Raw genomic sequence first — 56081 nt, 5'->3', positions numbered from 1 at the left:
TGGCTACCGGTGAACTCGTCCACGAGCGGATCAAGATCGCGACACCGCATCCCTCGACACCGCAGGCGGTGGCCGACACGGTGGCCAAGGTCGTGGCTCAGGCGGATTGGGACGGGCCGGTCGGCATCACGCTGCCGTGCGTCGTGCTCGACGGTGTGGCACGCACCGCCGCCAATGTCGACAAGGCCTGGATCGGCACCGATGCCCGGGCGCTGTTCTCCACCGCGCTCGGCGGCCGCGAGGTCACCGTGCTCAACGACGCCGACGCGGCGGGGCTCGCCGAGGATCGGTACGGCGCGGCAAAGGATTTCGCGGGCCTGGTGCTGCTGCTGACCTTCGGCACCGGTATCGGCTCGGCCCTGATCTTCCACGGCACGCTGGTACCCAACAGCGAACTCGGCCACCTCGAGATCGGCGGCATGGAGACCGAGCATCGCGCCGCCGCCTCGATCAAGGACCGCGATGGCCTGACCTACCCGCAGTGGGCGGCCGAGGTGAGCACGGTGCTCAGCGGCTTGGAGAACCTCTTCTGGCCGACGGTGTTCGTCGCAGGCGGCGGCATCAGCCGCGATGCCGAGCAGTGGATTCCGTTGCTCACCAACCGAACTCAGGTGATTCCCGCTCATCTACGCAACACCGCGGGCATCGTCGGGGCCGCCATGGCCATCGATGCAGGCATCGCGCCCTGAGCACCGGATGCCACGCGGACAGTGAGCGATAAGCCGTTGACGGCATCGTGGGGTGGGTACCCTGGTTCGATCGTTACAATGGAACCTACTCCGGCCGCGAGCCGGAAACCCCCAACCCGGCACTCCGCCGGTGAGACCCGACAGACCGCTCCGCCGGAACACCACTCTGGCGTGACGCCGCACGAGACCGTCACGAAAGGGCGTACGTGGTAGCCACGACCCGTCAGACCGCCGAATCGGCCGAGGCCGACTCCGCAGATGTAACCGAAGCACGGCCGGTCCGCAAGGCTGCCGCGAAGAAGGCTCCGGCGAAGAAGGTCGCCGCCAAGAAGGCTCCGGCGAAGAAGGCCGCCGCCAAGGCGCCTGCGAAGAAGGCTGCCGCCAAGAAGGCCGGACCCGACGGCGAGCCCGTCGAGGAGACCATCGACGACGAGTCGCTGGATCTCGAGGACCTCGCCGACCTCGAGGTCGCCGAGGATGACCTCGCCGACGAGGAAGTCGTCGAAGACCCGCCCGAGGACGTCGCCGACGAAGAGGGCGAGGCCGCCGAGCCGACGGCCGCCGACAAGGCTTCCGGCGACTTCGTCTGGGACGAGGAGGAATCCGAGGCGCTGCGCCAGGCCCGCAAGGATGCCGAGCTCACCGCCTCCGCCGACTCGGTGCGTGCCTACCTCAAGCAGATCGGCAAGGTCGCGCTGCTCAACGCCGAGGAGGAGGTCGAGCTCGCCAAGCGGATCGAGGCCGGCCTCTACGCGGCGGAGAAGGTGCGCGAGTTCGCCGAGCAGGGTGAGAAGCTGCCGGTCGCGATGCGTCGTGATTACACCTGGATCGTCCGTGACGGCAATCGCGCCAAGAATCACCTGCTGGAGGCCAACCTGCGCCTGGTGGTCTCGCTGGCCAAGCGCTACACCGGCCGCGGCATGGCGTTCCTGGACCTGATCCAGGAGGGCAACCTCGGTCTGATCCGCGCGGTGGAGAAATTCGACTACACCAAGGGCTACAAGTTCTCCACGTACGCCACCTGGTGGATCCGGCAGGCCATCACCCGCGCCATGGCCGACCAGGCCCGCACCATCCGCATCCCGGTGCACATGGTCGAGGTCATCAACAAGCTCGGTCGCATCCAGCGCGAGCTGCTCCAGGACCTGGGCCGCGAGCCCACGCCGGAGGAGCTGGCCAAGGAAATGGACATCACGCCCGAAAAGGTGCTGGAAATCCAGCAGTACGCGCGTGAGCCCATCTCGCTGGACCAGACCATCGGCGACGAAGGCGACAGCCAGCTAGGCGATTTCATCGAGGACAGCGAAGCCGTTGTCGCGGTGGACGCGGTGAGCTTCACGCTGCTGCAGGATCAACTGCAGTCGGTGCTGGAGACGCTGTCGGAGCGTGAGGCCGGCGTGGTCCGGCTACGGTTCGGCCTCACCGACGGCCAGCCGCGCACCCTCGACGAGATCGGCCAGGTGTACGGGGTTACCCGTGAGCGCATCCGGCAGATCGAGTCGAAGACCATGAGCAAACTGCGCCACCCCAGCCGCTCCCAAGTGCTACGGGACTACCTCGACTAGCTCGAATCGGTTCCGACAGGCCCGTATCCGCTCGGCGGATGCGGGCCTGTTTCGGCCGCTTCGTCGGTGGCCGCGACCGCAAGCAGCCAGTCCCGCAACTCGCCGACGGTGAGTTGCGAAATCGTTTGGAACGCACCACGATCATGAGTGTCGATGATGAGCCGGGTGGCCTCGTCGGTCCCATACGGCACTACCGGATCGTTCAAGAACTCCGTCAGCGCCACCTCGGCCAGCGCCCACTGCGCGGCCGCGCGCTCGGCGTCGGATCCGGCCGCGCACCCTGCCAATTCGTCACCGCTGCGCAGTGGCGTCGCCTTGGCCAGCAAGTCCACCAGTCCGTCGAAGACGTAGCCGGTCGCGCCGAGTTGCTGCGCGCCATCGGAGTTCTTCTTCCGCGCGGGCCAGCACCCGACTCGCCGAATAGCCAGCGCCGATCCGGTCGGCGAACCTCACCGCATCGATCGTCATCTGTGCGGGGCGCTCCTCGTCTACCAGCCGATTTCGGTAGACCAATACTTCTGAGCGAATGTTGCCCGGATGTGAAACGACGTTACGACTGAACGCCAGGTCAGGTGACCCGGCGCACATCATGGGCGAGTCGGGCGGCACCATGGGCATATGCACGGCACACTGCCTTCTGTGGTTGCTCCCGCTTCGCGCCGACCTCGGCCCCGCTGGACACGGGCCGTCGATCTCGGCCCGGAGGTTCGCGCCGCCAGGGCGTGGTTACGGCGCCCCAATCTGGTGCACAGGATTCTCCCCGCGGTGCGGCACCATCTGGGGGCCGCGCCGGCCAGCACCGCCTATGCCTTCACGTTGTTCGTCACCTGGTGGACCCTGCGCGGGGTCGGTAGCTCGGTCGAGCGCAGGCTGATCTTCTCCGCCTCAACCAACCTCTACAACATGCAGCACAACCCGATCCAGGTGCTGGTCGCCTCCGCGTTCTGGACCGGCGGCACTTTCCCGTGGACGACCATCGCGGAATTTCTCGTGCTCATGGCCGCCGCGGAACGCTGGCTCGGGACCGGGCGCTGGATTCTGCTGTTCGCGACCGGGCATATCGGCGCGACGCTGGTCACCGTCATCGGGATCGGCCGCGCCATCGACCGCGGGATCATCCCGTCCCGGGTGGCGGTGGCCGCCGATGTCGGCACCAGCTACGGCGTTACCGCGGTACTGGCCGCGATGGCGTTCCGATTCACCGGCATCGTCCGAGCGCTCTGGGCCGGTGTCATGGTGGTCACGCTGGTGGCGTCGCTCTGGATCGGCCCGACGTTCACCGATTACGGCCACCTCTGCGCGGCGATCATCGGTTTCCTCGTCGGCGCTATCGCGACGACCTTCTGGCGGCGGGTCGAGCGGAAACGCCAGCGGCGGCCCGAGGAACAGCTCGGTCAGAAGGTGTGATCACGTGCGTGCGGTGCGTGCGGTGCGGCGCTGCACCAAGCCGATGACCGGCTCCACGATGCGGGCCGCGACCGGTCCGAGCACCGCCATCAGCAACACATAGGCCGACGCGAGGGCGGCGAGATCGCCGTGGACCGCGCCCATGCTGACTGCCAATCCCGCGATGACGATCGAAAATTCGCCGCGCGCGACCAGCGCCGCACCCGTCCTGGCGCGACCCATCCTGCGGATGCCCTGCTTGCTGGCCGCCCACCAGCCGGTGCCGATCTTGGTCAGCATCGTGATCACCGCGAGCGCGATCGCCCAGCCAAGCACCGGCGGGATGGCACGCGGGTCGGTGCTGAGCCCGAAGGCCACAAAGAAGATCGCCGCGAACAGATCCCGGATCGGTTCCAGCAGTTTCGCCGCCTCGTGCGCGGTGGAGCCGGAGATCGCGATGCCGAGCAGGAACGCGCCGACCGCCGCGGACACGTTCAACGCCGAGGCCGCGCCCGCCACCAACAGTGCCGCGCCGAGCAGCTTCAGCAGAAACACCTCACGGTCGGCGCTGTCTACGATCGCCGACACATATCGGCCATAGCGCAGCGCGACAACCAACACCACGGTCACCGTCACCAGCGCGACGGCGAGCGCCTGCAATCCGCTGAGGAAGCTCATCCCGGCCAGGATCGTGGTGAGCAACGGCAGATACATCGCCATCGCGAGATCTTCGAACACCAGAATCGACAGGATCACCGGAGTTTCCCGGTTGCCGAGCCGCCCGAGATCGTTGAGCACCTTGGCGACGATCCCCGAGGACGAGATGTAGGTGACCCCGGCCATCGTGATCGCGCCGTTGAGGCCCCAGCCGAGCACCAGCGCCACCACCGCACCGGGTGTCGCGTTCGCGACGATGTCGAGCAGGCCCGCGGCCCAGGAACGCCGCAGCCCGGTCACCAGTTCCGGCGCGGTGTACTCCAGGCCGAGCAGCAGCAACAGCAGCACCACGCCGATTTCGCTTGCGATGTGGCCGAATTCGTTGGCCACGCCGAGTTTGAGCAAACCACCCTGGCCGAATGCCAGGCCACCGAGCAGATAGAGCGGGATCGGTGACATCCCGAAGCGACCTGCCACGCGGCCGAGCATGCCGAGAGCGAAGAGCACTGCTCCGAGCTCGAGCAAAGCGAGCGCGGTTTCGTTCACGGGCTCACCCGTGGGTGAGAATTTTGGCGGCCGCGTCGAGGCCGTCGGGCGTGCCGATGACCACGAGCAGGTCGTCGGCGGCGAAGGTGAAGTCGGGGCCGGGTGAGGGGTGCAGCTGGCCCGCACGCATCACCGCGACGATGGAAGTTTTGGTGCGCGTGCGCATTCCGGTCTCGCCGAGGGTGCGGCCCTCATACGGCGAGTCCGCGCCGATGGGCAGCTGCCTGGTGGTGATCCCCGGCAGGTCCCGGTGATCCTCCCGCAGCGTCGCGACCAGCTGCGGCGCGCCGAGCAGGTTGGCGAGCACGGCGGCCTCGTCGGTGGTCAGCGGGATCTGCGCCGCGCAGGCATCGGGATCATCGAGCTTGGACACGATGAGATCGATGCCGCCGTCGCGGTGGTCAACCACGCCGATTCTGCGGCCCGACCGCGCCGAGAAATCCTTGCGGACCCCGATCCCGGGCAGTGCGGTGACATCGACATTCACACTTTCCACCCTAGCGCTTGGCCGAGACCGCCACCCAGGGGAGGCTAACCAGCGATGAGGCCACCGATCGCGGCGCGAGCGAGCAAGAGTCCGGCGATCGCCAGCGCCCAGCCCGTCGCGCTGTCGGCGTGCCTGGACAGGAACCCGTCGATCCGGACCAGCAGCGGTTCGATCCTGGTGTGCCACAGCGTCCGTGCGGCGATGAGCGCCAGCGCGGGCACCACCATCACCGCGCAGTAGGCCGCCAGCAGGGCCACCGAGGTCGCGGTCGGCAGGTGGCTCGACACCAGCAGGCCGACGGCCGCGAGGTAGGGCACCATCGAGAACACCTCCAGGGTGCCCGCGCTCAGTGCGAGCACGGCCAGCCCGGCGGTGGACGCCTGCGAGTTCAGTGCCCGGGTGCGCCAGGCGACCGCACGGTCCGCTTCGCCGCGCTCCCGGCCCTTCTTGGAGTCGAATCGCCAAGAGACAGCGAACAATGCGAGGCCGAGCGCCAACTGCGGCACCAGCAGCCACGGACTGTGCGCGGCGCCACGGAAGCGCTCGAGACCCGAATCCACGACGAACAGCGCCGCCACCCCGACCAGGAAATAGAACACGGCGATCGCGGCCAGATAGACCAGCATCCGCCGCGCGGGCGGGCGCTGCGGCGCCAGCAGCAACCAGATGGGAACGATCAATGTGCCGATGCTGGTGCTGTCCACCAGCGCCAGTCCGATCAAGGCCGGTATCAATGTCACCGTCCGAGCCTGGCGCGCGCCAGGGTCGGTGGGCGTCGGTCGTCGGATCGACCGCGGCTCATCACTTCGGCGGACCTCCGCACGCGGCGCGATGTGCTGTGATGGGGACGTGAGGAGGCACTGGTCGGCGTTGTCGGCGGCGGCGCAGGACGCGCTGATCGCCCTCTTCGTGTTCGCCTTCGGCGCGGCGCTCTACCTGGCCGGGCTGTACACGATGACCTCGCGCAGCGCGGAGACCTCGCTGACGGTGCGGTTCGCCGTACTGGCCCTGATGTGCGTGGTATCGCTGCTGCGCCGCCGGGTGCCACTCTGGGCCCTGGCCGCCGGGCTCGTGCCGCTCGGCCTCGATCTGTGGCTCGGCGCCACGGTGCCGATCTGGATCATGTATTCGGATCTGATCTACGCCGCCGTCCTCTACGCGCCGCGTGCGCACGCCCGCTTCGTCATCGCGGCGGGCGCGACGCTGTCCACGATGGTGGCGGCGGCCGCGCTGGTGCTGACTGGCGACTGGCGCGTGATGGCGCTGGCGATCACCGCGGCCGTCGCCTTCGTCGGCACCTCGATCTGGTGGGCGTTGTCGGTGCGCACCCACAAGGAGATCGCGGGCGCCGAACGCGCACGCGCGCAAGCGCTTTCCCTGGTCGCCGAGCTGGACCGGCGAGCAGCGATCGCCGACGAACGCAAGACGATGGCGCGCGACCTGCACGACGTGATCGCCGGACATCTCTCGGCAATCGCGATCCAGTCCGAGGCTGCGCTCGGTGTGCTGGCCCGGCAGGAATCGGCCGATCCCGCGGTGACCGGCATCGTCGGGTCGATCCGATCCAACAGCGTCAGCGCGCTGCAGGAGATGCGCACCATGATCGGGTTGCTGCGTCGCGACGACGGCGTGGAGGACGACCCGGCCGCGCCGCGCCGGCTCGCGCAGCTGCCGATTCTGGTCGACGCGGCCCGCGCGGCCGGGATCACGGTGCGGGTGGCCGCCGATCTGGACGGCACCGAGTTGCCGAGTGCGGTCGATCAGGCCGCGTACCGGATCGTCCAGGAAGCACTGACCAACGCGATGAAACATGCGCCAGGACAGGAGGTCGACATCGACGTGTCCGCCGAGACAACGACATTGGCCGTATCGGTCCGCAATCCCGTCGACGGGTTGCTGCGCGCCACCGACTCCATCAACGGTCGGGTCCCGAATTCCGCAGCGGGCGAGGCTGATCCGTCCGCCGATCCGGAGGTCCGGCATCGGGGCCTGGTGAACATGCGTGAGCGTGCCGCGGCGCTGGGCGGAAGTTTCACCGCCGGACCGGCTTCCGGTGGGTGGGAAGTGCTTGCGCGGCTGCCACTGTCGACGTCGGCGGTGTCATGACGATTCGGGTGCTCATCGCCGACGACCACGGCGCGATCCGAGCCGGGTTGCGGATAATCCTCGACTCCGCCGACGGCATCGAGGTGGTCGGCGAGGCCGCCGACGGGGATATCGCTGTGGCACAGGCGAAAGCGCTACGGCCGGACGTGGTGCTGATGGATGTGCGAATGCCCGGCGTCGACGGCATCACCGCCACCGGGCGCATCACCGCCGATGGCCTGGCCCGGGTACTCATCCTCACCACCTTCGATCTGGACGAGTACGTCTTCCGGACGCTACGGGCGGGCGCATCGGGTTTCGTGCTGAAATCCGCGTCGGGACAAGCCCTGGTGGACGCGGTGCGGGCGGTAGCCGCCGGGGACGGAGTGCTGGCGCCGGAGGTGACCGCGGCGGTGATCAACGCGTTCACCTCGACGGCCGTCGAGCCGCACGATCCCGCGCCGGACGGATTCGCCGATCTCACCGAGCGCGAACGCGAGGTGCTCGACTGTCTCGGCGAGGGGTTGTCCAATGCGCAGATCGCCGCGCGGCTGTTCATCGGCGAGACGACCGTGAAGACACACGTCTCGCGGGTGCTCACCAAACTCGGTGTGCGGTCGCGGGTTCAGGCCGCCATCCTGGCGCGCGAGGCCAGGTAGCCGGCTCAGCGATCCAGCGAGGTGAAGGTTCCGTCGGCGCCGGGCTGGTACTCGACGACCGCGGTCACCGCGCCCGCGGGCAGCGGACCGTAGAGATGCGGAAACAGCATGGACTCCGGATCGCTGGGCACGCCCGGCTCCCACTTCACCGGCGCCCCGACCCGCGCCGGGTCGATGCGCAGCAGCACCAGATCGCGGCGTCTGGCGAAGAGGCGATTGGCGGGCAGGTGCGCCTGCTGTGGAGTGGACAGGTGAATGAAGCCGACCTCCGCCAGCGACCGTGGGCGGTGCTCACCGGTTTGCCGTGTGGTCAGCCACTCCGACAGGGTGCAAATGTGAACGAGAGTGTGAGTGTCGTGGATCACGGGTAATCTCCCGGTAGACAACTGGATAGGCCTGTTCGTGATCGTGATCGAGTGGAGTTCGGTACGTGACCAGTGATGTTCGCCAGTAGCGAAATCCCAGGTCGTGTTACACAAAACACACAGGAATCACTTCCGGGAACAAAGCCCCCGTCCCGAACGTCTGACAGAGTAGTCATACCACTACTGGGAAGTAGCGGTCGCGAGCCCGCGGAGTGACCACGGGCCCCACACCAGGTGAACGGACTGTAGTGCCGGGAGCCAGGACGGAGGAGTCATGCCAGGAACCCTGACAAGCACCCCACTGACCGCGGTCGATCGTTGCGACCGCTGCGGGGCGGCTGCGCGAGTGCGTGCCGTACTGCCCGCAAATGGCGAGTTGCTCTTCTGCCAGCACCACGCGAACGAACACATGGATCGACTGCGTGAGCTCGAAGCCGTGATCTCCACGGAATCGGCTCCCGCCCTCTAACCTTCCTCTTCGCGTCCCGACACAACAGCATCGAACAACAGAACATCGCGAATACCAACAGCGGGCGACCGACAAGTCGCCCGCTGTTGACGTTCCCTGGCGCGGCGCTACCCCACGCCGCACTCGGCGAGAATGCCGTCCAGCAGCTTGGCCAGGCCGAACGCAAAGGCGCCATCCGGATCCGCCGGAGCCTGATACTGCTCCCCCGCCGCCGCACCGACTCGCGACGACAACGGGAACTCCGCCACCGGCATCAGCCTCGTCAGCAGCGGGCCGTGCTGCTCCCACCACTGCGCGTCCGACAGTTCGGCGGCGCTGCGGATCGCCGCGATCGCCATCCGGGCATTGCCCGTCGCGAATTCCGACAACACCGCGATCACCCGGTCCATCGCCACATCCGACAGGCCCATCCCGTCTATCGCGGCCAACTGCCGCTCATAGCGGCGCGTCCGGCCCGGGCCCAAGACCAGCCGCCACGGTGGCACCTCGAGCAGCCAGGGGTGGTTGATCAACTCGGTGCGCACCTGTTCGGCGATGGCCGCCATGCGGTTGCGCACAGACAGGTCGGCCGGGATGGGTGCGTCCTCGGCGGCGACCGCGTCGACCATCAGCAGCGCCAGCGCGTCCTTACTCGGGACGTAGGTGTAGAGGCTCATCGGTTTCAGGCCGAGTTCCGCGGCGACGGTTCGGATGGACACCTTCTCGTATCCGTCCCGATCGGCCAGGGCGACGGCGGCGGCGACCACGGCGTCGACATTGACCGTCTGCTTGGGTCCGCGGCCGCCGGGGCGCTGCGGCATGGTGTGCCGCCAGAGCAGGCTCATCAACTGTTTCGCCTGGTCGGGAGCGGTGCCGTCGGTCACGCGCCTCCTCGAAATAAATCCAGTACGCTGTACGTTGTCACAATACTCCGTACACCATACGACGATCTAGGGGCGCGCTCTGCCAAGCACGCAGGCCACGTATCTGCCCGACCGGCACATGTTCGCGCTGTGGACGTGGACCGGGGATGCCACGGGACGCGCACCCGAGGGCGACCACGAAGCGATTCCACTCGCGGTACCGAAGGGCGAGCGCGGTGCCATCGAGGTCGCGGCGGTCGACTGCGCACTGGTCGACCCGGACGATCTCCTAGGACTGGTCATCGACGATGCGGGACCGTCCGTCGACACCTGGCGGGCCGCGCTGCGGGAGGTGAGCGAGCTGCCGGATCCGTCGACGCCCCGTGACGCGCCGAGGCAGTCGAGCGCGCCCCAACTGCCGGTGGCGGCGCATGCCGTACCGGACGCGTCCGGCGCGTCGATCTTCTCCGCCGAGCGCGCGCTGCGGGTGCTGCGCGAAACACGTTCCGTGGCCACGGAATTGCGTGCCACGCTGAAAGCGGATCTGCGGCCTTATCAGGCGCGTGGGGTGGGGTGGCTGCACGAGACCGTCGCCGTGCACGGTGGCGCGGTGCTGGCCGACGAGATGGGGCTCGGTAAGACCGTGCAGACTATCGGCTTTCTACTGGGTCGAGCCGCTGCCGGACCGCAGCTCGTGATCTGCCCGACCTCTCTGGTCGGCAACTGGGCGCACGAGATCACCCGGTTCGCACCGAGCCTGCGGCCGGTGGTGTGGCGTGGCGGCGATCTCGCCGCCGAGGCGGGCGCCGTCGTCATCGCCGGGTATCCGACGCTGCGGCTGCACGGACACGCTTTGTACGACCAGACCTGGGCGACAGCGGTTTTCGACGAGGCGCAGGCGTTGAAGAATCCCCGCACCCAGATCGCCAAGGCCGCTCGCGCGCTCACCGTCGACGCGCGGGTCGCGCTCACCGGCACCCCGGTGGAGAACCATTTGGAGGAGTTGTTCGCGCTGCTGAATCTGGTCGCGCCGCGATTGTTCGGGCACCGCACCCAGTTTCGGCGCCGGTTCGTCCGGCCGATCCACGAGGGTTCGGCCGCCGCCGCGGCCCGGCTGCGCGATGCGATCGAACCGGTGGTGTTGGCGCGCAAGAAGTCTCAGGTCGCCGCGTCGCTGCCCGCCAAGATCCACAGCGATCTGCTGTGTGACCTCACTGCGGAACAGGAAAAGCTCTATGACCAATTGCTCGATCGGGCCATCGACGATGGCTTCGGCCATGGCGCACAACGGCAGAGCCGGGTGCTCGCGGCACTGACCGCGCTCAAGCAGGTTTGCAACCATCCCGGCCTGATCACCGGCGAACTCGACGAGCTGGCGGGCCGCTCCGGCAAGCTCGACCTGTGCACCGATATCGTGGCCAACAACCTCGAAACCGGCAATCCGACACTGATATTCACCCAGTATCGGCAGACCGGTGAGCTACTGGTGCGCCATCTGGCCGAGCAGTTCGGAGTGGCCGCCCCGTTCTTCCACGGCGGGCTGAACCAGTCCGAGCGCGCCGCGATCGTGTCGGGGTTCCAGTCCGACGACGGGCCACCGGTGCTGGTGTTGAGCCTGCGCGCGGCGGGCACCGGCCTCACGCTGACCCGCGCCGCGGACGTTATCCACTTCGACCGCTGGTGGAATCCGGCGGTGGAGGCGCAGGCGTCCGATCGGGTGCACCGGATCGGCCAGACCCGCACCGTCACCATCACCACCCTCACCTCGGGCACCACCGTCGAGGAGCACATCGCCGGCATGCACGACCGCAAGTCCGCGCTGTCGGACCTCGGTGATTCGGCGGGCATCGCCGCACTGGCCAAGCTCGACGACGATCAGCTGATCGAGGTCCTGCGGCGCAAGAGGGAGAACTGATGGCGGACAACGAATTCGGCTACACCGCATGGGGCATGGACTGGGTACGCCTGGCCGAACCGCTGCGCCAGACCCGGCCCGATCCCCTGCTCCCCCGCGCCCGCAGCATCGCCCGCAACCACGGCGTACAGGCCACGATCGAGGGTCTGATCGTCCGCGGCGCCGTCCACCGCGGCGGCCAGGCGTCGGTCACGCACGTGGAGGTGGCGCCGCTGCCGCGCGTGACCATCACCGCGATCGCCGAGACGATCCCCAACCCGACGATTCTCACCGACGAGATGCACCGCGCGCTCGTCACGGCAGGCACCAGCCCCGCACCGGCGCTCGCGAGCACCGACTGCTCGTGCTCGGCCCGCTCGGCGCGCTGCGTACACGTGCTTGCGGTGTTCTACGAGATCGCCCGACGAGTCGACGAGGACCCCCGCATAGCCCTCGAACTGCAAGGCTATTTCCTAGCGGCGCAGGAGGATTCGGCCACACCGGTGGAGTCACCGCGCTGGGTGCTGATCAACACGCTCGACCCGGCGGACTATTTCGGGACTGCCGTCGCCACGCCGGGTTGATCGTGTAGCGCCGAAACCGAGGCCGACGACATCACCGGCGGAGATGTCGTCGTCCTCGGCAATGTCGTAGGCCGACAGGCGCATCGGTTTATCGGGACGATGCCAAGGCATCACTGCATAGGCTGCGTCTGCCACAGCCAGCATCACCCACAGCGAAATGCGACCGTCCGAAAGGGGTCCGTAGTTACGTGGCATCAGACAGTACTATTTCCGGCGCAGCGCGGCGATTCGCTCGACCAGCTGATCTGCCGTCGCCAATGCCGTTGGCGGGCCGCCGCATTCCCGGCGCAGCTCACCGTGGATGACGCCGTGCGGTTTGTTGGTGCGGTGGTGGTGCATGGCGACCAGGCTGTTCAGCTCGCGACGTAGCTCACCGAGACGGTCGGCGGTGGCGACGCGTTCCGCGGCGCTGGCCACCGCGAGCGCGGGCTCCCGGGTCGCGGGCTCGCCACGTTCGGCGATCTGGCGGGACTGACGTTCGCGCAGCAGGGCACGCATCTGGTCGGCGTCGAGCAGGCCGGGGATGCCGAGGTAGTCGGCCTCCTCCGCGCTGCCGGCGATAGTCGCTGTGCCGAAGGAGGATCCGTCATAGATCACCTGGTCCAGTTCGGCGTCGGCGGCCAGCGCGACGAACGGCTTCTCGTCCTCGCCGGGCTCGTCCTTCTGCTTGTTCGCATCGATCAGCAGCTCGTCGTCGAGACTGTCCTTCTCCCGATGCGGCTTGCCGATGACGTGATCGCGCTGTAGTTCCAGCTGAGCGGCAAGATCCAGCAGCACGGGCACCGACGGCAGGAACACGCTCGCCGTCTCACCGGGTCTGCGCGCGCGCACGAAGCGGCCGATGGCCTGCGCGAAGTACAGCGGTGTCGAGGCGCTGGTCGCGTACACGCCGACCGCGAGGCGCGGCACGTCGACGCCCTCGGACACCATGCGCACCGCCACCATCCATGGCTGGGTGTTCCTGCTGAACTCGCCGATCCGCTTGGAGGAATCGGGATCGTCGGACAGCACCACCGCGGGCTTCTCCCCCGAAATATGCTCGAGCAGTTCGGCGTAATCGCGAGCACGCTCCTGATCGGTGGCGATCACCAGCCCGCCGGCGTCGGGCATGCCGGAGGTGCGCAGCTGCCGCAGGCGCATGTCGGCGGCACGCAGCACCGCGGAAATCCAGTCACCCGCCGGGTCCAGCGCGGTGCGCCAGGCGCGGGCGGTGTGCTCGGCGCTCAGCGGCTCGCCGAGCCGGGCGGTGTACTCCTCGCCCGCGCTGTCGCGCCAGTGGGCCTCACCGGAATACGCGAGAAAGACCACCGGCCGGACCACACCGTCGGCGAGAGCTTCCGCGTAGCCGTAGGCGTGATCGGCGCGCGACCGCGGGAAGCCGGACTCGTCGGGTTCGTAGGTGACGAACGGGATCTGGCTGTCGTCGCTGCGGAACGGGGTTCCGGTCAGCGCGAGCCTGCGGGTGGCGTCACCGTAGGCTTCGGCGGCCGCGTCACCCCAGGTCTTCGCGTCGCCCGCGTGGTGGATCTCGTCGAGAACCACCAGCGTCTTACGGTTTTCGGTGCGCACCCGGTGCCGCGACGGATGCGAGGCGACCTGCGCGTAGGTGACGACGACACCGTGATAGTCGCCGGAGGTGCCACCGGTGGCATTGGAAAACCGCGAATCCAGCGCGATGCCGACCCGATTCGCGGCCTGGGCCCACTGATGCTTGAGGTGCTCGGTCGGGGCGACCACGGTGATCTGGTCGATGGTGCGATCGGCCAGCAACTCGGTCGCGACCCGGAGCGCGAAGGTGGTCTTACCCGCACCGGGCGTGGCCACCGCGAGGAAGTCCCTCGGTTTGGTGGCGAGGTATTTCATCAAGGCGCGACGCTGCCAAGCGCGTAGCGACCCACCTGAAACCGCGGCGCTCGATGTTTCCGAATCGCCCGGCGTTTCCGCTTCTCCCGCCACAGCGGCGCCCGACCCAGTCACGCTCAAGACCCTACTGGGCCGCCATGGCGTGTCGCCAAACCGACGCGGTCGGGGCGACGGGCATCACAGTGTGTCGTGGGAGTTCTCGTACGTGAAGACCGCGGTTCCCAAGGGTTCACCCGTTACCCACCGACACGTTGCACCGGCAAACCCGTGCCGATGCGCGTTGTGCGCGATGCTGTAGTGACGATGACCGACGACAGCGCCCCGCCGAGCGATACCTCCGAGCCGAACCACAGCGGTGGTGGCGCCGCACGGTCGCGGGCACACAATGCCCGACAGACCGGCGCCTGGCTGGCCCGCGCGGGTCGCCAAACCGGCAGGCTCGTGACGCGCGTGGCGGTGAAGGCCTGGAACGACTCGATTTTCACGAAGTCCGCGGCCGCGGCGTTCTGGCAGACCATGTCGCTGGCGCCGCTGCTGCTCGGCGTGCTCGGCAGCCTCGGCTATGTCGGCGAGTGGTTCGGGCCCGACACCGTCGAAATCGTCGAGCAGAAGATCATCGCCTTCAGCCGCGATCTGTTCAGCCCGACGGTCGTCACGGATCTGATAGAGCCCACGGTCACCGATGTGCTCGGGCACGGGCGCGCCGCGTTCGTGTCGGTGGGTTTCGTGCTGTCGCTGTGGGCCGGTTCCTCGGCCATGGCCACATTCGTCGACTCCATCGTCGAGGCGCACGGACAGCAGGATGCGCGGCATCCGGTATGGCAGCGCATCTTCGCGCTACTGCTGTATGTGCTGTTCCTGATCGCGTCGGTGTTCATCCTGCCGTTGATCGCGCTCGGCCCCACCCTGATCGGGCGGGCGCTGCCGGACGCGTGGCGCGAACCGGGGCTGCGATTGATCGACTCGTTCTACTACCCGAGCGTCGGATTACTGCTCATCATCGGGCTCACCACGCTCTACAAGCTGGCGCTGCATCGATCGTTGCCGTGGCACCGGTTGTTCGGCGGGGCATTGGTCGCGGGTGTGTTCTTCATCACGGCCAGCGAGTTGCTGCGCCGCTATCTGGCGTGGGTGACCAAGACCGGCGTCAGCTACGGCGCGCTGGCCACCCCGATCGCGTTCCTGCTCTTCACGTACTTCCTTGGGTTCGCAGTGATCCTCGGCGCTGAGTTCAACGCGACCGTCCAAGAGTTCTGGCCCGCCCGCAGCACCCGCATCGATCAGGTGAAGGAGTGGTTGACGAACCAGGTGCTCGGCGATTCGTCCGACGACGAGGAAGCGGACGCGGCCGCCGCTACCTCGGAATCCGAGGGCGCACCCAAGACAGCGACCGACCCCGAGCCGGGCTCGAGACCGGTCGCGGACGACGACGCACCGGCGGCATCGATCGCGGATCGATCACCGTCGGCGCAGTCGGCTCAGTCGCCCTTGCGCAGCCCGTCGTAGACCTTCTTGCATTCCGGGCACACCGGCGAACCGGGCTTCGCGGAGCGGGTCACCGGGAACACCTCGCCACATAGTGCGACCACGTGGGTGCCCATGACGGCGCTCTCGGCGATCTTGTTCTTCTTCACATAGTGGAAGAACTTCGGGGTGTCGTCGCCCGTCGTCTCGTCGGTAGTCGTATCCGGGCTGACCAGAGTGTCGGTACTCACGCATTCCATGATGCCGCATCCCCGCACGAGCGGCTGACCTGGATATGTGCACGGGGCGGTCGACAGTGGAAGACTCAGGGTATGCAGCAGGACGGCGACACCCCCGACGCCGACGACATCGGCAGTGGTGATCGCCCGGAAGTCACGGTGCCGACCCCCGGCAAGTCCGCCGGATACTTCCCCGGCAGTGATGACAAACACCCGGTGCTGATTACCGAGGCCGCGCCGTCGTTGGACGATCAACACCGTGCACGGGTGCGTCGGTACACGATCATCATGGCCTTCCGCATTCCCTGCCTGGTGCTGGCCGCGATTGCCTACAGCACCTTCAGCAGCGCCCTGATCTCGATACTGATCATCGCTGTCTCGATACCGCTGCCCTGGATCGCCGTGCTGATCGCCAACGATCGCCCGCCACGCCGCAAGGACGAGCCCAGCCGCTGGGATCAGCCCCGCACGGCGATCGAATCCCGCCCGCACAACGCCATCGACGGCTGACCGTTCCGGTCGGCCGAGTTCAGGTGTCCGGCTAGGCGTGGCGCCGGATACCCGCGGACATCAACGCCGCGACACCGCACAGTCCACCGGCGATGTACCAGGCCAGGTTGTAGCTACCTTGCATGTCGCGGATGACGCCCGCGCCGGTGGCGGCGATGGCGGAACCTATTTGGTGCGAGGCGAATACCCAGCCGAAGGCGACGGGCCCGTCGGCGCCGAACAGTTCGCGGCACAGCATTATCGTCGGCGGGACAGTGGCGATCCAGTCCAGGCCGTAGAAGATGATGAACACCCACATGCTCGGCTGGGTGTGCGGCGCGAACAGCGACGGCAGGATCAGCAGGGACAGGCCGCGCAGGGTGTAGTAGCCGACCAGCAGATAGCGCGGGTCGACCCGGTCGGTGAGCCAGCCCGACGCGATAGTGCCCGCGACGTCGAAGAGACCGACCAGGGCCAGCAGACTGGCCGCGGTAGTCGGCGGCATGCCGTGGTCGTGGGCCGCGCTGACGAAGTGCGTGCCGACCAGGCCGTTGGTCGAGGCGCCGCAGACCGCGAATCCGCCTGCCAGCAGCCAGAATCCGGGTCGGCGCGCAATTGTGGCGAGCACGGTTAGCGCGCGTAACGCACCGCCGGCGGCCGGGGCGCGGACCCCGACCAGGCTGCCCGGCTCGGCGCCGTAGGCGGAAACGCCCGCGTCGCTGGGGAAATCGCGGATGTACAGCAGCACCAGCGGCACCACGGCCAGTGCCGCGCCCGAGACGATCAGCGAGGGCAGCCGCCAGCCGTGCGCCTGCGCCAGTGCAGACACCACCGGAAGGAAGATCAGCTGCCCGGTCGCGCCTGCGGCGGTCAGCACCCCGGTGACCAGGCCGCGGCTGCGCACGAACCAGCGCCCGGTGATGGTCGCGACGAACGGCATCGACATCGAGCCGACTCCGACGCCCACCAGCAGACCCCAGGTCAGTATCAGATGCCAGAGCTGGGTCATGAACACCGTCAACCCACTGCCCGCCGCGACCAGAAGCAGTGCGCAGGCCACCACCTTGCGGATGCCGAAGCGATCCATCAGTGCGGCGGCGAACGGCGAAATCAGCCCGTACAACAGAAGATTCAGCGAGACGGCGGCGCCGATGGTGCCATGTGACCACCCGAACTCCGCGTGCAGCGGATCCATCAGCACACTGGGCACCGATCGGAACGCGGCCGCACCGAGCAGTGCGACGAAACCCACACCCGCGACGATCCAGGCGGGGTGCAGCCGCGGCCGGGTCATGGAATCGACAGGTCCCTGCGCCGGGGGCGTCTGCAGTTCGGTCACCCGCTGAGCGTGCCGGAATATCACCCTTCGAACGAGTGGCAGGAACGCCATTAACCGACAAGATCGTGCCTGCGCGGCGAATCCGATACCGCCTCGACATCGCTGCGGCCTAGCCCTACTGTGTGGCGGGGGAAACGGGGCGTTACCCCGTATGAAAGGGTAGACAGCATGATTCGGTGGGCGTGGGCCTTCCTCGACCGGCCCGCACAGCGTTTCGACGACTGCGCGACGTTCTGGTCGACGATCACCGGCAGCCAACTCTCCCCGCGCCGCGGTGCAAACGACGAATTCGTCACGCTGCTACCGGATCCCGCGCTGTTCGCCGCGGCCGGTATCAAGATGCAGGCGGTCACCGGCCTCGGCGGGGTGCACATCGACTTGGACGTCGACGACATCGCCGCCGCTGTCCGCATCGCCCTCGACCTGGGTGCCGACCTGGTCGCAAACCATCCGGATTACGCCGTCCTGCGCTCGCCGTCGGGCCAGGCGTTCTGCTTCACGCCCAGCGGCCGCGCCAAGGGCCAGCCCGCACCCGCCGTGCCCGCTCCGGACGGCACGCTGAGCCGTCTCGACCAGGTTTGCCTGGACATCGGCGCGTCCGATCACGACATCGAGACGCAGTTCTGGACCACGCTGACCGGATGGGACCTGCAACAGGGCAGGCTACCCGAGTTCTCCCGCCTGCGCCCGAAAGAGCCACTGCCGGTGCAACTCCTGATGCAGTGTCTCGGCGAGGACCGCACCACCAGCGCGCACATCGACCTGTCCTCCTCCGATACCGACGCAACAGCCGCCTGGCACGAGTCTCTGGGCGCGACCCAGATCCAGCGCGTGGAACACTGGATCGTCATGAACGACCCCGCGGACGCGGTCTACTGCATCACCGCCCGCGACCCCAACGGGGTCTGACGTCGGATACGGCTCCCCACGGCATCGGCAGTCGGGCGGGTTTCGACGAACGAATCTCCTGGGACTCGGCCCGCCGCCGCTCGGCATGTGACACGGCAGACACCTGGCGGGTGCTGGAGGGATGCGGTGGCAAAGTACCGATGTGCCTACGAACCAGACGACGACCGGCTCGCTGCTCACCGCGTTGTGCCCCGATCTACGGGTCGCGCTGACCCGGGTCGGCTACGACGCCGACACACTGCTGGAGGTGCTCGGCGCGGACGTGCACGCGGCACTCGGGCGGTCGGAGCCGGTGCCGGTGCGACGGGCCGCGCGTGACGCGGGCGAACTCGGCACGCTGATTCGGCTGTTGCTGCTCGGTGACGCGCTACCGGAGCGGAAGGTCGCGGCCGCGTTGGCCCCGGTGGATATCGAGCGCGCCGTCGCGGCCGGCCTACTGGACCGCGACGGAAACGACGTTCGCACAGCGTTGGATCTGCGCCCGCTGGACGTCGGCGTCGGCACCCGGTGGATCCTGTCGGACCTCGACGACTCGATGCACAGGCGCACGCTGACCGAAGAGCACGTGCTGGGGGTGGGGCATGCCTCACTGTCGCTGCTGCGAGCGACGCCGACCCGCCCGGTCGGTTCGGTACTGGATCTCGGCACCGGGTGCGGGGTGCAGGCCGTGCACGCCGCGTCCTACGCGAACCGGGTAACGGCCACCGATGTGAACGCCCGCGCCCTGTGGCTGGCACAGGCCACCGCCGCGCTCAACGACCTGGATATCGAATTGCTCGAGGGTTCCTGGTTCGAGCCGGTGGCCGGACGCCGCTTCCACCAGGTGGTGGCCAACCCGCCGTTCGTAGTCGGCCCCGCCCGCATCGAGCACACCTACCGTGATTCCGGCCTCGCCCTCGACGGCGCAAGCGAATTGGTGATTTCACAGGCCCCGGACCTGCTCGCCCTGGGCGGCACCGCCGCGATGCTGGCGGCGTGGGTGCACGTGGACGGCGAGGATTGGCGTCAGCGGGTGTCGTCGTGGCTGCCCGCGCACGGTGTCGATGCCTGGGTCGTGCAGCGTGATGTGGCCGACCCGGCCCTGTACGTCGGAACCTGGCTGCGTGACGCGGGATTGGATCCGCGCGACCCGGCCGCGCAGGCTCGCGCGGAGCGGTGGCTGGAGGCGTTCACCGCAGCGGATGTCGAGGGCATCGGCTTCGGGTTCGTCTACCTGCGCGCCATCGACGGGCCGACCGAACTGCTCGCCGAGGACCTCACCCACGGTTTCGACGACCCGCTCGGTGCCGAGGCGTCGCGCTACTTCGAGCGTTCGGCCTGGCTGCGCGCGGTCGCGGATGACGAAAATCTGGCCTGGTCAGCGCGTTTCGCGGTGGATCCGGCCACAGCGCTGGAACGCGTCTATCTGCCGGGCGAGGACGGGTGGTCACAGCAGGTCGCGCGGCTGCACCGCGGCGACGGTCCGCGCTGGCAGCACGAGGTTGACGAGTCCACCATCGGGCTGGTGGCGGGAATGCGCGCGGACGGGATGCCGTTGTATGAGCTGATAGAACTGCTGGCAGTTGCCCATGGATCCGATGGGGTGACGCCGGAGTTCGCTGCCGACGCGCTGACGGTGGTGGCTGGGCTGGTTCGTCACGGATTGGTGCGACCCGTGTAGTTCACGCTGCTGTCGGCAGAGGCACTCGACAGCAATGTTCTGTTATCGCGCGCTTCTCAGGAACTTCTCAGACGAAGGTGACGGAAACCGCAGGCCAGAGCGGTTTATTCAAGCGTTAGCGGGGAACTTTCCTACTGTCGGGTCCGTTGTTCGGAATGAGACACCACCGACAGGAGGCAAGTCATGACAAGCCCCGCCACCACTCGTGTGCGCATCAGCGATTCGGACCTCGACGCCCAGAGCCCCGCCGCCGACCTGGTACGCGTGTACCTGAATGGGATCGGCCGCACTGCACTGCTCACGGCCAGCGACGAGGTCGAGCTGGCCAAGCGCATCGAGGCGGGCCTCTATGCGCAGAATCTGCTGGAGACCGGCAAACGACTGTCGGCCACCCGCAAGCGCGATCTGGCCATTGTCGTCCGCGAGGGCCAGGCCGCTCGATCGCATCTGCTCGAAGCCAACCTCCGCCTCGTTGTCTCGCTCGCCAAGCGCTACACCGGCCGCGGCATGCCGCTGCTCGACCTGATCCAGGAGGGCAACCTCGGCCTGATCAGGGCGATGGAGAAGTTCGACTACGCCAAGGGTTTCAAGTTCTCCACCTACGCCACCTGGTGGATCCGGCAGGCCATCACCCGCGGTATGGCCGATCAGAGTCGCACCATCCGGCTGCCAGTGCACCTGGTCGAACAGGTCAACAAGCTGGCCAGGATCAAGCGCGAACTGCACCAGCAACTGGGCCGCGAGGCCACCGACGACGAGCTCGCCAAAGAGTCCGGCATCCCGGTCGACAAGATCTCCGATCTGCTCGACCACAGCCGCGACCCGGTCAGCCTGGACATGCCGGTCGGCAACGACGAAGAGGCCCCGCTCGGCGATTTCATCGAGGACTCCGAGGCCACCTCGGCCGAGTCCGCGGTCATCGCCGGTCTGCTGCACCACGACGTGCGCAGCGTGCTCGCCACCCTGGACGAGCGCGAACAGCAGGTCATCCGGCTGCGCTTCGGCCTGGACGACGGCCAGCCGCGCACCCTCGACCAGATCGGCAAGCTCTTCGGACTCTCCCGCGAGCGGGTGCGTCAGATAGAGCGTGAGGTCATGTCGAAGCTGCGCAAGGGCGAGCGGGCCGACCGGCTGCGCGCCTACGCCAGCTGATCGGATCGGCCAGCCGATCGCACAACTCGTACCGGTGACCCGGTACGGCCTTCGACGTCGGGCTATTCCGAGGCCGGTCCGGCGTCAGGCTCGGTGGCTGGTGACAGCCATCTGCCAAACGCCGACCGGTGTACGCGCACCCCGCCTCCTCCGGGTTCACGCGAACCGTCGCCGAACTCTCGCCCCGGCCCCATGGCATTTCCACGATACCCCTTCCGCACCAAGGGAATTGGTGAATATCGCTGCGACCGAGGTCGATGACGGTGTGCGGGTCGGGTTCAGCCCAACCGGCGCGGGCCTGCGTCGAAACGGCTGGGCTCTGGGCCGATTCGGGCTCGTGCGTAGAGGATTTCGGCCGAGGCCGCCGACGCGAGAACCGGGTCGAAGAACAATTCACGCAGTTCCGGGATGTCGTCGCAGAGGGCCGAAATGCGTTGGGCCAGTTCGGCTAGCGCGGCCTTGTCGACGCGAGGGCTGGCGGGGGTGCCCGAGAGCAGCGGCGCGGCGCGCGGGGCATCGATGAGCGCGGTGGCCTCGTCCTCGGTCAGCGGCAGCGCCCGATAGGCGCGGTCACCGAGCAACTCGATGATCAGACCGGACAGGCCGAATTCGATCACCGAACCGAACGACGGATCGTCCTGCACGCGCAGCACGCAGCCGACGCCGGGAGTCGCCATCTTCTGGATGTGCAAGACGCGATCGCCACTGAGCTCCGCCAGATGGGCGTACGCCTGGCGCACGGCGTCCGGACGCCACAGGTCGAGGCGGACACCGCTGAGGTCGGGCCTGCGCCGCCAGATCTCTCCGATCGCCTTGGCCGCGACCGGATAACCGAGTTCCTCCGCAGCGGCGACCGCCTCGTCGGCGTTGTGCACTTCGCGGTATTCCACGACGTGAATGCCGTAACAGTCCAGCAGCGCAACGGTTTCCTGGTCGGTGAGCCGATGCCCGCCGGAGTCCGCCATCCACTGCGTCACCAGTCCCCTGGCCCGCTCGGTGTCGATGCCCTCCAGGCGGCGGACCACCGATACCGGCCTGGTCCGCCACTGTGCGTACCTGCGCACCCTGGCCAGCGCCCGCGCGGCCCGCTCGGGATCCGGATAGGACGGGATCGAGCCGCGCACCGCGGTGCCGCCGGTGCCGCGCATCGCGAGCAGGTTCGGAATCCCCTGTTCGGCAACGAAAGTGGTCAGGATGGGCTTGCCGGAGTCGGGCACGCCCAGCGCGGCCTCGCGGATGGCGTCGGCGAACCCAGCCGTCGGCAGCGGCACCGGGGGTGCGAAAACCACGATCACCGCGTCGATCTCATCCGAGCGCAGCGCCGCGACCACGGCGTCCAGGTACGCCCCCGGTGTCGCCTCGGGCCCCAGATCCACCGGCTCGCCCACCGACTGTTCGTCCACCCCACGCTCGGTGGGTCGGGGACGCCGAGCGTTCTCGGACGAATCGGGCACCGGCCGCCGCACCTCCAGCCCTTCGCCGCGGGCGGCATCGACGGCCAGCCAGTTCAACGCGGCGCTGTTGCCGACCACCGCGACCCGCGGACCGGCGGGCAGCGGTTGGTAGCCCAGCAATGCAGCGCAGTCGAACAACTCCGAAATCGAGTCGACCTGCACGATTCCGGCCTGCGCGAACAGATCCCGCACGATGGATCGGTCCATATCCCCGGTCGGTTGGGCCCGCGCGGCGAGCCTGCCGCTGCTCACCGCGACGATCGGCTTGGTCCGTGCCACCCGGCGCGCGACCCGGGAGAACTTGCGCGGATTACCGAAGCTCTCCAGATACAACAGGATCACATCGGTGGCGGAGTCGGTATCCCAGTACTGCAGCAGGTCGTTGCCGGACACATCGGCGCGATTGCCCGCCGACACGAAGGTCGACAAACCGAGGTTGCGTGCGGCCGCCTCGCCGAGAATGGCCGCGCCCAACGGCCCGGACTGACAGAAGAACCCGATCCGCCCGCGCGCGGGCAGCACCGACGCCAAGGTCGCGTTCAACGAGACCGCCGGATCGGTATTGGCGACACCGAGCGCGCTCGGGCCGACCACCCGCATCCCATGCCCGCGCGCGGCGGCGACCAGCTCGCGTTCGGCGGCCACGCCGTCGGCGCCGGTCTCTCCGAAGCCCGCGGTCAGCACGACCAAACCCTTGACGCCCTTGGCCATACAGTCGTCGAGGACCGAGCTGATCGCCCCGGCCGGGACGGCGACCACCGCCAGGTCCACCTCGTCCGGAATATCGCGCACCGTCGGGTAGGCGCGCACCCCGCGCACCGACTTGCGATTCGGATTGACCGGGAACACCGGCCCCTGGAACACCCCCGACAGCAGGTTCGCCAGCACCACGCCACCGACACGGCCGGTACCCGGCGTAGCGCCGATGACGGCGACCGAACCCGGTGCGAGCAGATTGCCCACACTGCGCGCCTCCGAGGCGCGCTCGCGCGAATCCCGCACCGAGAGCAGGGCTTCGGTGGGGTCGATGGCGAATTCTAGGTGCAGCACCGAGCCGTCCCTGCTGCGCTCGACCTGGTAGCCCGCGTCACGGAAGACGGTCACCATCACGGTGTTCTCGGCGAGCACCTCCGCGACGAACCTCTCGATCTTGTTCTCGGCGGCGGCGCCGGCCAGATGTTCGAGCAGGATCGAGCCCAGTCCGCGGCCCTGATGCCCGTCGGCCACCACGAACGCGACCTCCGCGGCGCGCGGACCGGTGCGATCGAGCAGTTCGTAGCGCCCGACCGCGATGATCGCCTCTCCGAGCTCGAGCACCAGTCCGACCCGATCATGATGGTCGACGTGGGTGGAGCGGTACAGATCCTTGGGCGAGATACGCGGGTACGGCCCGAAATACCGCAGATACCTGGTGCGGTCGGACAGTGCCGCGTGGAACTCCTGGAGTCGATCGGTGTCCTTGGGGGTGATGGGTCGCAGTCGCACCACACCCCCGTCCGAAGCCAGCACGTCGGCGAGCCACTGCTCGGGCGGCGGGGGCGGCACCGCTGGCGTGCCGGGGGAATCCGGGACGGGCGGGTTCTCAGTCACGGGGGTCCTCTGGATCCAGGCCGAGCAACCCGAAAGTGGCCCGACGGGTCGCCAGCACGGCGGTGTCGATGGCACGTTGTGCGCGGTCGACCCGCGCGTCCCCAGTCTCCCCCGTCCCACCCGGCCCATCCCACGGGTGGTAGGCGATATCACCGCCATCGCCCATGGTGCGGGGCAGCTCGACCGCGGGCGCCGCGGCGCCGACCTGGTCGATCCAGTCCGTCGGCACCGCAATTTCCGGCGCGATGGTCCGGTCCAGCGCGGTCGCCAGCAGATGCGTCCAGGCCCGTGGCACCACCCGGAACACACCGTAGCCGCCACCGCCGACGGCAAGCCACCGGCCCTCCGCGTGCCGATCGGCCAGTTCGCGCATGGCGAGGAAGGCAGCGCGCTGGCCGTCGACGGTGAGCTCGAGCTCCGCGAGCGGATCCTCCCGATGGGTGTCGACGCCACACTGACTCACGATGATCTGCGGCCGGAACGCCTCGACCGCGCCGGGCACCACTGCATGGAAACCGCGCAGCCACTGGGCATCTCGCGTGCCCGGCAGCACCGCCAGATTGATTGCGGTGCCCGCTGCGGCCCCGCTCCCGGTCTCTTCCGGCCAGCCGGTATTCGGCCACAGGGTCGCCGGATGCTGATGGATCGAGATCGTCAGCACCCGAGGGTCGGTGTAGAAGGCTCGCTGCACCCCGTCGCCGTGGTGCACGTCCACATCGATGTAGGCGATGCGATCGAAGCCGTGGTCGAGCAGCCAGGAGATGGCGACCGCCGCGTCGTTGTAGATGCAGAACCCGGCGGCCGAACCGGGCATCGCGTGGTGCATGCCGCCACCGATGCTCACCGCCCGCTTGGTGCGGCCCTCGGCGATCTCACGGGCCGCGGCCAGCGTGCCGCCGACGATCACCGACGCCGCCTGATGCATCCGCGGGAACACCGGGTTGTCCGGCGAACCGAGACCATAGGGTGGCGCCAACGGCGCACCGGCAGGAGCCTTGGCGTGTTCAACGGCCTCGATGTAGTCGGGGGTGTGGATGCGCAGCAGATCCGCCATGCTCGCCTGGGCGGGCTCCAACCGCTCGACACCGTCGAGCAATCCGAGACTTTCGGCCAGCGCCATAGTCAACTTCAGGCGCACCGGTTTCATCGGATGCTGCGGTGTCCAAGCGTAATCGAGGAAGCGGTCGGTCCAGACAACGGTTCCGTCGGCGGTGGCCATGGTTGCCACGCTAGAGCGTTTCGAACAACCTTGTCGGTGCCTGCCCGTATAGCTTGTCGGTGCCTGCCCGTATAGAAGGGGGGGGTGGCGAACGAATTGTTTGACACGCGTGCGCGGGAAGCTACCGACCCCGCGGAATGTTCATATGCAGTAGAACTACAGGCAAGTCCGAACACGGCGGGACCGCCGTGCGCCGACATGATTCTCACAGCGCATGCGCTACATCGTGACGGCGGGCCACCAGGTTGGTCCGGCACACGGTAGTGGCGCGTGCATGGGTAGAATTCATGCCGACAAAGGGGTAACAGGTGAAGGATCTGGTCGACACTACGGAGATGTACCTCCGTACAATTTACGACCTCGAGGAGGAGGGCGTGACGCCTCTGCGCGCCCGGATCGCCGAGCGCCTCGAACAGAGTGGTCCGACGGTGAGCCAGACGGTGGCGCGGATGGAGCGCGACGGTTTGCTGCTGGTTGCGGGTGATCGTCATCTCGAGCTGACCGAGAAGGGCCGCAGCATGGCGGTCGCGGTGATGCGCAAGCATCGCCTCGCCGAGCGCCTGCTGGTCGACATCATCGGCCTGGACTGGCAGAACGTGCACGCCGAGGCGTGCCGCTGGGAACACGTCATGAGCGAAGACGTGGAGCGGCGGCTGGTCGAGGTGCTCAACCACCCGACCACCTCGCCCTACGGCAACCCCATTCCCGGCCTGGACGAGCTGGGCATCATCCCGTCCAGCTCCGCCGAGGAAACCCTGGTGCGACTGTCGGACTTGCCGCACGGCCAGGTGCATGCGGTCGTCGTTCGGCGACTGGCCGAGCACATCCAGACCGACCCCGAGGTCATCGGCCAGCTGCGGGAGGCGGGCGTGGTGCCCGACGCGCGCGTGACGGTCGAGACCAAGCCGGGAACGGTGATCATCACCGTGCCCGGCCACGCGGGCTTCGAACTCTCGGACGAGATGTCGCACGCCGTCCAGGTGAAGCTGGTCTGACACGTGAGACTTCTGGTCACCGGTGGCGCAGGCTACGTCGGAGGGGTGTGCGCGCAGGTCCTGCTCGAAGAAGGGCATGAGGTGGTGGTGGTCGACGATCTGTCGACCGGCAACGCCGACGGTGTGCCCGCGGACGCGCGTTTCGTCGAGGGTGACGTCGCCGTCGCGGCCCCCGCATTGCTCGAGGCCGAACCGTTCGATGGTGTCCTGCATTTCGCGGCGCAGTCGCTGGTCGGCGAGTCGGTGCAGCAGCCGGAGAAGTACTGGCAGGGCAATGTGGTGAAGACCCTGGAGCTGCTGGAGGCGATGCGCCGCACGGATACGCCGCGGCTGGTGTTCTCCTCGACCGCGGCCGTCTACGGCGAGCCGGAGCAGGTGCCGATCACCGAGGACGCACCGACCCGCCCGACCAACCCGTACGGCTCCTCGAAGCTGGCCATCGACCACGCCATCACCTCCTACTCGATCGCACACGGCTTGGCCGCGACCAGCCTGCGCTATTTCAATGTCGCCGGCGCCTACGGCGGCCTCGGCGAAAACCGTGTGGCGGAAACCCATCTCATCCCACTCGTATTGCAGGTTGCGCTCGGACACCGCAAGGCGATCTCGGTCTTCGGCACCGACTGGCCGACCCCGGACGGCACCGCGGTCCGCGACTACATCCACATCCGCGACCTCGCCCAGGCCCACCTACTGGCACTGGCCACCGCCGAACCGGGCACGCACCGCATCTTCAACCTCGGCAGCGGCACCGGATTCTCGGTGCGCGAAGTGATCTCGGCCTGCGAACGCGTCACCGGGCTTCCGATCGCCGCGCAGGACGCCACGCGCCGCTCCGGCGACCCCGCCATGCTGATCGCCTCCAGCGACCGCGCAGTCGACGAACTCGGCTGGCGCCCGAAGCACACCGACCTAGACGAAATCGTCTCCGACGCGTGGGAATTCCTGCGCGCCCTCGGTCCTCGCGCACACTCGGCCCGTAGCTGAGCTGATCCGCCGGCCCATCAACACAACTCGACGCCGAGGTCGGCCGCGGTTTCGAGTCCGGACCGCGCCAGCCTGCGCAGCTGATCCGGGCGCATGCCCGCGCGCAGGGCGGTCTCCAGCAGGATAGCCATGGGGTGGGACGGGTCGGCCTCCAGCGCGGCCTGGAACGCGATACCCGCCAGCGGGCCGTCGCCGCGGACGTAGGCGCTATAGCCCAGTAGCGCCGCGGCGTCGGCGCGGTCGGAATCCGAGAGCACTTGGACCAGCGTCACCCACAGACGTTCCGCGGCGGCGGCGTGATCGCCGACAGCCAGTGCGAACAGTGCGTCGCGCACCACCCGATCACGCAGTGCGGCAGCCAGTTCCGCGAACTCCCTGGCCGTAAGCCGCGTACCGAACTCGATGTTCGAGATCTGCCACAGCACATGTTGGAGCATCCTTCGGTGATAGCCGTCCGGATCGCCACGCCGGATCGCGCCGACGTATCGATCGCGCGCCGCGGTGACCGCGTCGTCGAGCTGCGCCGCGACCTCCTCGCTCGACGCGGTGTCCACAGCCACCAGGGCGGTCAGCTCCGAGCGGGCCCGGTGGATTGGCCTGCCATCGAGGACATGGGCCACCGTCACCATCGAGGTGGCCGGATCCGGCAGTGGCCCACGCTGATCCGCGTCGAGCAGACTCCACCAGCGCTGCTCGGTGTCGATCGCGCGGACCGCCCACGCACCCCCGAGCACGACCTCGTAATCGTCGACCAACCGCCGGGCGAGAGCGGCGATCAATGCCCCGCAAGGTTCGGTTCGATGGGCACGCCGAGCGTCGGGGCCACGCGGCGCCGGTTCACGGACCCGGTCGTCGACGATCACCGCAAGCACCTCGCGCGCGTTCTCGCTGAGGCAGATCCGCCCCACCTGCTCCGCGAATGCCGCCGCAAGCCCACGTCGGCTGCCGCTGTCCTGGTCCAGGTCGAAGCGCACCACCGCGTCGATGATCGGGACGTCCACGTGCTCGGGCGCGGCACGCAGCACGGCAACAACGAGTGAGCGCTCCGGCACGAACCCGACCATGGCGGGCAGCGCCGCGATCAATTCGCCGGGGTCGTCCACATGCAAGTGCGCCGGCGCCGCGGGGCCGAATTGCGGGGGTTGCTCAGCACAGACGGCCCGGTGTGGCGCGCCGTCGGCGTCCACGGCCTCCACACAGTGGACGTGGGCGCTCTCGCGAAAGTGCGCGGCATCGCAGAAGCGCGCAGCGCCACCAATGTGCGCCGTGTCACCGATATCAGCGATGTCGCGCGGACGAGTGGCACCACGGAAATGCGGCCGACCCGCGACGTGGCTGGTTTTACGGTCGCCCGATCCGGCGCCACGGCCAGGGCGGGTGTGGTCGCTGGAATCGTCGACAGCGGCAGGGTTCGCGGGGTTGGTCATGCATCGAGGTTGCGCGCCCCTCCACGCCACCGGACCAGCCGACCTGGACGTTCACCCGCCCTGTGGAATCCGCCTGGCCTGTGGACGAATACACCCGCGGTCGCCAACGACGTCACGACCCTGTCGGTGCGGACTGCTACGATCCCGCCCCCGGCCCCGGCTGCACGGCCGATCCCCTACCCCTTCTTGACCTTCTGCACCGTCGTGGTGAACAGCTCGTCCAATACCGCCGTATCCGGCTTCGCATCGGTGAAGGACATGTACGTCACCGCAATTCGCACATCGCCGACCTGTCCGGACAGCGTCTGCATGGACTGGGTCAGCCCGGCTCCCGCGATGTCCGGCGCCACGGTGCGGCGCAGCGCCAGGGTGTCGTCGGCATCGATCGGCGGCGGCGGATCGAGCTGCGTGGTCACGGTTGTCGTCGCGCCCGCCCTGGCGACCTGCAACTTTTCGCAGCGCTGCAACTGACTGCGCAGCGTGGACAACGGCTGATCGGTCCTGGTCAGCTCGACGGTGACGGTGGCGCGACTGTCAGTGTCGGTACCGACCGCGATAGCCGTCTGATCGGGCCCGAACCGCTGCTCGGGCGGCACGCATCCGCCGGGTTGCACCGTCGCACCCCGCCCGACGCCGGTCAGATCGCCCGCGGCCTGAGCGGCCGCTGCCGGTGGCAGCACCACCGCCGAATACTTGGCCGGAAATAGTGCGGGGTCCGGCAGCAGCGTCGAAAGCCGAGCGGCGATATGCCGCCCCACCGTGGTCGGCGTGGTGGCTATCGGGTGACCGGTCACCGTCGAGGCGCATCCGGCCAGCAGCACCGCACCCGCGACAACGGGCAGCCAACCCGACGTCGCATATCCGAATGGCCCCCTGCGCATCGAATTCGGCACAGTCACCCGCTCACTGTGCCAAACTGCCGGTGCCCGACCGCGATGCCACGCCGAGGGCGGCTGCGACGGGAATGCCTCGGGCAGCGCGGCTGTTGGCTGTTCTTATAGGCCGGTGTCGGCCGTGCGCGCGAGGGTCCGCGCCATGGGGGACAATAGACAGTGGATTCTCCGCTGCGAACGGCAAAGGTCCGAAGACCTGGAAGTTCTTCGGATAGCTTGCGGCTCGCGTCGGTGGACCGCGCAGGAAGGAGTACGCGATGGACCACGAGTCGCGAATGTACGAGTTGGAGTTCCCCGCTCCACAGCTGTCGTCCGACGATGGCGCGGGTCCGGTCCTGGTACACGGGCTGGAAGGCTTCACCGATGCTGGGCATGCGGTGCGGCTGGCCACCACGCATCTGCGCGAGAGCCTGGAAAGCGAACTGGTCGCCTCGTTCGATCTGGACGAGCTGCTGGACTACCGCTCACGGCGCCCGCTGATGACGTTCAAGACCGATCATTTCTCGGAATACGCCGAACCGGAGCTCAACCTCTGGGCGCTGCGCGATACGGCGGGCACGCCGTTCCTGTTGCTGTCCGGGCTCGAACCGGATCTGCGCTGGGAGAAATTCACCACCGCGGTGCGCCTGCTCGCCGAACAGCTCGGGGTGCGACGCAGCATCGGACTGAGCGCGATTCCGATGGCGATACCGCACACCCGTCCGCTGGGCATCACGGCGCATTCCTCCGATCGGGACCTCATCGCCGACCGTCAGCGCTGGCCGGGCGAGCTACAGGTGCCCGGCAGCGCGTCGTCGCTGCTGGAGTACCGGATGGCGCAGCACGGACACGAATCGGTCGGATTCTCGGTGCACGTGCCGCATTACCTGGCGCAGACCGCCTACCCGGAGGCCGCGCAGACGCTGTTGGAGAACGTCGCCGACAACGCGGGCCTGGAGATTCCGCTCGCCGCGCTCGGTGAGGCGGCGGCACGGGTGCGCGAACAGGTCAACGAGCACATCGCGGGCAACTCCGAGGTGGAGACTGTCGTGAACGCGCTGGAGCGCCAGTACGACAGCTTCGTGACCGCGCAGGAGCGGCAGTCGAGCCTGCTGGTCGGAGACGGTGAACTGCCCAGCGGTGACGAGCTGGGCGCGGAGTTCGAGCGGTTCCTCGCCGAACAGGGCGGTTACGACGGCGGTAGCGTCGAGGGCGGCACCGGGAGCGACGAGCCCAAGTAGGACGACGGCCCAAGTGGACAGCCTGCCGGGGCCTGCTCGCCGATCGCCGGGCAAGATCGCCGAGGGTAGCCCGTAGGGTGGTCGGAGTGGATCTGACCGAACTACTCGAGATACCGGGAACCGACGCCGACGCTTTGTACGAGTCGTTCGGGGCGTGGGCGGCCGAACAGGGCACGCCACTGTATCCCGCGCAGGATGAGGCGCTACTAGAGCTGGCGTCCGGGTCGAACGTCATCCTGGCCACCCCGACCGGGTCCGGCAAATCCCTGGTCGCCGTAGGCGCACACATGTTCGCGTTGACCCGCGGCCTGCGCACCTACTACACCGCGCCGATCAAGGCCCTGGTCAGCGAGAAATTCTTCGCGCTGTGCGAGGTGTTCGGCGCCGACAAGGTCGGCATGGTGACCGGTGACGCCGCGGTGAACGCGGAGGCGCCGATCATCTGCGCCACCGCGGAGATCCTGGCGAACCTGGCATTGCGCGAGGGCGCGGCCACCGATGTCGGTCAGGTGGTGATGGACGAGTTCCATTTCTATGCCGACCCCGATCGTGGCTGGGCCTGGCAGGTGCCGCTGCTGGAGTTGCCGCGCGCCCAATTCCTGCTGATGTCGGCCACTCTCGGTGAGGTCGACTTCTTCGCCGCCGATCTGGCGCGGCGCACCGGCAACCCGACCGCGGTGGTCTCGGGCACCGAACGTCCGGTGCCACTGAGCTATTCGTATGCGCGCACGTCTATCACCGAGACCCTGGAAGAACTCGTCACCACCCACCAGGCCCCGGTCTATGTCGTGCACTTCACCCAGGCCGCCGCGCTGGAGCGGGCGCAGGCGCTGACAAGCGTGAACTTCGCCACCCGCGCCGAAAAGGACGCCATCGCCACGGCTTTGGGCGATTTTCGCTTCTCCTCCGGCTTCGGCAAGACACTGTCGCGGCTGATCCGACACGGCATCGGCGTGCACCACGCGGGCATGCTGCCCAAGTATCGCCGGCTGGTGGAACGACTGGCCCAGGACGGACTCCTGAAAGTAGTGTGCGGCACCGACACCCTCGGCGTCGGCATCAATGTGCCGATTCGCACCGTGCTGCTCACCGGACTGACCAAGTACGACGGCGTGCGCACCCGCAGGCTCAAGGCCCGCGAATTCCACCAGATCGCAGGCCGCGCGGGCCGCGCCGGATTCGACACCATGGGCACGGTCGTGGTGCAGGCCCCCGATCACGAGGTCGAGAACACCCGGCTCATCGCTAAGGCTGGCGACGATCCGAAGAAGCAACGCAAGGTGGTGCGGCGCAAACCGCCCGAGGGTTTTGTGTCCTGGAGCGAGGAGACCTTCGACCGCCTGGTCGCCGCCGCCCCCGAACCGATGGTGTCGCGCTTCGCGGTCACGAATTCCATGCTGCTCAACGTGATCGCCCGCCCGGGCAACTGCTTCGCGGCGATGCGCCACCTGTTGGAAGACAATCACGAACCACGCCCCGCGCAGCGCCGCCACATCCTGCGCGCGATCCGCCTCTACCGCGCCTTGCGCGATGCCGGTGTGGTGCAACAGCTTCCGGAGCCCGACTCACAGGGCCGCAGGGCCAGGCTCACCGTGGACCTGCAACGCGATTTCGCGCTCGATCAGCCGCTGTCCCCCTTCGCGCTTGCGGCATTGGAGTTGCTGGACAAGGAATCTCCCGCCTACACCCTCGAGGTCGTCTCGCTCATCGAGTCGACGCTGGAGGATCCACGCCAGCTGCTGATGGCCCAGCAGCACAAGGCCCGCGGCGAGGCGATCGCCGAAATGAAGGCCGACGGCATCGAATACGACGAACGCATGGAACTGCTCGAAGAGGTTACCTGGCCCAAACCCCTTGCCGAGCTGATCGATCCGGCGTTCGAGACCTACCGCGCCGGGCATCCGTGGATGTCCGAGTTCGCCCCGTCACCGAAGTCGGTAGTGCGCGACATGATCGAGCGCTCGATGACCTTCGCCGAGCTGATCTCCCACTACGAGCTGGCCCGCTCCGAGGGCGTGGTGCTGCGCTATCTCGCCGACGCCTACCGTGCGTTGCGTCGCACCGTGCCCGATTCGTCCCGCACCGAGGACCTAGACGACATCACCGAATGGCTCGGTGAGCTTGTCCGCCAGGTGGATTCGAGCCTGCTGGACGAATGGGAGCAGCTCACCAACCCGGGTGCGGAGACCGACGCCGACCAGCTCGCCTTCGGCGCGGAATCGATCCGCCCGATCTCCGCCAACGAGCGCGCCTTCCGGGTGATGGTCCGCAACGCGATGTTCCGCCGCGTCGAGCTCGCCGCGCTGCGCCGCTGGGACATCCTCGCCGATATGGGCACCGGCCCGGACTGGGAAGCCGAGCTGGCCCCCTATTTCGCCGAATACGAGCGCATCGGCACCGGGCCGGATGCTCGCGGCCCGCAACTGTTCCAGGTGGAACAGCGCCCCGATTTCTGGCACGTGCGTCAGGTGCTCGACGACCCAGCGGGCGACCACGGCTGGGCGCTGGAAGCGGTGGTCGATCTGGCCGAGTCCGATTCCGCGGGCGAGGTCGTATTCGACGAGGTCACGGTATCCGCCGGGTAATCACGATCAAGGTGTCGTCAATGAGTTCGTTATCCGTGGCATCGCGCTGATACTCTCTCGCGCGGTGCCTGAAGACGGCGTCTACCCAAACGACGGAGAGTTCCCTTAGATTGATCGGTTCAAACATGCCCGAATCGCCCTGCCTGGTGATCGACCCCGAGCGGGTGCGCGACAACTATCGCGCGCTCCGGACCGCGATACCCACCGCGAGAATCCGGTTCGCGGTCAAGGCAAGTCCGGTGCCGGAACTCATCCGTCTGTTGGATGCGGAGGGCGCGGAGTTCGACGTCGCCAGCGTCGGCGAGATCGAACTGTGCCTGCGCAAGGGCGTCGATCCGGCGCGGATGTGCTATGGGAACCCGATCAAGAAGGCCGCCCATATCGCGACCGCCTATACCGAGGATGTGCGCCGCTACGCCTTCGACACCGAGGATGACCTGCTGCGCATCGCCGAACACGCGCCGGGCTCCGAGGTCGAGTGCCGGTTCCTGTCCTCCGCGCCGGAGTCGAAGACGCCGTTCGGCACGAAGTTCGGCTGCAGCCCCACCGAGGCCCTCCGGCTGCTGGTGCGCGCCCGCGATCTCGGACTGATCGTCGCGGGCCCGTACTTCCACGTGGGTTCGCAGCAACTGGACCCCGCGGCCTGGCGGATCGGCATCGAACAGGCCGGACGCATCGTTGCGGCGTTGGCGGACAAAGACATTCGGGTCTCGTCGGTGAATATCGGCGGGGGCCTGCCCATTTCCTACGTCGAGGCGGCGCCCGCGCTCGACGACATCGGGGCCGTCGTCGCGGCCGCGACCGCCGAATTCCTGCCCGAGACCACCGGACTCGTCGTCGAGCCCGGTCGCGCGCTCGTGGGGTCGGCGGGCACCATTCACGCCGAGGTTGTCGGCGTGCGCATCGCGCCGGACGGACGGCGCTGGGTGTATCTCGACATCGGCCGCTACAACGGAATGGCCGAGACAGAGAACGAGTACATCGCTTACCGCTTCGTCACCGAACGTGACGGAGACCCCATAGACGAGGCGGTGGTGGCCGGTCCGACCTGCGACGGCGACGATGTACTGTATCAACGCACGCGAGTCCTCTTACCGACCACGTTGCGAGCCGGTGATCGCATTCAGATCCTCGACACCGGCGCCTATACCGCGAGCTATTCGTCGGTGTCCTTCAATGGTTTTCCGCCCCTGACCGTTCATGTCTCGGGCGCTGAGCGAGAGTGAGTTTGCCCATGACGGCGGAATTCACCGGCTGGCACGTGCTGGCCGAGTTCGGTGGTGTCGACGCGGCCCTTTGCGACGACCTCGAACGACTCGAATCGGCGTTGCGAGAGTCTTTGATCGCCGCGGGAGTCACCATCTGCGATGTCGTTCACAAGAAGTTCGATCCGCAGGGGGTGACTGTCCTCGCGCTGTTGTCGGAGTCTCACGCCTCGATTCACACTTATCCGGAGTCCGGCGACATCTTTGTCGACGTATTCACCTGCGGCAGCATCGGCGCGGGTGCTGAGAAGGCCATCGAATTGCTGCGGGAGGCCTTGTCCCCCAGGGAAGTTCGGATGTCCACCATCCGGCGCGGCCGGGCCGGGCATCGGGTGGAGGAGCCGGTCGGCGAAGGTTTGACCCGCATCTGGGACGTCTCCGACGTCATCGTCGACACCCACACCCCGTTCCAGCACATGCTGATCGCGCGCACCGAACAGGGCATCAGCCTGTTCTCCGACAATGATCGGCAGTCCACGGAGTTCTCGCAGCTCACCTACCACGAGGCGATGATGGTCCCCGCCTTCGTGCTGGCCGAGAATCTGGGCAACGTGCTGATCATCGGTTCCGGTGAGGGCGTGGCCAGCCAGATGTCGGTCGCCGCGGGCGCCGCGCACGTCGACCATGTCGATATCGACCAACTCGAGGTCGAACTGTGCGCCGAGCACCTGCCCTACGGCTACACCACCTGGGAACTGACCGCGGCAGTCAAGGGCGAGGGCCCGATCACGGTGCACTACGCCGACGGCTGGGACTTCCTGGCGAATGCCGCCGAGGCGGGCACCCGCTACGACGTGATCGTGATCGACCTGCCGGACGAGCGGGTCGAGGACGCGCAGCACAACCGCCTATACGAGGCGGAATTCCTGTCGCGATGTCGAGCCCTGCTCGCTCCCGGTGGCGTGCTGAGCGCCCAGGCCGGTTGCGCGACGATGTGGCGCAACGAAACCCTGAAGCGGTCCTGGCAGCGGTTCCACGAGCAGTTCGGCACCGTGGTGCTCTACACCAGCGACGAGCATGAATGGTCGTTCCTGTTCGGGCTGAACGAGCAGATCGACGATCCGGTCCAGGGCATGACCGACCGCCTGGCCACGCTGCCCTACCGACCGGAGACGGTCGACGCTCGGGCGCTGGTGCGTGGCGCGATCGAGCCGTACGCCCTGCGCGTACAGCAGTAGCACTCCCCGACGAACGCGTCGGCGCCCGTGGAAGGCACCATGAGCGCTGGCGCGTTGGGCAGCTCAGGACTGCTGCTTGCGGTACTCCTCCACGTTCATCCCGCCCACGCCCCAATCGACCAGCTCGACCTCATCGATCACCACGTACGTACTCGCAGGAGCCTTTCCGAGCACATCGTGAAGCAGATCGGTGACACCCCTGATCAGCTGCGCTTTTTCTTCGCGCGTGACGCCCTTCGTGACCTTGATGTTGACGTATGGCATTACGCCGCCCTTCCCGAGATGAACCCGCCGTCGACGGGCAAAATGTGACCGGTGGTGAATTCGGCGTCCGCGAGATACAGCACGGCCGCCGTGGTTTCGGCGACCTCACCGATTCGATTGAGCAACGCCAGTCTGCCCGAAGCGGTTTCATCCCCCGCGCCGAAGAGTGGCGTACGAATGACACCCGGAGCGACGGCGTTGACCCAGATGCCATCGGCGGCGAGTTCGGCGGCCAGGCTGGTGGTCAGCGCGTGCACGCCGCCCTTGCTGACCAGTGCCGCGGAAGCGGGCAGGCCCGCGAGCGCGTGGTTGATCAGGACGGTGCCGATATTGACAACGCTGCCGCCACCGCGCTGCGCCTGCAACTGCCGTACCACCGCCTGGGTGGTGAAGTAGGTGCCCTTCAGGTTGCCGTCGAGATAGCTGTCCAGGTCCGCCTCGGTGACGTCGACGAACGGCTTGGCACCGAAGATGCCCGCGTTGTTCACCAGCACATCGACCCGGCCGAAGCGCTCGACCGCGAGGCGCACCAGCTCGGTTCCCGTTGTGGGAGAACCGATATCGCCCGCTAATACGGCGACTCGGTCGGGCGCGCCGAGCACGTCGGCGACCGCGGCGAGCTTGTCCGGGTCACGCCCGTTGAGGACCACCCTGTCGCCACGTTCGACGAAGGCACGGGCGACATCGCGTCCGATGCCGCTGGAGGATCCGGTCACGATCACCGCACTCCCCCAACTCGATGAGGTCAGATCGGCAGATGCTCCGCTGCGCCAGCGTGCGCATCGAGCAGCAAAGCCTGCAAGGTGGTCGATCGCGAACCGGTCGGTCTGCCAATTTCCCGGCTCGACCTCCGCCGTCCACACGTAGGTCGACACTGACTCGACGCGATCGACGACTGGCACCTGACGCAGCTCGTACTCGACGTCCTCGAACTCGTCCAGCACCTCCCACTCCGCGGCGGTGAGTCCGGACAGCAGTACGCCGCGCGCGAGACCGCCCGAATCGGGGACGAGTCCCGGATACACCCGCCCCGGCAACGCGGCGACTCGCCACCCGAGTACCGAAGCCGGATCGAGTTGTGGACAGCGGCCGATCAGTTCGGTCAGCACTTCCGGAAACTGCAGCGTCCCGTACACGAAGAGCGGAGCGCTCCCCGCGTTTGCCCGTCGGAGCCCACTCGTCCACCGTCCTTGATCATCTCTCCCGCTGAAGAATACGTCGAGCGTAGTTCAACGCCTCAGCCGATCACTCCGGCCGCTGCGCCCGGATGATCTCGGCGAGCTGCTCGTAGTCCTCGGTCCGTGCCGTCGAGGCGCGAAAGGCGAGCCCGAGCGTCCGACCCGGTGCGGGCGCCACGAAATGCGCGGTTTCCATTGTGCCACGGGTGGTTTCGGCGACAACCGCCATCTCTGGGATCAGAGTGACACCCAAACCGCCTGCGACACACTGCACTACGGTCGCCAGCGAGGCGGCGCGAGTGTCGCCGACACCGCCCGGGTGTGCGTCGGCCGTGCGGCACAACTCGAGTGTCTGATCGCGCAGGCAGTGCCCCTCGTCGAGCAATAGCAGCGGCAGGGCGTCCAGGGTCGCCGGTACGATATCGGTGCGCCCGGCCAGCTCGTGACCGCGCGGGGTCACCAGCACGAATTCCTCCGTGTACAGCGGGATCTCGACCAGACCGGGGGTTTCGGTGGGCAACGCGAGCAGCGCGACGTCCAGCACACCGGTGCGCAGACCGTTCAGCAATCGCGCCGTCTGATCCTCGATCACCTGTGGCACCAACACGGGCACCCGCCGCCGCAATTCGGGAAGCAGCGCGGGCAGCACATACGGAGCAACCGTCGGAATGATACCCAACCGCAGCGTCCCACCGAGCCCGGCCCCGGCCGCCGAAGCGACGAAACAGTCGGCAGCCTCGAGGGTCGCGATCGCCTGCGGGAGCAGCCGCATGCCCACGGCGGTGACGAGCACGCGACGCGTGCTGCGCTCGATCAGCTGCAGCCCGAGCCCGTGTTCCAGCGCTGCGAGCGCCTGCGATAGCGTGGGCTGACTCACACTGAGCCTGGCTGCCGCAGTGCCGAAATGGCGATATTCCGCGATCGCCACAAACGCACGCAGCTGCGACAGCGTTGGCTGATAAGTCTGATCAGTCACGCCTATCAGTGTAGTGCGACTGATCACGTTTACCTTTCACCAGCCTTTGGGCAAGATCACAGTGAGCTTTTCGCACAGCGCTAGCAAACCAACATGACGAGGAGAAAAGCATGGCCCTGCTGACCATCGGCGACCAATTCCCGGCATACAACCTCACCGCGGTGATCGGCGGTGACCTGTCGAAGGTCGACGCTCAGCAGCCTGACGATTACTTCACCCAGATCACCTCCGACGACCACACCGGCAAATGGCGGATCGTCTTCTTCTGGCCCAAGGACTTCACCTTCGTGTGCCCCACCGAGATTGCCGCCTTCGGCAAGCTCAACGAAGAGTTCGAAGACCGCGACGCGCAGGTGCTCGGCGCCTCGGTCGACAACGAGTTCGTGCACTTCCAGTGGCGGGCCCAGCATGAGGACCTCGAGACCCTCCCCTTCCCGATGCTGTCGGATCTGAAGCGTGAATTAGCTTCGGCCACCGGTGTTCTCAACGCCGACGGCGTCGCCGACCGCGCCACCTTCATCATCGACCCGAACAACGAAGTCCAGTTCGTCTCGGTGACCGCGGGTTCCGTCGGCCGCAACGTCGACGAGGTGCTGCGTGTGCTCGACGCGCTGCAGTCCGACGAGCTGTGCGCCTGCAACTGGAAGAAGGGCGACCCGACCATCAACGTCGGCGAGCTGCTCGCCACCAGCGTCTGAGAATCAGCGTTCAGAACACCGAAAAATCAAGCATGAGTAGAGGAATCGCCGAATGAGCATCGAGACCCTGAAGAACTCCCTGCCCGAGTACGCCAAGGACCTCAAGCTCAACCTGTCGTCCATCGCACGCACCACCGTGCTGAACGAGCAGCAGCTGTGGGGCACCCTGCTGGCGTCGGCGGCCGCAACCCGGTCGGCGACCACGCTGCGTGAGATCGCCGAGGAAGCCGCCGACACCCTGTCGGCGGAAGCGTACAACGCCGCCCTCGCCGCCGCCTCGATCATGGGCATGAACAATGTGTTCTACCGGGGCAAGGCATTCCTCGGCGGCCGCTACGACGACCTGCGCGCGGGGCTGCGGATGAACATCATCGGCAACCCAGGCATCGACAAGGCCGATTTCGAGCTCTGGTCGTTCGCGGTGTCCTCGATCAACGGCTGCCAGCACTGCCTGGAGGCGCACGAGCACACCCTGCGCGAGGCGGGTGTCTCGCGTGAGGTGATCTTCGAATCGCTGCGCGTCGCGGCCATCGTCGCCGGTGTCGGCCAAGCGGTGCAGTCCACCGAGACGCTGGCCGCCGCCACCGTCTGACACCTCGCACAGCCAACGGCCACGTCCGAAAAGGACGGGGCCGTTGTCTTTTCCGCGGGCAGCCGGGCACTATCTCGTCATCCTGATGGCGGCCCGACGGCACGGCACTGCTGGACTTCGGGCCATGGTTGCGGACCTCGCCGAAAATGTGACCAATAACGCCGGCGGGGACCCCGCCTTCGACTGCAGCGGTCGGCTGGGAGCGCAGCAGGCGTGCCGGTAGGCTCGCGATCATGGGCACACAGGATGAGCTGGAGGCCATGGGCACGCGGGTCGAGGTCGTGCGGGTATTCACCGACTCGGCGGGACGGCTCGGCAACGAGCTGGCCATTGCCCGCGCGGGCGATGTCGCCGACGCGGACCGGCAGGCACTCGCGGCGCGCGCCGGGTACAGCGAAACCGTCGTGGTCGACGACCCCGAGAACGAGATTGCCCGGGTGCGGATCTTCACGCCCGCGGTAGAGCTGCCCTTCGCGGGCCACCCGTCGGTGGGCACCGCCTGGTGGTTCGCCGAGCAGGGCGTCCCGGTGCGGGTGCTGCAGGTGCCCGCCGGCCCGGTGGCCGTCGAGCTCGCCAACGGCCTCACCTGGATCAAGGCGCGCGGCGAATGGGCACCGGATTTCACCTTCCACCAGCTCGGCGACCTCGAAGAGCTGGCCGCCCTGAACCCGGACGACTTCCCCGACGGCTCGCATTACCTGTGGGTGTGGACCGACGAGAACCGCGGCGCCCTGCGATCCCGGATGTTCGCACCCTCGATGGGCATCGCCGAGGACGAGGCCACCGGCGCCGCGGCCGTCGCACTGACCGCACTGCTGCGCCGCGGCCTGGTCATCACCCAGGGCAAGGGCTCGCAGATCTTCACCGAATGGGACTCCGACGGCTGGGTGCGCCTGGGTGGGCGCGTCGTCGCGGACTCGGTGGTCGATCTGTAGACAACGCCTATTCTGCCGATGATCACCCGGAGACCGCGGCGACCAGCATGTACGCGGTCCCCAGGTCCATCACCACGTGCGGCACCAGCGCCGATGACAACCGGCTGGTAGACGGGCCGGCACCGACCGGATGTCCGAGCCAGTGATGCCGCCATCCTGCGCTCACGGCGACGAGCGCGACAAGTGCGTCGGCAATGAACAGCGTGGCCAGTGCCAGCGCGGGAACGGGCGAGGGGCCGTCGACATGGCCACCGGCACCGTGCCCGGACATCGCGTACAGCATGGCCCCGGCGGCCAGGACATGATAGCCGAGCGCCACCATCCGATCGACGGGTAGCGCCCGATTCTCGCTGTGCCACTCCATAATCCGGCCGATGAGCAATACCCCGAGCACCACGGTCATGGCGGTGAGTACGCCGTGCAACGCATGAGGATTCGCGCCCGCCGGAAACACCAGCATGGTCAGCATGACCAGGCACATGATCAGATGCGCGGCATCCGACTCGTGACAGGCGGTCGGTACGGCGACCGATGCATTCGAATTCTGGTGCGCACCAGAATATTCGGCCGGACTGACGGCCGACACACCCGCCGCCACCGACCGATCCGGTCCGCAGCGCTCCGCCGCCGACCCCAGCGTCGCACCCGCACCTACAGGCGCTGCCAACCGCACCACCACGATCGCCGACGCGACCAAGAACGCCAGCACCACCGACCACCGCAACGCGGTGTACTGCTCAACGAACTCCGCCACACCCCACCGCCTCTCGTCGCGGGCCGCCCATTCCATGCTCGCACCCCGCACGGGTTTAGGGTGCCCTTTCCGCCGTAGCGGTTCCGCCCTCATCGAGCGGATGCACGCGGACGGCGGCGCGAATGCTTCGACAGCGACGCCGACACAAGAACCTAACGCGCAGTACCGTTCAGCGGCCGGTCGGATCGGCCGTGCCCACGGGGTTCCGCCCAGAACCCCCGTCGGGCACCACCGCTGATCAGGCGGGCAGTTCGCGCAGGACTCGCTTGAGCACCTTGCCGGTGGGGTTGCGCGGCAGTTCGTCGACGAACAGCACGTCGCGCGGCGACTTGAAGCGGGCCAGGTGGGTCTTCACGTGGTCGCGCACCTCGTCCTCGGTGAGCGAATGTCCTTCGCGGACAACCACAACCACGCGCAGCCGCTGGCCGTGCTTGTCGTCGGGCACACCGAACGCGCTCACCTCTTCGACGGCGGGATGCGCGGCGAGCAGTTCCTCGACCTCGCCGGGGAAGACGTTCTCGCCGCCCGAGACGATCATGTCGTCGTCGCGGCCGTCGACGAAAAGCCGCCCAGCCCTGTCGAAGTGGCCGACATCGCCGGTCGACATCAGGCGGCCGATGCGCGCCTTGTCGCCGCCACCGGTGTAGCCCTCGAACTGGTAGTCGTTGCCGACGAAGATGCGGCCGGTGGTGCCGGGCGGCACCTCGGTGTCGTTGTCGTCGAAGATCTTCACGACGGTGCTCGGCACCGGAGACCCGACGCAACCGGGTTCGTCGGCCAGATCGGCGGGGGTGGCGATGGTCGCGTAGGCCACCTCGGTGGAGCCGTACACGTTGTAGACCACCGGACCGAATGCCTCGGTCACCCGCACACACAGGTCGGCACCGAGTTGCGAACCGGCGACAAGGATAATGCGCAGGTGCGAGAAATTATGTCCGGCACGAGCTTTCGGGCTGGCATCGACGAGGCGCTGCAACATGACCGGCACCGCGATCATCGCGGTGGCGCGATGCCGGTGCAGGCTGTCGAGCACCGCCTGCGGATCGAAGCGGCGGCGGATCACCAGCGTCGACCCGAACCCGACCGCGAGGATGGCTTGGGCGAATCCGAGCGTATGGAACAGCGGAGCAGGGCATTCGGTGATCTCCCTCGCGCGGAAGGGTACCTTGCCGAGGATGGCGCCCAGCGGCGCGAGCGAGGTCGGTTCGCTGCGCGGTGCGCCCTTGGGAGTGCCGGTTGTTCCACTTGTCAGCAGGACGATGCGGGCGGTGGTGGTGGCACGGCGGGGTGGGGTGCGTGATCCGCCCGCGATCAGGTTGTCCAGCGTATCGACGGCGGGCTTGTCGACCCAGGCGCGGTAGCGGCCGCGTGGCGGAGTGAGATCGCCTACGATGCCGGAGTATTCGTCATCGAAGACGAGCAGATCGGTGCCTTCGCGCCCGACCACCTCGCGCAGCTGCGGACCGGCGAAGTCGGTGTTCAGCAAGATGATTCGAGCTCCGCACTTGGCCGCCGCGAATACCGCATAGTGGAAGCCACGGTGATTGCGCGCGAGAATCGCGACACCCTCACCGTCGAGCAGACCGCGGGCCCGCCAAGCATTGGCCAGCGCGGTGCTGCGCTCGTCGAGTTCCTGGAAGGTGAGGGTGCCGATTTCGTCGATGATGGCGGCGCGGTCGCGGTAGCGCAGGGCCGCCACGGTGGTGAGCCCGCCGAGCATTCCCGAACGCAGCACCGCCACACCCATCCGGGCAAGCCGGTCCGGGCATTCCGGGTTTGCCAGACCGGCCCGGACCGCCAGCGAGGCGTAGTACGTCTCATCGACAACCCGGCGAGCCGCCTTCGCGGCCACCGCACCGACCTTGTTGGCCAACTTCATGATTCAACTCCCATGGTGGCAGTGTCCGGGATATCCGACGCTTCCGCCCGAATTCCCTTGGACGCGGCCGACTCCGGCACCATCCGATGTAGGTAATGCAGCAGCAGGCGGGCCGTGCGCGGCATCAGCTGGCTGCCGGTCGCGGCGAGCGAGCCCAGCGGCACGCCGACATGATCCGGCCGCCTGCGCAGCCCGTCCACCATCAGCGCGACGGCTTCGTCCACGGTCAGCGGCGCGAACCCGCCCCACCCGGTCGGGCCGATCATGTCCGTGTCCACCAGCTCCCGCACCAGCACATCCAGCTCGTCCGCGCGGCGCGCCACCACCAGGGTCGTCGCTCCGGCTCCTGCCACCGCCTCCCCCAGCGCGCGGCCGATCCCACTGGACGCACCGGTGATCAGCACCGTGCGCCCCGCCACCCGATCGGCTAGCGACCGATCCCACGGCAACGGCACTCGGCGCGGCTTGATCAGCACATTGTTCGCGCGGTGGGCGAGCTTCTCGAACATCGACATCGTTGTCTACCTAGGGTGAGGGCGAGTGCCCTCACAGTAAGGCGTGCCGAACGAGTTCGTCGAGCGAGCAGCGGCGGCACCCCACGACAGCGCGTTGACCACCGGTCCGGTCATGATGGACGAATGTCGAGCCACACCGACGAACACCTGCCGCGATCGAGCGCCCAACAGCAACCACGCACCGCGCCCCCGGCCCGGATCGTCGTCGACGACCTCTCCGGCCGCCAGATCGCCGCCCTGCTCGCCGAACACCTGGCCGAAATGCACGCCAACTCTCCAGCCTGGAGCGTGCACGCCCTGGACCTGGATGCCCTGCGCGGCCCCGACATCACCTTCTGGAGCGCCTGGGACGTCGCCGATCTGCTCGGCTGCGGCGCCCTCAAACACCTCGACGCCACCCACGGCGAAATCAAGTCCATGCGCACCGCCGCCAACCACACCGGCCGCGGCGTCGCCGCACTCCTGCTCGACCACATCATCACCGAGGCCCGCACCCGTGCCTACCATCGCCTCAGCCTCGAAACCGGCGCCGCGCCCTTCTTCGCCCCCGCCCAACGCCTCTACACCCGCCACGGCTTCACACCCTGCGCCCCCTTCGCCGACTACACCGACGACCCCCACAGCATCTACCTGACCCGCACCCTGCGATAGACGCGAACCGGCACCATGATCATCAGAATTCTGACCACGGCGAATCCGGGCCAGACCACGTTGGCCGACTCCGGCACCGGATCATGGCCAGCAGTGTGGCGCGGCGAGTCGCCCGCACCCAGCGGTCATGACTATGACGTGGAAGTCGACTTCGACGCGGTGCAGACCTGGCTACCGGCGCTGAACGAGGCCAGACCCGGAATCCACCTGTCGGACAACGACATAGTGATATGCGCCGAGGTATCCGCCGTCGATGCCGACGGAGTCGCCGTCCTCGACCTCAGTCCAGGGATAGTGCTGGTGGAGCTCGAAGGCTCCCGGCCCGATCTCGTAGTCGGTCAACGAGTGCGCCTCGTCCCGACCATCGTTTCCCTTTTCCCGACCGGGTTGTAGCTGCCGCGAACCTCTTCACCAAACCACCTTGCGGCCGCCCGCGCATTCCCACACTGACGGTGCCCCCACCGAGTGATTCAGCCGAGAGCGCGCCTGAATCCGTCCACCAGTTCGCCGACCTGATCATCGGTCATCACGAAGGACGGCGAGATCTGCATCGCGCCCTGGCCCGCCATGCGTCCCGAAACACCGTGGGCGCGAAGGGTTTTCACCAGCGGGAGCCCCTCCGAGGGATCGGCCAGCTGGATCGCGGCGACCGCACCGATACCGCTGCGCACCTCGGCGACCCGCGGATGGTCCGCCAGCGGTGCGAGCTTCTCGTGCAGCGTGGTTTCCAGGCGCTTGGCGGAGTGGAGCAGACCCTCGCGTTCGACGATGTCGAGGTTGGCCAGGGCCGCGGCGGCCGCACCGGCATGGCCGCCGTAGGTGTAGCCGTGCCGCCACCACACGCCCCCGTTGAAGAACGGCTCGGCGATGTGCGGCGCGATGAACACCGCGCCCATCGGGACATACCCGGAGGTCAGCCCCTTCGCAGTTGTCATCAGATCGGGCTCGAGCTCGAATCGGGTCGAGGCGAACCAGGATCCGCCGATACGGCCGAAACCGGTGACCACCTCGTCTGCGACGAACAGGATGTCGTGATCGCGGCAGATCTGCCGGATCTCGGCGAGGTATCCCTGCGGCGGCAGATAGATTCCGCCCGCGCCGATGACGGGTTCGCAGAAGAACGCCGCGATGCGTTCCGCGCCGATCTCCTCGATCAATGCCAGCAGCGCCTTGGCATCGTCCCATTCGATGGTGCGAGCATCGGCCATCAGCTCGCCGTGCCCTTCCCGGTTGACCGGGATACCCGCCAAAGCCGTTCCCGCGATATGCATTCCGTGATAGGCCATCCGCCGACCGACCACGATCGTCTTATCCGGACGGCCGAGTTCATGCCAGTACCGCCGGACCAGCTTCGCCGCGGTATCCACCGAATCCGAGCCGCCCGAGGTGAAGAAGATCTTGCTACCTGGCACCGGCGCGATCGTCGCCAAGCGCTCCGCGAGCTCCTGCGTGGCGGGTTCGACGAAATCTCCGAAGTTCGAGTAGTGCGCGATCGTGCGCAACTGTGTGGCGACCGCGTCGGCGATCTCGGCGCGCCCGTGTCCGACATTGGTGAACCACAGACCCGCCGTCGCATCCAGATACCGGGTGCCCGCCGCGTCGTAGATATACGCGCCCTCACCGCGCGCGACGACGAACGCGCCGTCCCGTTCGACGGCACCCATATCCGCGAACCCATGCCATAGCGCACTCATACCAACCATCTTTACCTCAAGACCAAAACTGTGTCGTCCGCCCCGCCCTCGGCCGCTCGGACCGGCGGCGGCGAGTAGCGCGAACGCCACGACCAAGCCGATCGTCATCGACACGCATCCCTGCTCGCACCCCGCACGTTGCGGCCACCGCCGATCGATGGGATCGAGCAGGGCGCCCACCAGCAGCGTGATCACGCCGAGGATGTTCGACTGGATCGTGAAGTAGCCGAAGTGGTTGGCCAGCGAGTAGCCAACCGACCCGTAGCCGTGCGCCGGACCGTTGGCAATGGGTTACCGCCAGTCGGTGACGCCCGACCGGCTACTGGGCCGGATGATCGCGACCATGCGCTCCATCAACCGCGCCGCGATCGTGATCGGTGCACCGGTCGGAGATGTGCTCGCCGCCTGGCTCGGTACCCGAGCGACCCGTGGGTCGCGGTCGCGGGCCTACTCCTCGCGGCTTTGGCACTTACCGCGTCCCACGCCGGTGATCAGCAGATACAGCGTGGTGGCGCCGCGGATCATTTGCCAACGCCGGCCGCGTGGGTCGAGCAGGCCGCCGATCAGCAGCACGAGCACGCCGAGCACGTTGGACTCGATGGTGAAGTAGCTGAAGTAGTTGCTGACCGAGAAGCCCGACTCGCCGAAAGTTGCGGATCGGTATCCACGACAGCGCCAGCACCCCCAGTACGGCAAAAGCGAAGCGCAGAATGCGAATCCACAGCGCAGCGGCACCTGCATTCATGCTCGGATCGTCGTATCTCAGATAGTCGATCGGCGGTGAACGGGCGCGGTCGCCGCCGGAATGTCATGTGGTCGACATCCGGTGTGCTCGCCGGATGGCCGGCACCGTGCGGGGTTCGACGCGCGGCACCGGCGACCGTTTCGCTACCCTGGTGAACGCAATGACCAGGACAGCCGACACGACTCTTCGCGATCTTCGTACCCGCCTGGCCGCCGTTACCCTCCGCGACGAATACCGGTTGCGCCGACGCCTGGACCGGGCTCGCGGCGACGATCTCACCGCCGTCGCGGCCGAGATCGCGGCGGCCGAGGGCCGTATCGAGGCCCGCCGCGCGACGGTACCGGAAATCCGTTACCCCGAACAGCTGCCGGTTTCCGCGCGCCGCGACGATATCGCGAAGGCGATCGCCGACAACCAGGTGGTGATCGTCGCAGGCGAGACGGGTTCCGGCAAGACCACGCAGATCCCGAAGATCTGCCTGGAACTGGGCCGCGGCATTCGCGGGACGATCGGCCACACCCAGCCGCGGCGGCTGGCCGCACGCACCGTCGCCGAGCGCATCGCGGAGGAACTCGACTCCGAACTCGGTGACGTCGTCGGATACACCGTGCGCTTCACCGATCAGGCATCCGACCGCACCCTGATCAAGCTGATGACCGACGGCATCCTGCTCGCCGAGATCCAGCGCGACCGGCTGCTGCGCCGCTACGACACGATCATCATCGATGAGGCGCACGAACGCAGCCTCAATATCGACTTCTTGCTCGGCTACCTCAAGCAATTGCTGCCGCGCAGACCGGATCTCAAGGTGATCATCACCTCGGCGACCATCGATCCGGAACTGTTCGCTCGGCAATTCAGCGACGAATCCGGCACTCCCGCACCGATTGTCGAGGTATCCGGCCGGTCCTATCCGGTAGAGATCCGCTACCGGCCACTCGCGCTGGAACTACCCGGCTCCTTAGATGACGAAGACGACGAGGACACCCGGACCGTCGACCGCGACCCCGTCGACGCCATCGGTGACGCGGTGCGCGAACTGTTCGACGAGGGCGACGGCGACGTCCTGGTGTTCCTATCCGGCGAGCGCGAAATCCGCGACGCCTCCGACACACTGCGCGACCTGAAGCTGCCCCGCACCGAGATCCTGCCGCTCTACGCGCGGCTGTCGACGGCCGAACAGCACCGCGTCTTCGCGTCGCACCCGGGTCGTCGCGTGGTGCTTGCCACCAATGTCGCCGAGACCTCGCTCACCGTGCCCGGCATCCGCTACGTCATCGACCCCGGCACCGCGCGCATCTCCCGCTACTCGATGCGCACCAAGGTGCAGCGGCTGCCCATCGAACCGGTTTCGCAAGCCTCAGCCCGCCAGCGCGCGGGTCGCTGCGGCCGCGTCGCCGACGGCATCTGTATCCGCCTGTACTCCGAGGACGACTTCGACTCCAGGCCCGCCTTCACCGAACCGGAGATCCTGCGCACCAATCTGGCCGCCGTCATCCTGCAGATGACCGCGCTCGGCCTCGGCGATATCGAGAAATTCCCGTTCGTGGAGGCGCCGGATCGTCGCGCCATCCGCGACGGTATCGCGCTGCTGGAGGAGCTCGGCGCGCTCGCGCCGCGGACACCGGCGAAACCCGCACCGCAGCAGGACATGTCGGGCGCGGACGACGATCGCACCACATTCGGTTCGACGGACGGATCCGACAACGCTTCTGGACATCAGCGCAAGCTCGCGGCGCCGAAGCGCGGCACGCGAACCGATGCCACACCGCGCGAACATGCCGACGGCACCCGGGACGCCGAGCAGCCGAGCGAAATCGGCTCCGACGCGACATTGACATTGACGCCGATCGGGCGCGAAATGGCGCAACTGCCAGTCGATCCCCGCATGGCGCGGATGCTGGTCGAGGCGAATCGCAACGGGTGCCTCGCCGATGTTCTGATCATCGTTGCCGCGTTATCGATTCAAGATGTGCGAGAGCGACCCGCCGACCAACAGCAGGCCGCCGACACCAAGCACGCCAGGTTCGTCGTGGAGGGCTCGGATTTCCTCGCCTACCTCCGACTCTGGGAGTATCTGACCGAGCAGCGGAAGTCGTTGTCGTCCAATCAGTTCCGTCGGATGTGCCGGGAGGAGTTCCTACACTACCTGCGGATCCGAGAGTGGCAGGACCTGCACGGTCAGCTGCGGACCATCACCCGAGGGCTCGGCTGGTCGGCGCAGACCGACAGTGCGGCGCATCGGTCACAGCAGACCGGCGGTGATGTGCGCCGTGGACATTCGAGTGATCCGACAGCCGTGAGCACCGACGACGGTTCGCGCCGTGGACGGCGGAATCGCCGAGCAGCCGATTCCGGGGCGACCTCGAAGAACGACAGCGGCTCGGGCCGTGCTCAACCGGGCGGACGCGACACTCGCGCGGCGGGCTCGGACCGGCGGGACGACGGAGCGCCGAGTCGTGAACAGGCCAGGCGCACACACGACTCCGCAGCGGCGTCGGGACCACAGTCCGCATCGCGGCGCGGTCGGCAGTCCGATTCTGCGCTGCCGGCCGCGAACACGAGCATCGAAAATGATGACATCCCTTGGGATTCCATCGCGATCCATCAGGCCCTACTGGCAGGCATGCTGTCGCATCTCGGCGTCCGGGAAGCGGAATCGCGCGAATTCCTCGGTGCCCGCAACGCCAAGTTCATGATCTTCCCCGGCTCCTCGCTCGCGAAGAAACCACCGCGCTGGGTGATGGCCGCGGAACTGGTCGAGACATCGCGGCTGTGGGGTCGGATGGCGGCCCGCGTCGAACCGGAATGGGCCGAACAGCTCGCCGGAGATCTGGTGAAACGCATCTACTCCGAACCGCATTGGTCCATCAAGCGCGGCGCCGCCCGCGCCTATGAGCGTGTCACCCTCTACGGCGTGCCGCTGGTCACCGGCCGCCCCGTCGACTACGGCGAGATCGATCCGGAGCTGTCGCGGGAACTGTTCATCCGGCATGCCCTGGTGCAGGGCGAGTGGCAAACCCGCCACGAGTTCTTCCACCACAATCGCGAATTGCTGGACGACGTTGCCAATCTGGAGCATCGCGCCCGCCGCCGCGACATCCTGGTCGACGATGAGGTGCTGTTCGAGTTCTATGACCGCCGCATCCCCGCCGACATCGTGTCAGTGCGGCATTTCGACAGCTGGTGGCGCACCGCGAAGCGCAGAGATCCCGAGCAGCTGGACTTCTCGACCGACACCGTGGTCAACGAGGGCGCCGCGACCCAGGATCCGACCGACTTCCCCGACGCCTGGCGCCAGGGCGAGTTGAGCTTCCCGCTCACCTATCAATTCGAGCCAGGCAACGACGACGACGGTGTCACCGTCCGCATCCCGGTCGAACAGCTGGCCCACGTGCGGGCCGTCGGTTTCGACTGGCTGGTGCCCGGCATGCGCGAAGAACTTGCCACTGCATTCATCAAGACCCTGCCGAAGGCGCTGCGCCGCACCGTAGTTCCCGCACCGGACTTCGCGGCCGCCGCGCTGTCGGCACTCACCCCGCGCGCGGAGCCGCTACGCACCGGCCTCGCCCGGGAACTGTCGCGACTCGGCTCAGTCACGATCACGCCGAACGATCTCGACCCCGCCGCACTGCCGGACCATCTGCGCATGACCTTCGCCGCCACCGACGCGACAGACCGCACCTTGGCCAGCGGCAAGAGCCTCACCCAGCTGAAAACCCAACTGGCCGAGCAGGTTTCCGCCTCCGTCGCGCGCGCCACCGCAGGAGCCGAACGCGCCCCCGCGGCGGTATGGACCTCGGAGTCGCTCGGCACGGTCGAGCCCACCGTGCGACGCGAGGTCGCCGGGCAGACCGTCACCGGTTATCCGGCGCTGGTGCCGGAGGGCGAGGGCGTCGCGGTGCGGGTGCTCAGCTCCCCCGCCGAACAGGCCGCGGCGATGCGCGCGGGCACCCGAGCACTGGTGCTGCGCGCGATACCCACCTCGCCGCGCGCGGTAAGCGCGGGCCTATCGCAAGCGGAACGCCTTGCGCTGAGTCAGAATCCGTACGGTTCCCTGGACGCACTCGTCGAGGACTGCCGCGCCGCCGCCGCCGACGAACTCATCACCGCCGCAGGCGGTCCCGTCCACAGCCCGGACCGCTTCGACGCCTTGGTCTCCACCATCCGGCCCAAGCTTGCCGAGGCGGTCTCGCGGCTGGTGCGATTGGTGGTGCCCGTACTAACTGGGGCACACCGGCTTTCGGTGGCGCTCACGGAGACCACCGACCGCGATATCGCCGATGACGTCCGACACCAATTGGGCGACTTGGTGTTTCCCGGCTTCGTCTCCGAATGGGGCAGTACACGGCTACGCGAACTACCGCGCTACCTACAGGCCGCGACCGTTCGCCTGGAATCACTCCCCGGCTCCGCCGTCCGTGACCGCCAGGCCACCATCGAACTCGAACGCGCCCTGGCCGCCTACGACCGGCTCGTCGCCGTACTTCCGGAGAATCGCAAGCACGCACCGGCCGTCACCGAAATCTGGTGGATGATCGAGGAATTCCGCGTCAGCCTGTTCGCCCAGAAGCTCGGCACGCCGTATCCGGTGTCCGTCAAGCGCATCGAGAAGGCGATCGACCAAGTTCGCCGCTAAGCCACGCCGTTGTTCCAGCATCCCGGCAGTACCGAGTTGCCGACACTCTGGCCGCGGGCCGCTCCGAAGTCGTCTATCACCTTGCCCGCGGCGAACGACTGAACGAGCGCGAGTAATTTGCTGGTTCCTCGGCTTGCCGCACAACTCCGGGCCCGGCCTACCTCCATCACGGCGCTGCTGTACTGGCGCCGCCTGGTATTCCTCGGGCTGATCCGTCGAGCGACACGGATCAGTCGGCGCTCGCCGCCACCGTCGCTTCGTCCCGATGCTTCCGCAGGTCCGCGATCTCCCGCTCGAAGTCGTCGGCCGAGGTGAACGAGCGGTAGACAGACGCGAAGCGAAGGTAGGCGACCTCGTCGAGATCGCGCAGCGGGCCGAGGATGGCAAGACCGACTTCGTGGCTGGGCACCTCCGGCGAGCCCGTGGCCCGCACGGCGTCTTCTACCTGCTGAGCCAGCAGGTTCAGCGCGTCCTCGGCGACCTCGCGGCCCTGGCAGGCGCGACGCACACCGCGGATGACCTTCTCGCGGCTGAACGGTTCGGTGACGCCGCTGCGCTTGACCACAGACAGAATCGCCGTCTCCACCGTGGTGAACCGCCGCCCACACTGCGGACAGGAACGGCGACGGCGGATGGCCGCGCCTTCCTCGGCCTCACGCGAGTCGACGACCCGCGAGTCAGGGTGTCGGCAGTACGGGCAATGCATCCGAGAGATCCTTCGTCGATGCGGGCGCTCGCGTCCGGGCCGGGCGCCGATCAGGGTGACCGTTCCGGGGAGCACGAGTGCAGGGGTCTAGACCTATACCTCCATAGCACTTCGAGGATACCCGTGCCGGGCTAGGGGCCTTTCCCCGCGTCACTCGCCGATCTGCCACTGCGTGGTCATGTCCGCGATCAGGTCGGGCAGGCGCGCGATCATCCGGCCGTGGGCGAGCTTGTTCCAGAACGACTCACCGAGCACCGCGGCGGTAAACGGCGGATTGCTTTCCATGTCGACGTGGCGCGGCACCAGATCACCGGTGATGCAGGTCCAGCGGTCATCCCGGTCGGCCCAAGTGAAGTCCGGCGGCGGGGTACGCAGCGCCAGGGTTCTTCCACCGACATCGGCGCGCACCGTCGCAGGCGCGAACACTGCCGGTGCCCGCACACCGGGCACGGCGGGCTTGCCCGCCACGGTGCTCACGTAGGTGAGCACCCGGCCGATCGTGCCGCGGCCCGCCGAGGTCGCATCCCACCGATCGGCGATGACCCCGTAAATTCGGCCACCATTCGTGGCGGATCGGCACGCGACCATCCGCCACCCTGCCCAGTACTAGCGCGGCACCCCGGCGACATCCGGAATGGTCTGCTGATCGCCCTGCTGTTCGACCACCGCGGGCACCGTCGTCGACCGGCCGTTGTCGAACGTGCCCGCCCGCAGGTGCGCCAATCCGATCAACGCCGTGACGAGCAGCGCACTCAGCAACGCCGACACCGCGAGCACCGCGAAACCGACCTGCGCCTGCTCGACCCGCTCCATCGGATGCGGACCCTGCGCCTGCCGTGGCGCGGGCGTCCGCACCGGGCCGCGCCCATACAGCGCCACCGCGCAACGCGGCCGGTTCTCGCGCGGCCGCCGATCGGCCACCGACCGGCGCGCAGGATCGAGCGTCCGTACGCCGCCGCGGCGCGGACGCTGCACGCGCGGAACAGAATCGAAGCCGAGGTCGACCTCCGCGTCACTCCCGGCCGATTCGAGGGCGACGGTCGCGCCGATTTTGCTGACATCGCTGATCGCTGTGCTCATCGGACAAACCTCCGTGGTGGGCTGCTGGCTGGAGACTCGATGGGGTAGCTGTTCGCTCATATGTTCGAAGAACTTGTCTTCGATTTCTACCAGAAGGCACCGACAAAGTCAGCAGAAACGCCCGACATGCCTCGAACAGATGTTTGAAACATCGGCGCGGCCGGACTAGATTCGTAAGACGAAACCAACGACAGGTGAAGGGCGGTTGCGGTGACCCACACAGACGACACGGGCGACGAGAGCGTAGGAGGCACCGGCCCATCCGGGGCCGGGGCGGATCTCACCGTGCGTCAGCGCAAGGTACTGGAGGTCATCCGCGCCTCGGTGAGCGAGCGCGGCTACCCGCCGAGCATCCGAGAGATCGGCGACGCGGTCGGGCTGACCTCCACCTCATCGGTTGCCCACCAACTACGCACGCTGGAGCGCAAGGGCTTCCTGCGCCGCGACCCGAATCGTCCACGCGCCGTGGACGTTCGCGGTCTCGACGAAGCAGTCCGGGCCGTGACCAGCCTGTCCTCGGTCGAGGACGCCGATCCCGGTCGCCCGACACCGACTTTCGTCCCCGTCCTCGGCCGGATCGCGGCCGGTGGTCCGATCCTCGCCGAGCAGGCGGTCGAAGATGTCTTCCCACTCCCCCGCGAATTGGTCGGCGACGGCTCGCTGTTCCTACTGAAGGTCGTCGGCGAATCGATGATCGAAGCCGCGATCTGCGACGGCGACTGGGTGGTCGTACGCCAACAGAACGTCGCCGACAACGGCGACATCGTAGCCGCGATGATCGAGGGCGAAGCCACCGTCAAGACGTTCAAGCGCACCGGCAAGGACGTCTGGCTGATGCCGCACAACCCGCTGTTCGAACCGATCCCGGGCAACGACGCGCGGATCCTCGGCAAGGTCGTCACGGTCATCCGCAAGATCTGAGCACGAAAGTTGTTGCGGTGCACGGGCTCCCGCGCACCGCTTACCGCGTCTGTGGCATGGTCGACCAGAAGTCAGCGTGGTGGTCGGCGGCGTAGGTGTCGATGAGGCGACTTCCGTCGGGGCGAAACGAGATGACCTGGGGTGCGGCAGGATCGTAGGCGGGGATGGGTTCCAGTCCGGCCGGATTCGGAGTGCCGCCGATCGTGAAACGACTCCAATACCTTCGCATTTCACCGGCGAGCCGCTGTTGGTCAGGGGTCATCGCGACCCTGTAGAGCCAGCTCAGGTCGCGGATACTGAACAGGGAGCACAGCTCGCTGGCGTGAAAAGCGCCGAGGGGGAAGGTGGATGACGGCCCGAGTGGTGCGGGATCGTCGAACGTGTACACGTAGCTCGGGGTTGTGGCGACTCAGCGCCGCGGATTCGACGGTCAGCCCGGACAGCACCCGGTCGGTCCGGGCCCGAGTGCGCGCGAGCGCAGGCTGCGGGTAGGCCGACAGCGGATATTGCCGTTCGACGCTGTCGATCTGCTCCGGTGTCAGATCCGACATGGCGTTGGCAAGTGCTTCACGGTAGCCGTCGACGGTCAGCGGCTTGCCCAGCGGGACACCGTATTTCATGTACATCTCGTCATGGTTCGCACCGACGAGGATCGGCACCTGCGGTATCGCCCCATTCCGCACCACCGCCAGTGGGCTGTTCGGCAGCAACTCTCCACCGACCACCGTCTTGGTGACCGGGTCCCCCACCAATGTATCGACCGGCAGCTCGCGCAGACACTTCGCGGCATCCGGGCCGGAGCAGCCGTGCCGCGACGCGTACGCATCACCGTCGCGTTCCGCCTGAGCCACCAGGACGCCGTCTACACACGGACCGCTCTGCATGATCGCGGCCTGGAACAGCCCGCGCGAGCTGGGCGCGGCGAGCTGGGCGCACACCGCGATGGCGCTCGCAGACTCACCGGCGGCGGTGACCCGGCCCAGATCGCCCCCCAAAGGCAGCAATATTGCGCTGCACCCACCGCAATGCGGTCTGCTGATCGCGGAGACCGTAATTGCCGGACCCGGAGCCGTCGTCGAGTGCGCCAGCGGCCAGGAACCCGAGAGCGCCGAGCCGATAATTGATGGTGACCACAATGACGTCACCATTTCCGGCAGATCAACGGCACCGGCTGTCCTTTCGCGGATGCCAGCACCACGATCGCGCGCCGCACCCGCACCGGCTGCTTGCTCATGCGGGTGATCTGCTGCAGTTTGCGGCCTTCCTCCGGGGTTACCGGCCGGACGAACACTTCTGGCTTACGAGCCACGACACCACCTCGACCAGCAGCATCACTGCCGGTGGAGCCGACCAGCAACCCGGCACCCCGATTACCCGATCGGGCTGGCGGGCTGCTGGTCGGATCTGCCGGCGCGGTGTGTGGGAGGGCGACGTCGAAGCTGGGTGTGGCGTATTCACCTAGCGTCAGCCGTCTGGGCAGGCCTCAAACAGCTCTATTGCCGCCAATAAGCAACCAATGGTTGCACGATGGCGGGTGGTCGGCTAGCGTGATGTGCAACCAAACGTTGCATATGGAGGAAGAGTGAAGAGTATGGAGTACGGCAGCATCGAACGAGAGATCCACGTCGACGCCTCGCCCGAGGTGGTCTTCGAGGTCGTCAGCAGCCCGGAGCACATCTCGGAATGGTGGACCGATGA

At 67.6% G+C, this 56081-nt stretch carries 53 protein-coding genes and 3 pseudogenes (2 of these 56 cut by a window edge); 28 read left to right on the top strand and 28 right to left on the bottom strand.

All coding sequences use genetic code 11. From position 1 onward, the window contains the following. A protein-coding gene (gene ppgK, locus ACV7NQ_RS31830; protein WP_463362957.1) for a polyphosphate--glucose phosphotransferase crosses the window boundary here: on the top strand, window positions 1-689 show its 3' portion. Its footprint begins 70 nt before the window's first position; the window shows 689 of its 759 coding nt (coding positions 71-759); its start codon lies off the left edge, out of view; it ends in the stop codon at window positions 687-689. 206 nt (window positions 690-895) lie between these two features. Continuing rightward, window positions 896-2254, top strand: coding sequence for an RNA polymerase sigma factor (locus ACV7NQ_RS31825; RefSeq protein ID WP_463362956.1), 1359 nt, complete (start codon window positions 896-898; stop codon window positions 2252-2254). Between the two features lie 47 nt (window positions 2255-2301). Here ACV7NQ_RS31825 and eutB read toward each other — a convergent pair. After that, window positions 2302-2676 (bottom strand): annotated as a pseudogene (gene eutB / locus ACV7NQ_RS31820) (ethanolamine ammonia-lyase subunit EutB); the annotation flags it as partial. Between the two features lie 217 nt (window positions 2677-2893). Here eutB and ACV7NQ_RS31815 point away from each other — a divergent pair. Next, window positions 2894-3661 (top strand): rhomboid-like protein, encoded by a 768-nt coding sequence (locus ACV7NQ_RS31815; RefSeq protein ID WP_463362955.1) that lies wholly within the window; start codon window positions 2894-2896, stop codon window positions 3659-3661. Here the strand turns inward: ACV7NQ_RS31815 and ACV7NQ_RS31810 are convergent, their stop codons facing one another. From ACV7NQ_RS31810 to ACV7NQ_RS31800, 3 genes are read right to left on the bottom strand one after another with little or no spacing between them, the layout of a single operon-like run. Beyond that, entirely contained in the window at window positions 3662-4843 is a 1182-nt protein-coding gene (locus ACV7NQ_RS31810) for a cation:proton antiporter (protein ID WP_463362954.1), read from the bottom strand. It abuts the gene before it with no gap. Between the two features lie 4 nt (window positions 4844-4847). Next, entirely contained in the window at window positions 4848-5330 is a 483-nt protein-coding gene (locus ACV7NQ_RS31805) for a cation:proton antiporter regulatory subunit (RefSeq protein ID WP_463362953.1), read from the bottom strand. 44 nt (window positions 5331-5374) lie between these two features. After that, window positions 5375-6070, bottom strand: coding sequence for a GAP family protein (locus tag ACV7NQ_RS31800; RefSeq protein ID WP_463362952.1), 696 nt, complete (start codon window positions 6068-6070; stop codon window positions 5375-5377). A gap of 109 nt (window positions 6071-6179) precedes the next feature. Between ACV7NQ_RS31800 and ACV7NQ_RS31795 the strand changes: the two genes are divergently transcribed. Together ACV7NQ_RS31795 and ACV7NQ_RS31790 are read left to right on the top strand one after the other, a co-directional pair. Beyond that, window positions 6180-7436: a sensor histidine kinase gene (locus ACV7NQ_RS31795; RefSeq protein WP_463362951.1), complete on the top strand. Its 1257-nt coding sequence runs from the start codon at window positions 6180-6182 to the stop codon at window positions 7434-7436. Then, window positions 7433-8074 (top strand): response regulator, encoded by a 642-nt coding sequence (locus tag ACV7NQ_RS31790; protein ID WP_463362950.1) that lies wholly within the window; start codon window positions 7433-7435, stop codon window positions 8072-8074. Before ACV7NQ_RS31795 ends, ACV7NQ_RS31790 begins: the two co-directional genes overlap by 4 nt. A gap of 5 nt (window positions 8075-8079) precedes the next feature. On the opposite strand, the gene ACV7NQ_RS31785 is transcribed toward ACV7NQ_RS31790, so the two are convergent. Beyond that, window positions 8080-8439 carry a DUF952 domain-containing protein gene (locus ACV7NQ_RS31785; RefSeq protein ID WP_463362949.1) on the bottom strand — a complete coding sequence of 120 codons (360 nt, stop codon included), beginning with the start codon at window positions 8437-8439 and terminating at the stop codon, window positions 8080-8082. 274 nt (window positions 8440-8713) lie between these two features. Between ACV7NQ_RS31785 and ACV7NQ_RS31780 the strand changes: the two genes are divergently transcribed. After that, window positions 8714-8908, top strand: a complete 195-nt coding sequence (locus ACV7NQ_RS31780; RefSeq protein WP_463362948.1) for a DUF7455 domain-containing protein — start codon at window positions 8714-8716, stop codon at window positions 8906-8908. 107 nt (window positions 8909-9015) lie between these two features. Here the strand turns inward: ACV7NQ_RS31780 and ACV7NQ_RS31775 are convergent, their stop codons facing one another. Further along, window positions 9016-9732, bottom strand: coding sequence for a TetR/AcrR family transcriptional regulator C-terminal domain-containing protein (locus tag ACV7NQ_RS31775; protein WP_463365892.1), 717 nt, complete (start codon window positions 9730-9732; stop codon window positions 9016-9018). A gap of 157 nt (window positions 9733-9889) precedes the next feature. On the opposite strand from ACV7NQ_RS31775, the gene ACV7NQ_RS31770 reads away from it, so the two are divergent. Continuing rightward, window positions 9890-11665: a DEAD/DEAH box helicase gene (locus ACV7NQ_RS31770; RefSeq protein ID WP_463362947.1), complete on the top strand. Its 1776-nt coding sequence runs from the start codon at window positions 9890-9892 to the stop codon at window positions 11663-11665. After that, window positions 11665-12228 (top strand): SWIM zinc finger family protein, encoded by a 564-nt coding sequence (locus ACV7NQ_RS31765; RefSeq protein WP_463362946.1) that lies wholly within the window; start codon window positions 11665-11667, stop codon window positions 12226-12228. The genes ACV7NQ_RS31770 and ACV7NQ_RS31765 overlap by 1 nt, the downstream gene beginning before the upstream one ends. A 204-nt stretch (window positions 12229-12432) precedes the next feature. Here the strand turns inward: ACV7NQ_RS31765 and ACV7NQ_RS31760 are convergent, their stop codons facing one another. Continuing rightward, window positions 12433-14091, bottom strand: coding sequence for a DEAD/DEAH box helicase (locus ACV7NQ_RS31760; RefSeq protein WP_463365891.1), 1659 nt, complete (start codon window positions 14089-14091; stop codon window positions 12433-12435). A gap of 303 nt (window positions 14092-14394) precedes the next feature. On the opposite strand from ACV7NQ_RS31760, the gene ACV7NQ_RS31755 reads away from it, so the two are divergent. Continuing rightward, a complete protein-coding gene (locus ACV7NQ_RS31755) occupies window positions 14395-15597 on the top strand; it encodes a YihY/virulence factor BrkB family protein (RefSeq protein WP_463362945.1) in 1203 nt (400 codons plus the stop codon). Here ACV7NQ_RS31755 and ACV7NQ_RS31750 read toward each other — a convergent pair. Next, a complete protein-coding gene (locus ACV7NQ_RS31750) occupies window positions 15570-15806 on the bottom strand; it encodes a DUF3039 domain-containing protein (protein WP_463362944.1) in 237 nt (78 codons plus the stop codon). The two genes, ACV7NQ_RS31755 and ACV7NQ_RS31750, sit on opposite strands and share 28 nt — an antisense overlap. 81 nt (window positions 15807-15887) lie before the next feature. Here ACV7NQ_RS31750 and ACV7NQ_RS31745 point away from each other — a divergent pair, with 81 nt between their 5' ends. Continuing rightward, window positions 15888-16304 carry a DUF3099 domain-containing protein gene (locus ACV7NQ_RS31745; RefSeq protein WP_463362943.1) on the top strand — a complete coding sequence of 139 codons (417 nt, stop codon included), beginning with the start codon at window positions 15888-15890 and terminating at the stop codon, window positions 16302-16304. A 31-nt stretch (window positions 16305-16335) separates the two neighbouring features. Here the strand turns inward: ACV7NQ_RS31745 and ACV7NQ_RS31740 are convergent, their stop codons facing one another. Continuing rightward, on the bottom strand, window positions 16336-17673 hold the full coding sequence (locus ACV7NQ_RS31740) for an MFS transporter (RefSeq protein WP_463362942.1): 1338 nt from the start codon (window positions 17671-17673) through the stop codon (window positions 16336-16338). Between the two features lie 117 nt (window positions 17674-17790). On the opposite strand from ACV7NQ_RS31740, the gene ACV7NQ_RS31735 reads away from it, so the two are divergent. From ACV7NQ_RS31735 to ACV7NQ_RS31725, 3 genes are all read left to right on the top strand, one after another. Continuing rightward, complete coding sequence (locus ACV7NQ_RS31735) at window positions 17791-18531, top strand: VOC family protein (RefSeq protein WP_463362941.1); 741 nt, start codon at window positions 17791-17793, stop codon at window positions 18529-18531. Window positions 18532-18652: 121 nt separating this feature from the next. Next, complete coding sequence (locus ACV7NQ_RS31730; protein ID WP_463362940.1) at window positions 18653-20191, top strand: DUF7782 domain-containing protein; 1539 nt, start codon at window positions 18653-18655, stop codon at window positions 20189-20191. 183 nt (window positions 20192-20374) lie between these two features. Beyond that, a complete protein-coding gene (locus tag ACV7NQ_RS31725) occupies window positions 20375-21343 on the top strand; it encodes a sigma-70 family RNA polymerase sigma factor (RefSeq protein ID WP_463362939.1) in 969 nt (322 codons plus the stop codon). A 278-nt stretch (window positions 21344-21621) separates the two neighbouring features. On the opposite strand, the gene ACV7NQ_RS31720 is transcribed toward ACV7NQ_RS31725, so the two are convergent. Both ACV7NQ_RS31720 and ACV7NQ_RS31715 read right to left on the bottom strand, forming a co-directional pair. Beyond that, window positions 21622-24387 carry a bifunctional acetate--CoA ligase family protein/GNAT family N-acetyltransferase gene (locus ACV7NQ_RS31720; RefSeq protein ID WP_463362938.1) on the bottom strand — a complete coding sequence of 922 codons (2766 nt, stop codon included), beginning with the start codon at window positions 24385-24387 and terminating at the stop codon, window positions 21622-21624. Beyond that, window positions 24380-25606, bottom strand: coding sequence for an acetoin utilization protein AcuC (locus tag ACV7NQ_RS31715; protein WP_463362937.1), 1227 nt, complete (start codon window positions 25604-25606; stop codon window positions 24380-24382). The genes ACV7NQ_RS31720 and ACV7NQ_RS31715 overlap by 8 nt, the downstream gene beginning before the upstream one ends. Window positions 25607-25914: 308 nt before the next feature. Here ACV7NQ_RS31715 and ACV7NQ_RS31710 point away from each other — a divergent pair, with 308 nt between their 5' ends. Both ACV7NQ_RS31710 and galE read left to right on the top strand, forming a co-directional pair. Then, complete coding sequence (locus ACV7NQ_RS31710) at window positions 25915-26601, top strand: metal-dependent transcriptional regulator (RefSeq protein WP_463362936.1); 687 nt, start codon at window positions 25915-25917, stop codon at window positions 26599-26601. 3 nt (window positions 26602-26604) lie between these two features. Beyond that, a complete protein-coding gene (gene galE / locus ACV7NQ_RS31705) occupies window positions 26605-27588 on the top strand; it encodes a UDP-glucose 4-epimerase GalE (RefSeq protein ID WP_463362935.1) in 984 nt (327 codons plus the stop codon). Window positions 27589-27605: 17 nt separating this feature from the next. Here the strand turns inward: galE and ACV7NQ_RS31700 are convergent, their stop codons facing one another. Together ACV7NQ_RS31700 and ACV7NQ_RS31695 are read right to left on the bottom strand one after the other, a co-directional pair. After that, complete coding sequence (locus tag ACV7NQ_RS31700) at window positions 27606-29015, bottom strand: DUF4192 domain-containing protein (RefSeq protein ID WP_463362934.1); 1410 nt, start codon at window positions 29013-29015, stop codon at window positions 27606-27608. A 176-nt stretch (window positions 29016-29191) separates the two neighbouring features. After that, complete coding sequence (locus ACV7NQ_RS31695; protein ID WP_463362933.1) at window positions 29192-29914, bottom strand: sensor domain-containing protein; 723 nt, start codon at window positions 29912-29914, stop codon at window positions 29192-29194. A 251-nt stretch (window positions 29915-30165) separates the two neighbouring features. Between ACV7NQ_RS31695 and ACV7NQ_RS31690 the strand changes: the two genes are divergently transcribed. From ACV7NQ_RS31690 to speD, 4 genes are all read left to right on the top strand, one after another. After that, a complete protein-coding gene (locus tag ACV7NQ_RS31690) occupies window positions 30166-31128 on the top strand; it encodes a PAC2 family protein (protein ID WP_463362932.1) in 963 nt (320 codons plus the stop codon). An 86-nt stretch (window positions 31129-31214) separates the two neighbouring features. After that, window positions 31215-33713, top strand: a complete 2499-nt coding sequence (locus ACV7NQ_RS31685; RefSeq protein WP_463362931.1) for a DEAD/DEAH box helicase — start codon at window positions 31215-31217, stop codon at window positions 33711-33713. Window positions 33714-33838: 125 nt separating this feature from the next. Beyond that, window positions 33839-34939 carry a type III PLP-dependent enzyme gene (locus tag ACV7NQ_RS31680; RefSeq protein WP_463362930.1) on the top strand — a complete coding sequence of 367 codons (1101 nt, stop codon included), beginning with the start codon at window positions 33839-33841 and terminating at the stop codon, window positions 34937-34939. Between the two features lie 8 nt (window positions 34940-34947). Then, a complete protein-coding gene (gene speD, locus ACV7NQ_RS31675) occupies window positions 34948-36156 on the top strand; it encodes an adenosylmethionine decarboxylase (RefSeq protein ID WP_463362929.1) in 1209 nt (402 codons plus the stop codon). A gap of 63 nt (window positions 36157-36219) precedes the next feature. Here speD and ACV7NQ_RS31670 read toward each other — a convergent pair whose 3' ends face one another. From ACV7NQ_RS31670 to ACV7NQ_RS31660, 3 genes are all read right to left on the bottom strand, one after another. Then, window positions 36220-36420: a tautomerase family protein gene (locus ACV7NQ_RS31670; RefSeq protein WP_463362928.1), complete on the bottom strand. Its 201-nt coding sequence runs from the start codon at window positions 36418-36420 to the stop codon at window positions 36220-36222. Continuing rightward, window positions 36420-37556, bottom strand: a complete 1137-nt coding sequence (locus ACV7NQ_RS31665; RefSeq protein WP_463362927.1) for an SDR family oxidoreductase — start codon at window positions 37554-37556, stop codon at window positions 36420-36422. The genes ACV7NQ_RS31670 and ACV7NQ_RS31665 overlap by 1 nt, the downstream gene beginning before the upstream one ends. A gap of 109 nt (window positions 37557-37665) precedes the next feature. Further along, window positions 37666-38574, bottom strand: coding sequence for a LysR substrate-binding domain-containing protein (locus ACV7NQ_RS31660; protein WP_463362926.1), 909 nt, complete (start codon window positions 38572-38574; stop codon window positions 37666-37668). Between the two features lie 110 nt (window positions 38575-38684). Here ACV7NQ_RS31660 and ACV7NQ_RS31655 point away from each other — a divergent pair, with 110 nt between their 5' ends. Genes ACV7NQ_RS31655 through ACV7NQ_RS31640 form a run of 4 tightly spaced genes read left to right on the top strand, consistent with a single transcriptional unit; the run spans window position 38685 to window position 40799 of the window. Beyond that, window positions 38685-39272 carry a peroxiredoxin gene (locus tag ACV7NQ_RS31655; RefSeq protein ID WP_463362925.1) on the top strand — a complete coding sequence of 196 codons (588 nt, stop codon included), beginning with the start codon at window positions 38685-38687 and terminating at the stop codon, window positions 39270-39272. 52 nt (window positions 39273-39324) lie between these two features. After that, window positions 39325-39864, top strand: a complete 540-nt coding sequence (locus ACV7NQ_RS31650; protein ID WP_463362924.1) for a carboxymuconolactone decarboxylase family protein — start codon at window positions 39325-39327, stop codon at window positions 39862-39864. Between the two features lie 43 nt (window positions 39865-39907). Beyond that, window positions 39908-40087 (top strand): hypothetical protein, encoded by a 180-nt coding sequence (locus ACV7NQ_RS31645; RefSeq protein ID WP_463362923.1) that lies wholly within the window; start codon window positions 39908-39910, stop codon window positions 40085-40087. 37 nt (window positions 40088-40124) lie between these two features. After that, window positions 40125-40799: a PhzF family phenazine biosynthesis protein gene (locus ACV7NQ_RS31640; RefSeq protein ID WP_463365890.1), complete on the top strand. Its 675-nt coding sequence runs from the start codon at window positions 40125-40127 to the stop codon at window positions 40797-40799. A 22-nt stretch (window positions 40800-40821) separates the two neighbouring features. On the opposite strand, the gene ACV7NQ_RS31635 is transcribed toward ACV7NQ_RS31640, so the two are convergent. From ACV7NQ_RS31635 to ACV7NQ_RS31625, 3 genes and pseudogenes are all read right to left on the bottom strand, one after another. Further along, window positions 40822-41589, bottom strand: a complete 768-nt coding sequence (locus ACV7NQ_RS31635; protein WP_463362922.1) for a DUF5134 domain-containing protein — start codon at window positions 41587-41589, stop codon at window positions 40822-40824. Window positions 41590-41791: 202 nt separating this feature from the next. Continuing rightward, window positions 41792-43432: an acyl-CoA synthetase gene (locus ACV7NQ_RS31630; RefSeq protein ID WP_463362921.1), complete on the bottom strand. Its 1641-nt coding sequence runs from the start codon at window positions 43430-43432 to the stop codon at window positions 41792-41794. 284 nt (window positions 43433-43716) lie between these two features. After that, window positions 43717-43941, bottom strand: a pseudogene (locus ACV7NQ_RS31625) (SDR family NAD(P)-dependent oxidoreductase); the annotation flags it as partial. Between the two features lie 129 nt (window positions 43942-44070). On the opposite strand from ACV7NQ_RS31625, the gene ACV7NQ_RS31620 reads away from it, so the two are divergent. Together ACV7NQ_RS31620 and ACV7NQ_RS31615 are read left to right on the top strand one after the other, a co-directional pair. Beyond that, complete coding sequence (locus tag ACV7NQ_RS31620) at window positions 44071-44598, top strand: GNAT family N-acetyltransferase (RefSeq protein ID WP_463362920.1); 528 nt, start codon at window positions 44071-44073, stop codon at window positions 44596-44598. Window positions 44599-44613: 15 nt separating this feature from the next. Then, the gene (locus ACV7NQ_RS31615; protein ID WP_463362919.1) at window positions 44614-44991 is read left to right on the top strand and encodes a hypothetical protein; all 378 of its coding nucleotides are present in this window, start codon (window positions 44614-44616) and stop codon (window positions 44989-44991) included. A gap of 77 nt (window positions 44992-45068) precedes the next feature. Here ACV7NQ_RS31615 and ACV7NQ_RS31610 read toward each other — a convergent pair whose 3' ends face one another. After that, window positions 45069-46292 carry an aminotransferase family protein gene (locus ACV7NQ_RS31610; RefSeq protein ID WP_463362918.1) on the bottom strand — a complete coding sequence of 408 codons (1224 nt, stop codon included), beginning with the start codon at window positions 46290-46292 and terminating at the stop codon, window positions 45069-45071. 447 nt (window positions 46293-46739) lie between these two features. Then, window positions 46740-47033: a hypothetical protein gene (locus tag ACV7NQ_RS31605; protein ID WP_463362917.1), complete on the bottom strand. Its 294-nt coding sequence runs from the start codon at window positions 47031-47033 to the stop codon at window positions 46740-46742. A gap of 164 nt (window positions 47034-47197) precedes the next feature. Between ACV7NQ_RS31605 and hrpA the strand changes: the two genes are divergently transcribed. Further along, complete coding sequence (gene hrpA, locus ACV7NQ_RS31600; RefSeq protein WP_463362916.1) at window positions 47198-51676, top strand: ATP-dependent RNA helicase HrpA; 4479 nt, start codon at window positions 47198-47200, stop codon at window positions 51674-51676. 229 nt (window positions 51677-51905) lie between these two features. Here the strand turns inward: hrpA and nrdR are convergent, their stop codons facing one another. The 3 genes from nrdR to ACV7NQ_RS31585 all read right to left on the bottom strand — a co-directional run bounded on the left by nrdR (window position 51906) and on the right by ACV7NQ_RS31585 (window position 53462). Next, on the bottom strand, window positions 51906-52382 hold the full coding sequence (gene nrdR, locus ACV7NQ_RS31595) for a transcriptional regulator NrdR (RefSeq protein ID WP_463362915.1): 477 nt from the start codon (window positions 52380-52382) through the stop codon (window positions 51906-51908). A 150-nt stretch (window positions 52383-52532) separates the two neighbouring features. After that, a complete protein-coding gene (locus ACV7NQ_RS31590; RefSeq protein WP_463362914.1) occupies window positions 52533-52970 on the bottom strand; it encodes a hypothetical protein in 438 nt (145 codons plus the stop codon). A gap of 18 nt (window positions 52971-52988) precedes the next feature. Then, complete coding sequence (locus ACV7NQ_RS31585; RefSeq protein ID WP_463362913.1) at window positions 52989-53462, bottom strand: hypothetical protein; 474 nt, start codon at window positions 53460-53462, stop codon at window positions 52989-52991. A gap of 210 nt (window positions 53463-53672) precedes the next feature. On the opposite strand from ACV7NQ_RS31585, the gene lexA reads away from it, so the two are divergent. Further along, window positions 53673-54383 (top strand): transcriptional repressor LexA, encoded by a 711-nt coding sequence (lexA, locus tag ACV7NQ_RS31580; protein WP_463362912.1) that lies wholly within the window; start codon window positions 53673-53675, stop codon window positions 54381-54383. A 40-nt stretch (window positions 54384-54423) separates the two neighbouring features. Here lexA and ACV7NQ_RS31575 read toward each other — a convergent pair whose 3' ends face one another. From ACV7NQ_RS31575 to ACV7NQ_RS31560, 4 genes and pseudogenes are all read right to left on the bottom strand, one after another. Then, complete coding sequence (locus tag ACV7NQ_RS31575; RefSeq protein WP_463362911.1) at window positions 54424-54771, bottom strand: hypothetical protein; 348 nt, start codon at window positions 54769-54771, stop codon at window positions 54424-54426. Between the two features lie 220 nt (window positions 54772-54991). Continuing rightward, window positions 54992-55378 (bottom strand): annotated as a pseudogene (locus tag ACV7NQ_RS31570) (carboxylesterase family protein); the annotation flags it as partial. Next, a complete protein-coding gene (locus tag ACV7NQ_RS31565) occupies window positions 55341-55517 on the bottom strand; it encodes a carboxylesterase family protein (protein WP_463362910.1) in 177 nt (58 codons plus the stop codon). The gene ACV7NQ_RS31565 and the pseudogene ACV7NQ_RS31570, both read right to left, overlap by 38 nt. Window positions 55518-55524: 7 nt before the next feature. Next, on the bottom strand, window positions 55525-55692 hold the full coding sequence (locus ACV7NQ_RS31560; RefSeq protein WP_463362909.1) for a hypothetical protein: 168 nt from the start codon (window positions 55690-55692) through the stop codon (window positions 55525-55527). 282 nt (window positions 55693-55974) lie between these two features. Between ACV7NQ_RS31560 and ACV7NQ_RS31555 the strand changes: the two genes are divergently transcribed. Next, a protein-coding gene (locus ACV7NQ_RS31555; protein ID WP_463365889.1) for an SRPBCC family protein crosses the window boundary here: on the top strand, window positions 55975-56081 show its beginning. Its footprint extends 346 nt past the window's final position; only the first 107 of its 453 coding nucleotides appear in the window; it begins with the start codon at window positions 55975-55977; its stop codon lies off the right edge, out of view.

It is taken from the genome of Nocardia sp. Tas62D01, from assembly GCF_055232035.1.
This window is presented reverse-complemented; position numbering and strand designations above follow the sequence as displayed.

Coding starts and splice junctions, on each gene's coding strand:
- ACV7NQ_RS31620 (WP_463362920.1), top strand. CDS start 44,071: ATGTCGAGCCACACCGACGAACACCTGCCGCGATCGAGCGCCCAACAG.
- ACV7NQ_RS31690 (WP_463362932.1), top strand. CDS start 30,166: ATGGACCACGAGTCGCGAATGTACGAGTTGGAGTTCCCCGCTCCACAG.
- ACV7NQ_RS31775 (WP_463365892.1), bottom strand. CDS start 9,732: ATGAGCCTGCTCTGGCGGCACACCATGCCGCAGCGCCCCGGCGGCCGC.
- ACV7NQ_RS31735 (WP_463362941.1), top strand. CDS start 17,791: ATGATTCGGTGGGCGTGGGCCTTCCTCGACCGGCCCGCACAGCGTTTC.
- ACV7NQ_RS31755 (WP_463362945.1), top strand. CDS start 14,395: ATGACCGACGACAGCGCCCCGCCGAGCGATACCTCCGAGCCGAACCAC.
- ACV7NQ_RS31790 (WP_463362950.1), top strand. CDS start 7,433: ATGACGATTCGGGTGCTCATCGCCGACGACCACGGCGCGATCCGAGCC.
- ACV7NQ_RS31680 (WP_463362930.1), top strand. CDS start 33,839: ATGCCCGAATCGCCCTGCCTGGTGATCGACCCCGAGCGGGTGCGCGAC.
- ACV7NQ_RS31715 (WP_463362937.1), bottom strand. CDS start 25,606: ATGGCCACCGCCGACGGAACCGTTGTCTGGACCGACCGCTTCCTCGAT.
- ACV7NQ_RS31640 (WP_463365890.1), top strand. CDS start 40,125: ATGGGCACGCGGGTCGAGGTCGTGCGGGTATTCACCGACTCGGCGGGA.
- ACV7NQ_RS31780 (WP_463362948.1), top strand. CDS start 8,714: ATGCCAGGAACCCTGACAAGCACCCCACTGACCGCGGTCGATCGTTGC.
- ACV7NQ_RS31745 (WP_463362943.1), top strand. CDS start 15,888: ATGCAGCAGGACGGCGACACCCCCGACGCCGACGACATCGGCAGTGGT.
- ACV7NQ_RS31605 (WP_463362917.1), bottom strand. CDS start 47,033: ATGCAGGTGCCGCTGCGCTGTGGATTCGCATTCTGCGCTTCGCTTTTG.
- speD (WP_463362929.1), top strand. CDS start 34,948: ATGACGGCGGAATTCACCGGCTGGCACGTGCTGGCCGAGTTCGGTGGT.
- ACV7NQ_RS31770 (WP_463362947.1), top strand. CDS start 9,890: ATGTTCGCGCTGTGGACGTGGACCGGGGATGCCACGGGACGCGCACCC.
- ACV7NQ_RS31650 (WP_463362924.1), top strand. CDS start 39,325: ATGAGCATCGAGACCCTGAAGAACTCCCTGCCCGAGTACGCCAAGGAC.
- ACV7NQ_RS31635 (WP_463362922.1), bottom strand. CDS start 41,589: ATGGAATGGGCGGCCCGCGACGAGAGGCGGTGGGGTGTGGCGGAGTTC.
- ACV7NQ_RS31730 (WP_463362940.1), top strand. CDS start 18,653: ATGCGGTGGCAAAGTACCGATGTGCCTACGAACCAGACGACGACCGGC.
- nrdR (WP_463362915.1), bottom strand. CDS start 52,382: ATGCATTGCCCGTACTGCCGACACCCTGACTCGCGGGTCGTCGACTCG.
- ACV7NQ_RS31760 (WP_463365891.1), bottom strand. CDS start 14,091: ATGAAATACCTCGCCACCAAACCGAGGGACTTCCTCGCGGTGGCCACG.
- ACV7NQ_RS31655 (WP_463362925.1), top strand. CDS start 38,685: ATGGCCCTGCTGACCATCGGCGACCAATTCCCGGCATACAACCTCACC.
- hrpA (WP_463362916.1), top strand. CDS start 47,198: ATGACCAGGACAGCCGACACGACTCTTCGCGATCTTCGTACCCGCCTG.
- ACV7NQ_RS31585 (WP_463362913.1), bottom strand. CDS start 53,462: ATGAGCACAGCGATCAGCGATGTCAGCAAAATCGGCGCGACCGTCGCC.
- ACV7NQ_RS31615 (WP_463362919.1), top strand. CDS start 44,614: ATGATCATCAGAATTCTGACCACGGCGAATCCGGGCCAGACCACGTTG.
- ACV7NQ_RS31670 (WP_463362928.1), bottom strand. CDS start 36,420: ATGCCATACGTCAACATCAAGGTCACGAAGGGCGTCACGCGCGAAGAA.
- ACV7NQ_RS31765 (WP_463362946.1), top strand. CDS start 11,665: ATGGCGGACAACGAATTCGGCTACACCGCATGGGGCATGGACTGGGTA.
- ACV7NQ_RS31610 (WP_463362918.1), bottom strand. CDS start 46,292: ATGAGTGCGCTATGGCATGGGTTCGCGGATATGGGTGCCGTCGAACGG.
- ACV7NQ_RS31725 (WP_463362939.1), top strand. CDS start 20,375: ATGACAAGCCCCGCCACCACTCGTGTGCGCATCAGCGATTCGGACCTC.
- ACV7NQ_RS31630 (WP_463362921.1), bottom strand. CDS start 43,432: ATGAAGTTGGCCAACAAGGTCGGTGCGGTGGCCGCGAAGGCGGCTCGC.
- ACV7NQ_RS31740 (WP_463362942.1), bottom strand. CDS start 17,673: ATGGCGTTCCTGCCACTCGTTCGAAGGGTGATATTCCGGCACGCTCAG.
- ACV7NQ_RS31590 (WP_463362914.1), bottom strand. CDS start 52,970: ATGGTCGCGTGCCGATCCGCCACGAATGGTGGCCGAATTTACGGGGTC.
- ACV7NQ_RS31700 (WP_463362934.1), bottom strand. CDS start 29,015: ATGACCAACCCCGCGAACCCTGCCGCTGTCGACGATTCCAGCGACCAC.